The organism is Nocardia lasii (assembly GCF_042658545.1).
Classification (GTDB): Bacteria; Actinomycetota; Actinomycetes; order Mycobacteriales; family Mycobacteriaceae; genus Nocardia; species Nocardia lasii.
Genome location: NZ_JBHSQN010000015.1, coordinates 64,294 through 121,964 on the forward strand (window position 1 = coordinate 64,294; position 57,671 = coordinate 121,964).

51 protein-coding genes (1 of these 51 running past the window's edge) are annotated in these 57,671 nt (G+C 69.9%); 21 read left to right on the forward strand and 30 right to left on the reverse strand.

Features of this window, described 5'->3' with window-relative positions; all coding sequences use genetic code 11:
* The 3 genes from mtrB to ACFP3H_RS22400 form a co-directional block, all read right to left on the reverse strand.
* A partial coding sequence (gene mtrB / locus ACFP3H_RS22390) for an MtrAB system histidine kinase MtrB (protein WP_378609558.1) occupies window positions 1-1,650 on the reverse strand: 1,650 nt, incomplete at its 3' end.
* A gap of 70 nt (window positions 1,651-1,720) precedes the next feature.
* Window positions 1,721-2,398, reverse strand: coding sequence for an MtrAB system response regulator MtrA (gene mtrA, locus ACFP3H_RS22395; protein WP_056813049.1), 678 nt, complete (start codon window positions 2,396-2,398; stop codon window positions 1,721-1,723).
* 77 nt (window positions 2,399-2,475) lie between these two features.
* The gene (locus tag ACFP3H_RS22400) at window positions 2,476-3,123 is read right to left on the reverse strand and encodes a dTMP kinase (RefSeq protein WP_378608951.1); all 648 of its coding nucleotides are present in this window, start codon (window positions 3,121-3,123) and stop codon (window positions 2,476-2,478) included.
* Between the two features lie 152 nt (window positions 3,124-3,275).
* Between ACFP3H_RS22400 and ACFP3H_RS22405 the strand changes: the two genes are divergently transcribed.
* Both ACFP3H_RS22405 and ACFP3H_RS22410 read left to right on the forward strand, forming a co-directional pair.
* A complete protein-coding gene (locus tag ACFP3H_RS22405) occupies window positions 3,276-3,524 on the forward strand; it encodes a hypothetical protein (protein ID WP_378608953.1) in 249 nt (82 codons plus the stop codon).
* Between the two features lie 46 nt (window positions 3,525-3,570).
* A complete protein-coding gene (locus tag ACFP3H_RS22410; protein WP_378608954.1) occupies window positions 3,571-3,822 on the forward strand; it encodes a hypothetical protein in 252 nt (83 codons plus the stop codon).
* 62 nt (window positions 3,823-3,884) lie between these two features.
* Here ACFP3H_RS22410 and ahcY read toward each other — a convergent pair whose 3' ends face one another.
* The 9 genes from ahcY to cofD form a co-directional block, all read right to left on the reverse strand.
* Window positions 3,885-5,369 carry an adenosylhomocysteinase gene (ahcY, locus tag ACFP3H_RS22415; protein ID WP_378608956.1) on the reverse strand — a complete coding sequence of 495 codons (1,485 nt, stop codon included), beginning with the start codon at window positions 5,367-5,369 and terminating at the stop codon, window positions 3,885-3,887.
* 58 nt (window positions 5,370-5,427) lie between these two features.
* Window positions 5,428-6,585: an alkane 1-monooxygenase gene (locus ACFP3H_RS22420; RefSeq protein ID WP_378608957.1), complete on the reverse strand. Its 1,158-nt coding sequence runs from the start codon at window positions 6,583-6,585 to the stop codon at window positions 5,428-5,430.
* A 131-nt stretch (window positions 6,586-6,716) separates the two neighbouring features.
* The gene (locus ACFP3H_RS22425; protein WP_378608959.1) at window positions 6,717-7,364 is read right to left on the reverse strand and encodes a TetR/AcrR family transcriptional regulator; all 648 of its coding nucleotides are present in this window, start codon (window positions 7,362-7,364) and stop codon (window positions 6,717-6,719) included.
* Window positions 7,361-7,543, reverse strand: a complete 183-nt coding sequence (locus ACFP3H_RS22430; RefSeq protein WP_378608960.1) for a rubredoxin — start codon at window positions 7,541-7,543, stop codon at window positions 7,361-7,363. The genes ACFP3H_RS22425 and ACFP3H_RS22430 overlap by 4 nt, the downstream gene beginning before the upstream one ends.
* The gene (locus tag ACFP3H_RS22435) at window positions 7,540-7,713 is read right to left on the reverse strand and encodes a rubredoxin (protein ID WP_378608962.1); all 174 of its coding nucleotides are present in this window, start codon (window positions 7,711-7,713) and stop codon (window positions 7,540-7,542) included. The genes ACFP3H_RS22430 and ACFP3H_RS22435 overlap by 4 nt, the downstream gene beginning before the upstream one ends.
* The gene (locus tag ACFP3H_RS22440) at window positions 7,710-8,945 is read right to left on the reverse strand and encodes an alkane 1-monooxygenase (RefSeq protein WP_378608964.1); all 1,236 of its coding nucleotides are present in this window, start codon (window positions 8,943-8,945) and stop codon (window positions 7,710-7,712) included. The genes ACFP3H_RS22435 and ACFP3H_RS22440 overlap by 4 nt, the downstream gene beginning before the upstream one ends.
* Window positions 8,946-9,143: 198 nt before the next feature.
* Window positions 9,144-9,677, reverse strand: coding sequence for an NUDIX hydrolase (locus ACFP3H_RS22445; protein WP_378608965.1), 534 nt, complete (start codon window positions 9,675-9,677; stop codon window positions 9,144-9,146).
* 19 nt (window positions 9,678-9,696) lie between these two features.
* Window positions 9,697-11,085: a coenzyme F420-0:L-glutamate ligase gene (locus ACFP3H_RS22450; protein WP_378608967.1), complete on the reverse strand. Its 1,389-nt coding sequence runs from the start codon at window positions 11,083-11,085 to the stop codon at window positions 9,697-9,699.
* A complete protein-coding gene (gene cofD / locus ACFP3H_RS22455) occupies window positions 11,082-12,050 on the reverse strand; it encodes a 2-phospho-L-lactate transferase (protein WP_378609560.1) in 969 nt (322 codons plus the stop codon). The genes ACFP3H_RS22450 and cofD overlap by 4 nt, the downstream gene beginning before the upstream one ends.
* Before the next feature lie 596 nt (window positions 12,051-12,646).
* Here cofD and ACFP3H_RS22460 point away from each other — a divergent pair.
* From ACFP3H_RS22460 to ACFP3H_RS22495, 8 genes are all read left to right on the forward strand, one after another.
* Entirely contained in the window at window positions 12,647-12,880 is a 234-nt protein-coding gene (locus ACFP3H_RS22460) for a WhiB family transcriptional regulator (RefSeq protein WP_133733920.1), read from the forward strand.
* A gap of 120 nt (window positions 12,881-13,000) precedes the next feature.
* The gene (locus ACFP3H_RS22465) at window positions 13,001-13,483 is read left to right on the forward strand and encodes a metallopeptidase family protein (RefSeq protein ID WP_378608968.1); all 483 of its coding nucleotides are present in this window, start codon (window positions 13,001-13,003) and stop codon (window positions 13,481-13,483) included.
* Between the two features lie 93 nt (window positions 13,484-13,576).
* The gene (locus ACFP3H_RS22470) at window positions 13,577-13,957 is read left to right on the forward strand and encodes a DUF3499 domain-containing protein (protein ID WP_378609561.1); all 381 of its coding nucleotides are present in this window, start codon (window positions 13,577-13,579) and stop codon (window positions 13,955-13,957) included.
* A 54-nt stretch (window positions 13,958-14,011) separates the two neighbouring features.
* Complete coding sequence (locus ACFP3H_RS22475; RefSeq protein ID WP_378608970.1) at window positions 14,012-15,391, forward strand: phosphomannomutase/phosphoglucomutase; 1,380 nt, start codon at window positions 14,012-14,014, stop codon at window positions 15,389-15,391.
* 109 nt (window positions 15,392-15,500) lie between these two features.
* Window positions 15,501-16,721: a tobH protein gene (locus ACFP3H_RS22480; protein WP_378608971.1), complete on the forward strand. Its 1,221-nt coding sequence runs from the start codon at window positions 15,501-15,503 to the stop codon at window positions 16,719-16,721.
* The gene (gene manA, locus ACFP3H_RS22485) at window positions 16,721-17,941 is read left to right on the forward strand and encodes a mannose-6-phosphate isomerase, class I (protein ID WP_378608972.1); all 1,221 of its coding nucleotides are present in this window, start codon (window positions 16,721-16,723) and stop codon (window positions 17,939-17,941) included. Before ACFP3H_RS22480 ends, manA begins: the two co-directional genes overlap by 1 nt.
* 78 nt (window positions 17,942-18,019) lie before the next feature.
* Window positions 18,020-18,934 (forward strand): cation diffusion facilitator family transporter, encoded by a 915-nt coding sequence (locus ACFP3H_RS22490; protein WP_378608973.1) that lies wholly within the window; start codon window positions 18,020-18,022, stop codon window positions 18,932-18,934.
* 318 nt (window positions 18,935-19,252) lie between these two features.
* Entirely contained in the window at window positions 19,253-20,203 is a 951-nt protein-coding gene (locus ACFP3H_RS22495; RefSeq protein WP_378608975.1) for a cation diffusion facilitator family transporter, read from the forward strand.
* Between the two features lie 4 nt (window positions 20,204-20,207).
* On the opposite strand, the gene ACFP3H_RS22500 is transcribed toward ACFP3H_RS22495, so the two are convergent.
* Together ACFP3H_RS22500 and ACFP3H_RS22505 are read right to left on the reverse strand one after the other, a co-directional pair.
* Entirely contained in the window at window positions 20,208-21,677 is a 1,470-nt protein-coding gene (locus tag ACFP3H_RS22500) for a phytoene desaturase family protein (RefSeq protein WP_378608976.1), read from the reverse strand.
* A 101-nt stretch (window positions 21,678-21,778) separates the two neighbouring features.
* Window positions 21,779-22,357: a TetR/AcrR family transcriptional regulator gene (locus tag ACFP3H_RS22505; protein WP_378608977.1), complete on the reverse strand. Its 579-nt coding sequence runs from the start codon at window positions 22,355-22,357 to the stop codon at window positions 21,779-21,781.
* A gap of 291 nt (window positions 22,358-22,648) precedes the next feature.
* Between ACFP3H_RS22505 and ACFP3H_RS22510 the strand changes: the two genes are divergently transcribed.
* Window positions 22,649-24,136: an ATP-binding protein gene (locus ACFP3H_RS22510; RefSeq protein WP_378609563.1), complete on the forward strand. Its 1,488-nt coding sequence runs from the start codon at window positions 22,649-22,651 to the stop codon at window positions 24,134-24,136.
* Complete coding sequence (locus ACFP3H_RS22515) at window positions 24,133-24,831, forward strand: response regulator (protein WP_378608978.1); 699 nt, start codon at window positions 24,133-24,135, stop codon at window positions 24,829-24,831. Before ACFP3H_RS22510 ends, ACFP3H_RS22515 begins: the two co-directional genes overlap by 4 nt.
* A 153-nt stretch (window positions 24,832-24,984) precedes the next feature.
* Here the strand turns inward: ACFP3H_RS22515 and ACFP3H_RS22520 are convergent, their stop codons facing one another.
* The 3 genes from ACFP3H_RS22520 to ACFP3H_RS22530 form a co-directional block, all read right to left on the reverse strand.
* Window positions 24,985-26,313, reverse strand: coding sequence for a cytochrome P450 (locus tag ACFP3H_RS22520; RefSeq protein WP_378608979.1), 1,329 nt, complete (start codon window positions 26,311-26,313; stop codon window positions 24,985-24,987).
* 107 nt (window positions 26,314-26,420) lie between these two features.
* On the reverse strand, window positions 26,421-27,134 hold the full coding sequence (locus ACFP3H_RS22525; protein ID WP_378608981.1) for a TIGR03089 family protein: 714 nt from the start codon (window positions 27,132-27,134) through the stop codon (window positions 26,421-26,423).
* Between the two features lie 3 nt (window positions 27,135-27,137).
* Window positions 27,138-28,559 (reverse strand): LCP family protein, encoded by a 1,422-nt coding sequence (locus ACFP3H_RS22530; RefSeq protein ID WP_378609565.1) that lies wholly within the window; start codon window positions 28,557-28,559, stop codon window positions 27,138-27,140.
* 201 nt (window positions 28,560-28,760) lie between these two features.
* Here ACFP3H_RS22530 and rfbD point away from each other — a divergent pair, with 201 nt between their 5' ends.
* From rfbD to manB, 3 genes are read left to right on the forward strand one after another with little or no spacing between them, the layout of a single operon-like run.
* Window positions 28,761-29,609, forward strand: coding sequence for a dTDP-4-dehydrorhamnose reductase (gene rfbD, locus ACFP3H_RS22535; RefSeq protein ID WP_378608982.1), 849 nt, complete (start codon window positions 28,761-28,763; stop codon window positions 29,607-29,609).
* Window positions 29,610-29,668: 59 nt separating this feature from the next.
* Window positions 29,669-30,526, forward strand: a complete 858-nt coding sequence (locus ACFP3H_RS22540) for a glycosyltransferase family 2 protein (protein WP_465263772.1) — start codon at window positions 29,669-29,671, stop codon at window positions 30,524-30,526.
* Window positions 30,527-30,557: 31 nt separating this feature from the next.
* Window positions 30,558-31,637 (forward strand): mannose-1-phosphate guanylyltransferase, encoded by a 1,080-nt coding sequence (manB, locus tag ACFP3H_RS22545; protein ID WP_378608985.1) that lies wholly within the window; start codon window positions 30,558-30,560, stop codon window positions 31,635-31,637.
* 59 nt (window positions 31,638-31,696) lie between these two features.
* Here manB and ACFP3H_RS22550 read toward each other — a convergent pair whose 3' ends face one another.
* The 9 genes from ACFP3H_RS22550 to ACFP3H_RS22590 all read right to left on the reverse strand — a co-directional run bounded on the left by ACFP3H_RS22550 (window position 31,697) and on the right by ACFP3H_RS22590 (window position 43,341).
* Entirely contained in the window at window positions 31,697-32,071 is a 375-nt protein-coding gene (locus ACFP3H_RS22550; protein WP_378608987.1) for a Fic family protein, read from the reverse strand.
* A complete protein-coding gene (locus ACFP3H_RS22555) occupies window positions 32,072-32,284 on the reverse strand; it encodes a toxin-antitoxin system HicB family antitoxin (RefSeq protein ID WP_378608988.1) in 213 nt (70 codons plus the stop codon).
* 39 nt (window positions 32,285-32,323) lie between these two features.
* On the reverse strand, window positions 32,324-33,901 hold the full coding sequence (locus ACFP3H_RS22560; protein ID WP_378608990.1) for a carboxylesterase/lipase family protein: 1,578 nt from the start codon (window positions 33,899-33,901) through the stop codon (window positions 32,324-32,326).
* A 293-nt stretch (window positions 33,902-34,194) separates the two neighbouring features.
* Window positions 34,195-38,085 carry an ABC transporter ATP-binding protein gene (locus tag ACFP3H_RS22565; RefSeq protein WP_378608991.1) on the reverse strand — a complete coding sequence of 1,297 codons (3,891 nt, stop codon included), beginning with the start codon at window positions 38,083-38,085 and terminating at the stop codon, window positions 34,195-34,197.
* Window positions 38,082-39,425: an LLM class flavin-dependent oxidoreductase gene (locus tag ACFP3H_RS22570; protein WP_378608993.1), complete on the reverse strand. Its 1,344-nt coding sequence runs from the start codon at window positions 39,423-39,425 to the stop codon at window positions 38,082-38,084. The genes ACFP3H_RS22565 and ACFP3H_RS22570 overlap by 4 nt, the downstream gene beginning before the upstream one ends.
* 11 nt (window positions 39,426-39,436) lie before the next feature.
* Window positions 39,437-40,177 (reverse strand): ABC transporter ATP-binding protein, encoded by a 741-nt coding sequence (locus ACFP3H_RS22575; RefSeq protein WP_378608994.1) that lies wholly within the window; start codon window positions 40,175-40,177, stop codon window positions 39,437-39,439.
* Window positions 40,153-41,004, reverse strand: a complete 852-nt coding sequence (locus tag ACFP3H_RS22580) for an ABC transporter permease (protein ID WP_378608996.1) — start codon at window positions 41,002-41,004, stop codon at window positions 40,153-40,155. Before ACFP3H_RS22580 ends, ACFP3H_RS22575 begins: the two co-directional genes overlap by 25 nt.
* Window positions 41,001-42,044 carry an ABC transporter substrate-binding protein gene (locus tag ACFP3H_RS22585; RefSeq protein ID WP_378608998.1) on the reverse strand — a complete coding sequence of 348 codons (1,044 nt, stop codon included), beginning with the start codon at window positions 42,042-42,044 and terminating at the stop codon, window positions 41,001-41,003. Before ACFP3H_RS22585 ends, ACFP3H_RS22580 begins: the two co-directional genes overlap by 4 nt.
* Before the next feature lie 172 nt (window positions 42,045-42,216).
* Window positions 42,217-43,341 carry an ROK family protein gene (locus ACFP3H_RS22590; protein ID WP_378608999.1) on the reverse strand — a complete coding sequence of 375 codons (1,125 nt, stop codon included), beginning with the start codon at window positions 43,339-43,341 and terminating at the stop codon, window positions 42,217-42,219.
* A 105-nt stretch (window positions 43,342-43,446) separates the two neighbouring features.
* Here ACFP3H_RS22590 and ACFP3H_RS22595 point away from each other — a divergent pair, with 105 nt between their 5' ends.
* Window positions 43,447-43,662 (forward strand): FmdB family zinc ribbon protein, encoded by a 216-nt coding sequence (locus ACFP3H_RS22595; RefSeq protein ID WP_378609001.1) that lies wholly within the window; start codon window positions 43,447-43,449, stop codon window positions 43,660-43,662.
* Window positions 43,663-43,668: 6 nt separating this feature from the next.
* Here the strand turns inward: ACFP3H_RS22595 and ACFP3H_RS22600 are convergent, their stop codons facing one another.
* The 4 genes from ACFP3H_RS22600 to ACFP3H_RS22615 form a co-directional block, all read right to left on the reverse strand.
* On the reverse strand, window positions 43,669-43,944 hold the full coding sequence (locus ACFP3H_RS22600; RefSeq protein ID WP_378609002.1) for an Rdx family protein: 276 nt from the start codon (window positions 43,942-43,944) through the stop codon (window positions 43,669-43,671).
* Between the two features lie 18 nt (window positions 43,945-43,962).
* Window positions 43,963-44,352: a YchJ family protein gene (locus tag ACFP3H_RS22605; RefSeq protein ID WP_378609004.1), complete on the reverse strand. Its 390-nt coding sequence runs from the start codon at window positions 44,350-44,352 to the stop codon at window positions 43,963-43,965.
* 19 nt (window positions 44,353-44,371) lie between these two features.
* Window positions 44,372-44,860, reverse strand: a complete 489-nt coding sequence (locus ACFP3H_RS22610) for a hypothetical protein (protein WP_378609005.1) — start codon at window positions 44,858-44,860, stop codon at window positions 44,372-44,374.
* Window positions 44,861-44,942: 82 nt separating this feature from the next.
* Window positions 44,943-47,408, reverse strand: a complete 2,466-nt coding sequence (locus tag ACFP3H_RS22615; protein WP_378609007.1) for an AAA family ATPase — start codon at window positions 47,406-47,408, stop codon at window positions 44,943-44,945.
* Between the two features lie 434 nt (window positions 47,409-47,842).
* Between ACFP3H_RS22615 and ACFP3H_RS22620 the strand changes: the two genes are divergently transcribed.
* The 5 genes from ACFP3H_RS22620 to ACFP3H_RS22640 form a co-directional block, all read left to right on the forward strand.
* The gene (locus tag ACFP3H_RS22620; protein WP_378609008.1) at window positions 47,843-50,830 is read left to right on the forward strand and encodes an SWIM zinc finger family protein; all 2,988 of its coding nucleotides are present in this window, start codon (window positions 47,843-47,845) and stop codon (window positions 50,828-50,830) included.
* Window positions 50,827-51,927: an ATP-binding protein gene (locus ACFP3H_RS22625; protein WP_378609010.1), complete on the forward strand. Its 1,101-nt coding sequence runs from the start codon at window positions 50,827-50,829 to the stop codon at window positions 51,925-51,927. The genes ACFP3H_RS22620 and ACFP3H_RS22625 overlap by 4 nt, the downstream gene beginning before the upstream one ends.
* 167 nt (window positions 51,928-52,094) lie before the next feature.
* Window positions 52,095-54,518: a DUF5682 family protein gene (locus ACFP3H_RS22630; protein ID WP_378609011.1), complete on the forward strand. Its 2,424-nt coding sequence runs from the start codon at window positions 52,095-52,097 to the stop codon at window positions 54,516-54,518.
* 88 nt (window positions 54,519-54,606) lie between these two features.
* On the forward strand, window positions 54,607-55,776 hold the full coding sequence (locus tag ACFP3H_RS22635) for a VWA domain-containing protein (protein WP_378609013.1): 1,170 nt from the start codon (window positions 54,607-54,609) through the stop codon (window positions 55,774-55,776).
* Between the two features lie 548 nt (window positions 55,777-56,324).
* A protein-coding gene (locus tag ACFP3H_RS22640; protein WP_378609014.1) for an ADP-ribosylglycohydrolase family protein crosses the window boundary here: on the forward strand, window positions 56,325-57,671 show its 5' portion. 927 nt of this gene lie beyond the right edge of the window; 1,347 of the gene's 2,274 nt are visible here — the first part of the coding sequence; its start codon is at window positions 56,325-56,327; its stop codon lies beyond the right edge, outside the window.

Sequence of the window (57,671 nt, forward strand, 5' to 3'; positions counted from 1 at the left end):
TGGCTCGGGCTCGGATTCGCCGCTCGGCTCGCTCGGCTCGGACTCGGGTTCGGCGGGCTCGAGGGATTCGGCCTCGGGCAGTGCGGGAACCTTGCGCAACATCGGTTCCAACGCCAGCGGGCTCTGGCCCAGCTTGCGTCCGCGCACCATGGGCAGCAGCAGCCGGAAACTCGCGCCGACGCCCGGATCGCCCCAGGCCTCCAGCCTGCCCTCGTGCAGATTCGCGTCCTCGACACTGATCGACAGGCCGAGGCCGGTGCCGCCGGAGCGACGCACCCGCGACGGGTCCGAACGCCAGAATCGGTTGAAGACCAGCTTCTCCTCGCCGGGCCGCAGCCCCACACCCTGATCGCGCACCACCGTCGCGACGGCGTTGGTCTCGGCGTCGCCGCGCATGCGGATCAGCACCGGCTTGCCCTCGGAATGGTCGATGGCGTTGGCGAGCAGGTTGCGCAGCACGCGTTCGACGCGGCGCGGGTCGACCTCGGCGATCACCGGCTCGTCGGGCAGATCGATCACCACCTCGACCTCGGCGTCGCGGGCCAGGTGGCGCACCGTGGAGATCGCGGCGCGCGCGCACATGCGCACGTCCAGCGATTCGACCTGCAGTTCGGCCACACCCGCGTCGTGGCGCGAGATCTCGAGCAGGTCGTTGAGCAGGCCCTCGAAACGGTCGAGTTCGTTGACCAGCAGCTCGGAGCTGCGGGCCAGCGCGGGGTCGAGTTCGTCGCTGGAGCCGTGGATGAGGTCGGCGGCCATGCGCACCGTGGTGAGCGGGGTGCGCAGTTCGTGGCTGACATCGGAGGTGAATCGGCGTTGCAGATTGCCGAATTCCTCGAGCTGGGTGATCTGGTTCGACAGGCTCTCGGCCATCTCGTTGAACGCCTGTGCGAGCCGGGCCATGTCGTCCTCGCCGCGCACCAGCATGCGTTCCTTGAGGCGGCCGTCGGCGAATCGGCCCGCGATCCGTGCCGCCGACCGAATCGGCAGCACCACCTGCCTGGTGACCAGGGCGGTGATCGCGGCGAGCAGCACCAGCAGCACCACGCCACCGATGAACATCGTGCCGCGCATCAGCGACAGGCTCGACTCCTCGCTGGCCAGCGGGAAGATCAGATAGATCTCGAGGGTCGCGACCTCCGAGCTCGGCGAGCCGATCACCAGCGCGCGGCCGCGGTAGCCCTCGGCGTCGGCGACGGTGGTGAACTGGTAGGACACCTGGTTGCGCTGGACGAATCGGCGCAGCTCGAGCGGCACCTCGGTGATCGGGCCCGCGGTGATCTCCTGCGTCGGAGTGCCGCCGACCATCGCCAAAGCCGCGTTGAAACTGCCCGCGGCGCCGCTGGACTGCCCGGTGCCGCCGCGATTGGACAGCGCACCGCGCGCGTCCTCGAGATTGCGCTTCTGGCTGTTGCCGGTCTGGATACCGGCCAGCTCCGTCTCGATCGTGTTGCGCGCGCGATCCATCTCCTCGACCGCCGCGTTGATCTTGGCTTCGAGGAGTCGGTCGGTGATCTGACCGGTCAGCACGACCCCGAGGATCGTGATCACGATGAGCGACAGGGTCAGTGTCGAGACGATGACTCGCAGCTGCAGCGATCGGCGCCACAGGTGACCGAGCGCAGTCCCGACGGCCTGGAACCAGGCCATGACCGGTGTCGCCCACCGCCGCAGCTGCGCCACTGGACCAGTGGTCACAGCGGCGCCCCGCAGTGATCGATCACGGCGGTCCGGCCTTGTAGCCGACACCGCGGACGGTGAGCACGATCTCCGGGTTCTCCGGATCCTTCTCGACCTTGGCGCGCAGACGCTGCACGTGCACGTTCACCAGACGGGTGTCGGCGGCGTGCCGGTAGCCCCACACCTGTTCGAGCAGGACCTCGCGGGTGAACACCTGACGCGGCTTGCGCGCCAGGGCGACCAGCAGGTCGAACTCGAGCGGGGTGAGCGAGATCTGGCCCGGACCGCGGGTCACCTTGTGCGCGGGCACGTCGATGACGATGTCGGCGATCGAGAGCAGCTCGGCGGGCTCGTCCTCGGTGCGGCGCAGGCGCGCGCGCACGCGGGCGACGAGTTCCTTCGGTTTGAAGGGTTTGACGATGTAGTCGTCGGCGCCGGACTCCAGGCCGAGAACCACATCGACCGTGTCGGTCTTGGCGGTGAGCATCACGATCGGAACGCCGGAATCGGCCCGCAGCACTCGACACACGTCGATGCCGTTCATGCCGGGCAGCATCAGGTCCAGCAGAACCAGGTCGGGGCGGATCTCCCGCACCGCCGACAGGGCCTGTGTGCCGTCGCCGACCACATGCGGGTCGAACCCTTCCCCGCGCAAGACGATGGTCAGCATCTCAGCGAGTGCCATATCGTCGTCGACGACCAGAATCTTGGGCTTCATAGTCCTATGTTGTCATCTCCCAGGCCAGGATCGGGCCGCCACGCCATTAATGGTGCGAACCCGTCGCGTATCCAACCTCATCCGGAAAAGATTTCCGAGCAGAGGGTCAGTAACGCGGGCCTATCGTCATCGGATCGGTATGTCCACCACCGGCCGTACCAGTCGCGGTCTGCCAGTTCACGATAGACCTCGCCGGTGCGCTGCTGCAGACCGCCGTCCCGTTCGTAGGCGTCGAGGGCGCGCGTGTCGTCGAGTTCGCCTCGGCGGCGGGCTCGTTCGGCCGCGACCTCGGTGGACACGTCGAGCAGGACGGTGAGGTCGGGGGCGGGCAGTGCGAGTCGGCCGAATTCCAGATCGCCCACCCACGAGACGATTTCGCCGTCGGCGTCCTGGTGGGCCCTGGCGGCGGAGTAGGCGGCGTTGGAGGCCACCCAGCGGTCCAGGATCACGATGTCGTTGCCGCCCAACAGGTCCGCCAGTTCGGCGCGGGCCGCGGCGCGGTCGAGGGCGAACATGATCGCCATGCCGTTGATCGACCCGGCCAGGTCGCCGTTGCCGCCGCGCAGGGCTTCGGCGGCGAGATCGGCGTGGATGGAATGGCCGTATTGCGGAAAGGCGAGGCTGTCGGCCCGCAGGCCCTTGCCGGACAATTCGGCGATCAGCCCGTCGATCAGCGTCCGTTTTCCGGCCCCGTCGAGTCCCTCGACCGCAATCAGTACGCCCATGCGGTGAGATTACCGCGCCCGTTCACGCGCCTATCACAGGTGGCACTTGCGGCGATTTCCCCGACTAGCACACCCTGTGTGAAGTGAGACCGTTTCATAAGCCCCGACTTTTCCGGTCTGGCACGAACACCGCCCCACGGACAGGGTGAACCATGCGCACACGCCTCCTGACCATCACCGCGGGCACGCTCGCGGCCGCCGCCCTGAGCTTCGGCAACGCCACCGCCGCCCCGGCCGCCCCCGGACCCGCACCTGTCGCTGACTCCGGCAGCGCGGCCCTGAGTTTCCTCGACGGAATTCTCCACGTGATCCGTTGCGGATCGTCGGCGACGTGCGGCAACTTCCCGTTCCCGTCCGATCCGACCACCACGGCCATCGCTGCCACACCCGCGGGCTGGTAGCTCGCACCGCTGGATCCTCGAACCCCTCGCGACAACTGGAGTCACCATGCAACTACGTACCCTGACGAGCTCGATCGCCCTGGTCGTCGCCGCGACCGCCCTCGGTATCGGACCCGCGGCGGCAGCACCGACGACCACACCGTCGGCAACGCCGATCCTGGCTCCCAGCGGCCCCTATCCGAAGACCGGCAGCTCCGCGATCGACTCCGTGTTCTTCGTGCTCAACACCCTCGCGTGTGGCGCGGTCTGCGAGGGTACGTGGCCGAACGAAACCCCGCTGTTCAGCGGCAGCGACTGACCCTGTCGACGACAGTGGGCCCGCCGACCGGATGGTCGACGGGCCCACTGTCTGTTCAGAACTCAGTAGCGGTAGTGCTCGGGCTTGTAGGGGCCCTCCACGTCCACGTTGATGTACTCGGCCTGGTCCTTGGTGAGCTTGGTCAGGGTTCCGCCGAGGGCTTCGACGTGGATCTTGGCGACCTTCTCGTCGAGGTGCTTGGGCAGGCGGTAGACCTCGTTGTCGTACTCTTCCGGCTTGGTCCACAGTTCGATCTGGGCGATGACCTGGTTGGAGAAGCTGTTGCTCATCACGAACGAGGGGTGGCCGGTGGCGTTGCCGAGGTTGAGCAGGCGGCCCTCGGACAGGACGATGATCGCCTTGCCCGAATCCTTGAAGGTCCACTCGTCGACCTGGGGCTTGATGTTGATCCGGGTCGCGCCCGAACGCTCCAGGGCGGCCATGTCGATCTCGTTGTCGAAGTGGCCGATGTTGCCCAGGATCGCGTGATCCTTCATCGCCTTCATGTGGTCGAGGGTGATGATGTCCTTGTTGCCGGTCGAGGTGATGACGATGTCGGCGTCGCCGATCGCCTGCTCGACGGTGACCACGTCGTAGCCGTCCATCAGCGCCTGCAGCGCGTTGATCGGGTCGATCTCGGTGACCTGCACGCGCGCGCCCTGGCCGGCCAGCGACTCCGCGCAGCCCTTGCCGACGTCGCCGTAGCCGGCGATGAGGACCTTCTTGCCGCCGATGAGCACGTCGGTGCCGCGGTTGATGCCGTCGATGAGCGAGTGGCGGGTGCCGTACTTGTTGTCGAACTTGGACTTGGTGACCGAGTCGTTGACGTTGATGGCCGGGAACACCAGCTCACCCGCGGCGGCGAACTGGTACAGCCGCAGCACGCCGGTGGTGGTCTCCTCGGTGACGCCCTTGACCGACTCGGCGATGGTGGACCACTTGGTGTTGTCGGTCGCGACGCTGGCGCGCAGCAGGTCGAGGAACACCTTGTACTCGGCGGAGTGGTCGTCGTCCTCGGGCGGGACCACACCGGCCTTCTCGAACTGGGCGCCGCGCAGCACGAGCATGGTCGCGTCGCCACCGTCGTCGAGGATCATGTTGGTCGGTTCACCCGGCCAGGTGAGCATCTGCTCGGCGGCCCACCAGTACTCCTCGAGGGTCTCGCCCTTCCAGGCGAACACGGGAGTGCCCGCGGGGGCCTCGACGGTGCCGTGCGGGCCGACCACGACGGCGGCGGCGGCGTGGTCCTGGGTGGAGAAGATGTTGCAGGAGGCCCAGCGCACCTGCGCGCCGAGGGCAACGAGGGTCTCGATCAGGACTGCGGTCTGCACCGTCATGTGCAGCGATCCGGAGATACGCGCGCCCTTCAGCGGCTGGACGTCGTGGAATTCACGACGCAGCGCCATCAGGCCCGGCATCTCGTGCTCGGCGAGGCGGATCTCCTTGCGGCCGAATTCGGCCAGCGAGAGGTCGGCCACTTTGTAGTCGATGCCGTTGCGGACGTCAGGGGTGAGCTCGGTACGCGCGGGGAGTTCTGAGGTCGTCACGCAGGTTAGGTTACCGCCTGGGACCGACGGAGTTCCCCGGCTTGTCCGTAGCCGCTGTTCAGGCCGCCGCGCGGTAGCGCGCCAGCAACCGCCGCTGCTTGCCCGGCGCCACATTGGCCAGGCTCAGGTCGCCGTCGTAGTGGGCGGCCACCTTGGGGTCCATCACCGCACGCCACAGCGGCGGCACGATGGCGAGCAGGATCATCGTGGCGTAGCCGGCGGGCAGCTGCGGCGCCTCCTCGGAGGTGCGCAGGGTCTGGTAGCGCCTGCCGGGGTTGGCGTGGTGGTCGCTGTGGCGCTGCAGGTGGAACAGGAAGATGTTGGTGACCAGGCGATCGGAGTTCCAGCTGTCGCGCGGGGAGCAGCGCTCGTAGCGGCCGTTGGGCTTGCGGGCGCGCAGCAGTCCGTAGTGCTCGACGTAGTTGACGGTCTCGAGCAGCGCGATGCCGATCAGGGCCTGGATGATCAGCCAGGGCAGGATGCTCGGGCCGAAGGCGAGCATCAGCCCGCCGAACAGCACTGCGGTCATCGCCCAGGCCTGCAGGATGTTGTTGCGCACGCTCCACCAGCGGCGACCCTGCCGGAACAGGCGCGCGCGCTCGAGCCGCTTGGCCGAGTGGAACCCGCCGATCACGCTGCGAGGCAGGAACGCCCACAGCGATTCGCCGAGGCGGGCGCTGGCCGGATCCTCGGGGGTGGCCACGCGGGCGTGGTGGCCGCGATTGTGCTCGACGAAGAAGTGGCCGTAGCCGGATTGGGCGAGCGCGACCTTGGACAGCAATTTCTCAGCGCGCTCCACCCGGTGGCCGAGTTCGTGGGCGGCGTTGATGCCGATGCCGCTGACGAAGCCGACCGTGGCGGCCAGGCCGAGCTTGTCGACGAGGTCGAGTTCGGGGCTGGTCCACATGAAGCAGGCCACGCCGAGGCTGATCAGCTGGATCGGCAGGAACAGGTAGGTGCACCAGCGGTAGTAGCGATCCGCGGACAGGGCCTCGTAGTCCTCGTCGCTGGGATTGTTGCCGTCCTCGCCGACGATCCAGTCCAGCAGGGGAATGGCGACCAGCACGATCACCGGGCCGATCCACCACAGGACTTCGGCTTTGGTCCAGTACACGAGTTGGGAGGGCAGCAGCGCGCACGCAGGGGCGATCAGCCCTAAAGCCCAGAGATACCGTTTGGGATCACGAAAACCCGCCGGTTTGCCAACCGTTTGCACACCCGCTCCGCTGTAAAAAGACCGATCGTCTACGGATGTGAATACTGACAGACCGTAGGCGTGTTACACAGCGGCAGATCACCAAACGTGGTGATGGTTACACCACAGCGATTCAGAGCTCGTGAGATCTCTCAGTGATCCGGCTCACCGTTGGTGGCGCGGATGCCTCGTACCTGCACAATTGCCTCGACATACGGCGCGAGCAGCGCGCTCATCTCCGCGGGGGCGTCGCGGTCGGGCACGGGCGGGTTGGGAATGTAGCTCAGCGCGATGCGGACCAGGGCGTGCGCGAGCACATCGGCCTCGGCCTCGGTGGCGTCGACCCAGCTGTGCACGAAGACCTCGGTCAGGCGCGCGGTGGCGTGTTCGAGCAGCGGGGCGGCGTCGAGGGTGATCAGGCGCAGCAGGTCCGGTTTCATCTCCCCGCTCAACAGCGAGCGGACCAGCGGGTCGCCCGCCGCCGAGAGGAAGAACTCGCTCATCCCGACCCGGATCGAGGCGCGGGCGTCGCCGACATTGGCGTCGAGCCCGACGCGCACGTGATCGACGAGGTCGTCGGCCAGACGCAGCGCGTAGGACTTGGCCAGACCGGCCCGCGAACCGAACTCGTTGTAGAGGGTCTGCCTGCTCACCCCGGCCCGCGACGCCACATCACCGAGCGTGACCTTGGACCAGTCACGCTCGGTGAGCAGTTCCCGCATCCCGTCCAGGACCGAGGTGCGCAGCAGTTCGCGCGCGGCCTCCTGATACGGGAGACGCGCGGAACCAGCGACACTCACGAACGTTCGATCTCGACCATGAAGAAGTCGGACTTGCGCGCTCCGCAGTCCGGGCAGGTCCAGTCGTCGGGGATGTCGTCCCAGCGGGTGCCGGGGGCGATGCCGTCGTCGGGCCAGCCCTCGGCCTCGTCGTACTCGAACCCGCACTGGATGCACTGGAAGAGCTTGTACTCGGTCACTGCGACACTCCTACCGCCTCGAAGTCGATCTTCTCCCGCACCCCACAATCCGGACAGCACCAGTCGTCGGGAACGGCAGCCCATAGTGTGCCAGGCGGAAATCCCTCGCGCGGCACACCTTTGGCTTCGTCGTAGACGAATTCACAGACCGGACACCGGTAGACACTCACGACTGCTCCTCCGTTGCGTACTTCGCCAGCACCTGCTCTCGACGCCTGGGTTGGATATTGGCCAGGGTCACGTCACCGTCGTAGTGCGCGAGCACCCGCTTGTCCATCACCTTGCGCCACAGCGGCGGGAAGTAGGCCAGCAGGATGAGGCTGGCGTACCCGCTGGGCAGGTTCGGCGCGCCGTCCCAACTGCGCAGGGTCTGGTAGCGCCGGGTCGGGTAGGCGTGATGGTCACTGTGACGCTGCAGGTGGTAGAGGAAGATATTGGTGACGATGTGGTCGCTGTTCCAGCTGTGGGTCGGGGCGGGCCGTTCGAAGCGTCCGCTCGCGGTCTTCTGCCGGACCAGCCCGTAGTGCTCGAGGTAGTTGACCGATTCGAGCAGGCTGAATCCGATGACGGCCTGCAGGATCAGATACGGCAGCACCTGCACGCCGAAGAAGGCGATCAGCCCCAGCCACAGCACCACCGACATCGCCCACGCGTTGAGCACGTCGTTGCGCAAGCTCCACGGGCCCTTGTCGAGCCTGCCCAGCCGTTCCTTCTCGAGGTGTAGCGCCGAGGTGAGGCTGCCCCACACCGTGCGCGGCCAGAAGGCCCAGAAGGATTCGCCCAGGCGCGAGCTGGCCGGGTCCTCGGGGGTGGCCACGCGCACGTGGTGGCCGCGGTTGTGCTCGATGTAGAAGTGGCCGTAGAACGACTGGGCCAGCGCGATGCGGGCCAGCCAGCGCTCGAGTTCGACCTTCTTGTGGCCGAGTTCGTGCGCGGTGTTGATGCCGATGCCGCCGATCATGCCGACGCTGATCGCGATGCCGATCTTGTCGACCACGTTGGCCCCGCCGGGGAAGCCGAGCCAGTGCAGGTTGGGCGCGGTGATGATGTAGCAGGCGAAGATCAGCGAGGCGTACTGGAACGGCAGGTACAGGTAGGTGAGGTAGCGGTAGTACTTGTCGTTCTCCAGGTACTCCATGACCTCGTCGGGCGGGTTGTCGCCGTCGGGGCCGAAGAAGAGGTCGGCCAGCGGGATCACGAGGTAGATCAGGATCGGGCCGAGCCAGAACGGGACCTCGGCCAGGCGGTGCCAGCCGAAGTGATTGAGGACCCACATCATGGGGATCGCGATCGTGAACAGGCCGGTCGGGGCGAACAGGCCCCACAGCCACAGGTATCTCTTGGAATCTCGCCACTGCGGCGGGGCCACCCGCTGCTCGGACGCGTTGGCATCGGTCGACATCATCGTCTCCATCCGGTGGCACATCTCACAGCTGTGATGTGCGTAACTCTCTGTCACAGACGATATGCCCGGAATTGTTCGATGTCTAGACAAATTCCTCGATTTGTAAAGCTGAGACCCTGTCAAGGCACGACGACGGCCGTGTCCGAGCTGGACACGGCCGTCGTCGTGACAGGTCAGAGACCTTTTCAGGGGCCTTTACTTCTGCCCTCTGACCGGGATCAGCACATCGGTGCCCGGTGGTAGCCCGGCCAGGGGCCACCAGCGCAGATCCGTCGATTCGGCGCTGCGCACCGGCACCGCGCCCGGCGGTGCGATGACCTCGAACAGCAGGTCCAGATGCCGGGTGGGCACCCCGAGCGAGCAGGTGATCGGGTGCGCCTGCGCGCCGAGTAGACCGGGTGTGATCAGCAGGTCGGGGATCCCCGATTCCTCCACCGCCTCGCGCAGGGCCGCGTCGCGCACGGTCTCGTCGCCCGGTTCGCAGTGCCCGCCGAGTTGGATCCAGCGACCGACGCGCGGGTGCAGGGTGAGCAGGATGTCGCGGCGGTCGTGCGACAACACGATGGCCGAGGCGGTGATGTGCCCGGCGACGTTCTCGCGCAGACACCCGCGCGGCGCCGAGCCGAGGAAGGCCAGAAACGCTTCGCGCAGTGAGTGATCCGGGCCGGTGGCCGGCTTCCACTCGGTCAGCGACTCCGTGGCCGAGGCGTGCAGCGACTCCGCGCTCATCGGCGCGGCTCCCTCGGGCTCACAGCTCCACCAATCCCGCGCCGGGCGCGCCGAGCACGCGCGGCTGCGGTTGTTCGAGGGGTTCGCCGATGGCGATGGCGCCCAACGGCATCCAGTCCTCGTCGAGTTCGAGGATCTCGCGCACGATCTCCGGGGCGAAGATCGTCGACCCGATCCAACAGCTGCCGAGACCGTCGGCGGCCAGCGCGACCAGCAGACCCTGCACCGCCGCGCCGACGGCCACGGTGAACATCGTCTGCTCGGCGGCGCGCCGGCGCGCGTCGGGATAGTTGTGGGCGCCGTCGGGCACGCAGAACGGGATGATCACCTCGGGGGCGTCGAACAGGATGCGCCCGCGCGCGATGCGGCGCGCCACCCGATCGGGGTCGAGTCCGTCGGCGGTGAGGTCGGCGCGCCACTTCTCGGTCATCGCCGCGAGCAGTCGCGCGCGCACCTCGGGCGTGCGCACCCAGACGAAGCGCACCGGGCGGGTGTGGTGCGGGGCGGGCGCGGTGAGTCCGACCGCCACCGCCGCGCGCACGCGTGCGGGGTCCACCGGTGTGTCGGCGAACGCGCGCACCGAACGACGCAGCGGCACAGCCTCTTTGCGGCCCTGTTCGATGGCCTCGGCGGTGCCGAGCCAGAACAGGTCGTCGACGCCGCCGCGCAGCAGGGCCGCCGCGGTGGAGCCGTCGTCGTCGGTGCGCAGTCCGCGCACCACCGCGACGGGCACCCCGCCCAGCTTGCCCTTGACCAGATCGGCGGCCGCGGCGAGTTCGTCGGCGACGGCGACCTGGGTGACGTGCAGTTCGTTGCCCTGGCCGTCGATCGCGCCGTCGTAGTCGTGCAGCACCCGGATCCCGGCCGCGCCGATGGCCGCGTCGATCTGGCCGTTGCGCCAGGCCCGGCCCATCGTGTCGGTGATGACCACGCCCACCTCGACGCCGAGGCGCTGGGCGAGCGCGGCGCGCAGGGCTTTCGCGCTGGCGTCGGGATCGGTGGGCAGCAGCACCAATTCGCCCTCGGCCACGTTCGAGCCGTCGACGCCGGAGGCCGCCTGCACGATGCCGAGGCGGTTCTCGGTGATCAGCGTGCGGCCCTTGCGCGCGAGCACCCGCACGGCTTCGCTGTCGACGAGCTTGCGCCGGGCGGTGTCGCGTTCCTCGGGGTCGGTCGGCGCGGCGACGATGCGGCCCTCGACCTTGGACACGATCTTGGAGGTGACCACGAGGATGTCACCGTCGGCCAACCAGGGCGCCTGTGCCGCAAGGTGTTCGGCGAGGTCGTCGCCGGGGCGGAATTCCGGCAGTCCGGTCACCGGCAGGATCCGCAGCTCCTCGGCCGCGTGATCGCCGAGCACGGCACTGCCGTCGGGCCTGCTCGCGTCGGCCAGGTCCTGCGCGCTCATGCCTTCACACCCGCCAACTCGAGTGCGGCGCGGGCCATTTCAGCGGTCGCGTCCGGGTCGGTCATCAGCAGCGGCACGCTGCGCACCTCGACGCCGGGCACCTCGGCGGTATCGGTGGAGTGCACCAGCCAACCGTCGAGGATGCCGGTGGCCGAGCGGGCGCCGTAGTGGCGGCCGATCGCCTCGGCGGTGGATTCCACGCCGATCGCGGAGAGGCATTCATCGGCCATGCCGCGCAACGGTTTTCCGTCGATCACCGGCGAGAGGCCGATCACCTTGGCTTCGCTGGTGCGCAACGCGCCGCGAATTCCGGGCACTGCGAGGATCGCGCCGATGCTCACCACGGGGTTGGAGGGGGCCAGTAACACCGCGTCGGCGGCCTCTATGATTTCGGTCACATTCGGTGCCGGAGAGGCTTGTTCGGCGCCGATGGAGGCAAATCCGTGGGTCGGCAGCGCCGCGCGGTACCGCACCCACCATTCCTGGAAGTGGATCGCGCGACGTTCGCCAGGATTGTCGGGATCGCTGACCACGACGTGGGTTTCGCAGCGATCGTCGGTAGCCGGGATCAGGCGCACGCCCGGCTGCCACCGATTGCACAGCGCTTCGGTGACCGCCGAGAGCGGGTAGCCGGCGCGCAGCATTTCGGTGCGGATGAGATGGGTGGCGATATCGCGATCGCCCAGCCCGAACCAATCGGGTTGGGCGTTGTATTTCGCCAGCTCCTCTTTGGCGTGCCAGGTCTCGTTCGCGTGGCCCCAACCCCGCTCGGGGTCGATGCCGCCGCCGAGGGTGTACATGCAGGTGTCGAGGTCGGGACAGATGCGAAGGCCGTGCATCCAGACGTCGTCGCCGACGTTGACGATGGCGTCGATCTGCGCGTCGGGCAGCAGCTGCCGGACGCCCTGGAGGAACCGGGCGCCGCCGACGCCGCCGACGAGAACGGCGATCCTCGGCTCGCGCACCGTGTCGTTGGCAGTCGCGGGGTCGGGTTGTGCAGTCACGGTGACACAGCCTAATGAGCGCGCACGCGGGCGCGGTCCGCAGACTGCGCGTAGCCGTGACCCCACGGCGACGGGGATGTTTGCCGAACGGTTTCGTGGCAATTCACAACCAAGTTGCTGACAATTTGCCACAGCACATAACAAGATCAACACGAAAGGCGGGTCCGGAGTGTAACGGAAGGGTGACGGCGGGTTGACCACGCGCAAGTGCGGCGTGTCTAATCACAGACATGTCATTCCGGTCACCGCGTGAAGGCATGACGCGGGGGCGTTTGCGAGAAGTTTCAACTCGCCGGAAGGCAGGCTCGGGGAAGCCCGCGAGACTACGTCGCGGTGTTGGGCCGTCGGGGTGGAATCTCTGATCCGACGGAAAAGATTCATTCTGCGCTAACACATAGTGAGGAGGCGGAACGATGACCGAAGATCTGGTCTCGCCGACCGATTCCACAGCAGGCGCAGCTCACGCTGTCTGCGCTGAACTGAGCTGGCAGGAACCGGACGTGGTAAGCGAAGTCGCGGCTCCCCGGCTGAGTCTGGTCGTTACGGGCTTCGATGAAATGTTCGAGTCGATCGAAGAGCAGTGGCAGGAACGTGCCCTCTGCGCGCAGACCGACCCCGAGGCGTTCTTCCCCGAGAAGGGCGGCTCGACACGTGAGGCCAAACGCATCTGCTTGGGCTGTGAAGTACGTGACCAGTGCCTGGAATACGCACTGGCACATGATGAACGCTTCGGTATCTGGGGCGGTCTCTCGGAACGAGAGCGTCGCAGGCTCAAGCGCGGAATCGGTTAAGTGACTGTTCGAAAGTAGACTCTCTCCAGGCCTGGCCCGGAGCCACGCAGGCGCAGTACGTCGGTGTCTCCGGGCGAACGCCCTGATCACACTGGTGCAGGCGAGAGAGGTGCAAGACCCATGGCACGTTCCCGGCGTCATTCTCCGGCACCCACCGCGCGTTCGGTGACCCGCCGCGGCCGCGGTGTCCGCGGCCCCATGCTCCCGCCGACGGTTCCCGCGTGGCGGACCAGGGGGCAGAAATTCGATCGGCTCGTGCTCGAGGCATTCGCTCCGCTGGACACCCGTTGGCACGATCGGCTCACCAAGCTCGATATCGCCGTCGACGATGTCCCGAAAATCCGTCCGCTGCATCCTGATTCGGTCACCTGGCCGGATGAGGTGGTCGCCGACGGGCCCGTCCCGCTCTCGCGGCTCATCCCGGCCGGGGTCGACCGGCACGGTGCGGCCACCCGCGCCAGGGTGGTGCTGTTCCGTAAGCCGTTGGAATTGCGGGCCGGTGATCCCGACGATCTGGTCGAGTTGTTACGCGAGGTACTCGTCCAGCAGATCGCCACCTACCTCGGCGTCGACCCGGATCTGATCGATCCCGAGCCCGAGTAGGCGGGCACCGCGGGGCGGGCGAGTGTGTCCGCTCAGGGCGTGTCCGTCTCCACTTTCGGTGCGCGGCGGGCTAATCTCGACGTCGTGATCCCCATGCGTCGTTGCTGCCGACCCGGCTGCAAGAACCCGGCTGTAGCGACGCTGACGTATGTGTACTCCGATTCCACCGCCGTCGTCGGTCCGCTGGCCACCGTCGCCGAACCGCACTCCTGGGATCTGTGCGAAACGCACGCCTGCCGGATCACCGCTCCCAAGGGCTGGGAACTCGTCCGCCACGAAGGCGGTTTCTCGTCGTCCAGTCCCGACGACGACGATCTGACCGCGCTGGCCGAAGCCGTCCGCGAGGCCGGCCTGCGCCGTCGCCCGCCCGCCGCCGAGGCCGACCAACCGGGCCACCGCGACAACGCCCCCGCCGCCCCGCGCACCGCGCGCACCGGCCGCCGCGGGCACCTGCGCGTGCTGCCCGATCCGTAGGCGAGCCCGGCCAGGATCCCGAAGTGTCGACCGAGCCCGCTAGGGTTAGCGACCATGACGACTCTCGCGCGCTCTGGCGAACTCGTGAACGCCGTGATCAAGGCTTATGACGTCCGCGGGGTGGTGGGCGAACAGATCGACGAGGCGTTCGTCGGCGACGTCGGCGCGTCCTTCGCCCGGCTGATGCGCGCCGAGGGCGCCACCCGCGTGGTGATCGGCCACGATATGCGTGAGTCCTCCCCCGCTCTCTCGCGCGCGTTCGCCGAGGGCGTGCGGGCCCAGGGCCTCGATGTGGTGCACATCGGCCTGGCCTCCACCGATCAGCTCTATTTCGCCTCGGGCAAGCTCGGCTGTCCCGGCGCCATGTTCACCGCCAGTCACAACCCGGCCAAGTACAACGGCATCAAGCTGTGTCGGGCCAACGCGCTGCCCGTCGGCCAGGACACCGGCCTGGCGACCATCGCGAACGAGGTCATCGAGGGCGTCCCCGGCTTCGACGGCACGCCCGGCACCGCCACCACCACCGATCTGCTCGCCGACTACGCGACCTACCTGCGCGAACTGGTGAACCTCGAGCAGATCCGCCCGCTGACCATCGCGGTCGACGCGGGCAACGGCATGGGCGGCCACACCGTGCCCGCCGTGCTCGGCACCCTCGGCCCGATCACGATCGTGCCGCTGTACTTCGAACTCGACGGCTCGTTCCCCAACCACGAGGCCAACCCGCTCGACCCGAAGAACCTGGTCGACCTGCAGGCGCTGGTGCGCTCCAGCGGCGCCGATATCGGCCTGGCCTTCGACGGCGACGCCGACCGCTGCTTCGTGGTCGACGAGCGCGGCGAACCGGTCTCGCCCTCGGCGATCACCGCCATCGTGGCCCAGCGCGAGCTGGCCAAGGAGCCCGGCGCCACCGTGATCCACAACCTGATCACCTCGCGCGCGGTGCCCGAGCTGGTCGAGGAACTGGGCGGCAAGCCGGTGCGCACGCGCGTGGGTCACTCGTTCATCAAGCAGGAGATGGCCTCGACCGGCGCGGTGTTCGGCGGCGAGCACTCGGCGCACTACTACTTCCGCGATTTCTGGGGTGCCGACTCGGGCATGCTGGCCGCGCTGCACGTCCTGGCCGCGCTCGGCGAGGGCGATCGTCCGGTCTCGGACCTGATGGCCGCCTACGACGTCTACGCCGCCTCGGGCGAGATCAACTCGACCGTGGCCGACGCCGCCGATCGCACCGCCGCGGTGCTGGCCGCGTTCGCCGACCGCACGGTGTCGGTGGACCGGATGGACGGCGTCACCGTCGACCTGGGCGAGCACGCCTGGTTCAACCTGCGCGCGTCGAATACCGAACCGCTGCTTCGCCTCAACGTCGAAGCCGGATCGCGCGAGGATGTCAACACACTCGTGACCGAGATCCTGAGCATCGTCCGCGCCTGACTGGGAAGATGAAACCAGTACCAGTGTCGGATCACGAGCATTGCCGGTGCCCGGCTGGAATAGTGGAGTCACAGACGACACAGCGCGATGAGGGGAGGTGGGTTCGGCGATGATCGCTGGAACACCGGTATTCGACCTCGACGATGCCGAGTCGCTGGAAGCCGCCGACACCGGTGGTGCCCTGCGTTCGGCGGCCTCGGGCGGCGCCCAGGTGCGCGCCACGGCCGCGGCCGTCGCCGAGACCTCCCTACTCGAACGTCTGGCCGATCTGCGCCCGCGCAGCCTCGTGTTGGTCTCGGGTTCGGGTCGGGCCGCGCGCGCGGCCGGGCTGCTCGTGGCCACCCTCGGCGACCGCGCCGGGCTGCCGATCGTGCCCGTCACCGCGCTGCCGCCCTGGGTCGGCCCGCTGGACGTGGTGCTGGTGGCCGGTGACGACGCGGGCGATCCGCGCCTGATCGAAGCCGTCGACCGGGCCATCCGGCGCAGTGCCGAGGTGATCGTCGCCGCGCCCAACGAGGGTCCGCTGCGGGCCGTGGCCGCCGGGCGCGCGATCGTGCTCGAACCGCGCGTGCCCGTGCTCGACCACAACCGGCTGCTGCGGTTCCTCGCGGTCGGCATCGCGGTGCTGCGCGGGGTCGACGCCCAGCGCAGCGGCCCCGCCACCCCCGATCTGACCGCGCTGGCCGACATGCTCGACGCCGAGGCGCTGCGCGACGGCCCGCTCAACGAGGTCTTCCACAATCCGGCCAAGACGCTGGCCGCCCGCATGCAGGGCGTCGGCGTGGTGTTGGCGGGCGACTCGCCCGCCGCGGTCGAGCTGGCCGGGCACGGCACCGAGGTGCTGTTGCAGTCCGCGGGCAGGCTGGCCTCGGCCGCCGATCTGGCCGACGCCGTCGCCTCGATGGGTCGGCTCACCGAGGCCGCGGGCGGCGCCGCGCCCGGCTTCGACCCGCTGTTCCACGACGAGGAACTCGACGGCCCGGCCCCGGTGGACCGGGTGCGGGTGCTGGCCTTGAGCGTGCATCCCGATCAGGCCGCGGCCCGACGCAAACTGGCGGTGTTCGACGGTGCCGGCGCCGGCCTGATCGACGCCGATCTGGTGCACGCCGATGTCGACGTGCTGCAATCGCAGCTCGCCGATCCGGGCGCCGCGCCGAGCATCGAACGCACCGCCGCCGAGTCCGCCGCAGGGGGCGGGCACGGCAGCGAACTCGAGCAGCTGGCCGTGCTCGCGCTGCGCCTGGACATGGCCGCGGCCTACCTCCGTCTCCTCGGCGCGCGCGGAGGCGCCGCCCCGGAGCCGGATCGATACGACGGGGGACGCTACTAGTGCAGGTACTCGTTGGTGCGCTGCGTTCTTACGCATGGGGGTCGCGCACCGCGCTCGCTCAGCTGTGCGGCAGACCGGTGCCCTCGGCCCATCCCGAGGCCGAATTGTGGTTCGGCGCGCACCCGGCCGATCCCGCGCACGTGCTGGAGGCGGGGTCCGCTCGGTCGCTGCTCGAGGTGCTCACCGCCGACCCGGTCGGTGAATTGGGCGCGGTGGCCGACACTTTCGGCACGCGGCTGCCGTTCCTGCTGAAGATCCTCGCCGCCGAGGAACCGCTCTCGCTACAGGCCCACCCGAGTTCGGCACAGGCCAAGGCCGGTTTCGAGCGGGAGAACCGCACCGGGGTGGCGTTGGACTCGCCGCTGCGCAACTACCGCGACGACAGCCACAAGCCCGAACTCGTGGTGGCGCTGGAACGTTTCGAGGCACTGGCGGGGTTCCGCGATCCGCAGCGCACCGTCGAGATGTTGCGCGCGCTCGACGTGCCCGGCCTCAACGTGTACGCCGAACTGCTTGCCGCCCAGCCAGATTCGGCCGGGCTGCGCACCCTGTTCACCACCTGGATCACGCTGCCCCCGGCCGCGCTGTCGAAGCTGCTGCCCACGGTGCTCGAAGGGTGCGTGCGGTACCTGTCGGGCAAGGGCGCGCGCGAGTTCACCGCCGAGGTGCGCACCGCGCTCGAACTGGCCGAGGTCTACCCCGGCGACGCGGGCGTGCTCGCCGCGCTGCTGCTCAACCGGTTGACCCTCGAACCCGGTCAGGCGCTGTTCCTGGCGGCCGGGAATCTGCACGCCTACCTGCACGGGGTCGGGGTGGAGATCATGGCCAACTCCGACAACGTGTTGCGCGGTGGCCTGACCCCCAAGCACGTCGACGTGCCCGAACTGCTGCGGGTGCTCGACTTCGAACCGATCGACCTGCCGGTGGTCGAGCCCGAACCCGGCGCCGACGGGGCGGTCCGATACCGCACGCCCGCACCGGAATTCGCGCTGTGCCGGTTCGATCTCGGCCTCGACGACGAGCCGGTGGTGCTCGCCGACGCGGGTCCGGGGATCGTGCTGTGCACCGCGGGCGCGGTGGAACTGACCGAGAACGGGCGCACCCTGGTCGTCGAACGGGGCAGCGCGGCCTGGATCTCGGCCACCGACACCGACATCAAAGCCCGCGCGATCCGCGGGCCCGCCCAGCTCTTCAGCGCCTGCGTCGGCGACGGGAACTGACGCCGCGCCGCGTATTTCGCCGATCGCGCACTACGCTGTTGCGAGTCGTGGTCAGCGAACGGAAGGGCGGACAGGGATATGTCGGCTGGTGGTGGCAAAAAGGCGATCGTCGCGGCGTTGACCGCCAATGCGGGGATCGCGGTGGCGAAGTTCATCGGCGCGTTCATCACCGGATCGGCCTCGATGATGGCCGAAGGTGTGCACTCGGTGGCCGACACCGCCAACCAGGGGCTGCTGCTGGTCGGGCAGCGCGCCGCGACCAAGGACGCCGACGAACTGCACCAGTTCGGCTACGGCCGCAACCGCTACTTCTACTCGTTCGTCGTGGCGCTGGTGCTGTTCACCCTCGGCTCGGTATACGCGGTCTACGAGGGCATCCACAAGATCCAGCACCCCGAGGAGCTGAGCCAGCCGATCGTGGCGATCGTGATCCTGGTGATCGCGATCGGCCTGGAAACCTTCTCGTTCCTCACCGCGGTGCGCGAATCCCGGCCGCTCAAGGGCGATTCGAGCTGGTGGCGGTTCATCCGCACCTCGCGCAGCCCCGAACTGCCGGTGGTGCTGCTCGAGGACACCGGCGCGCTGATCGGCTTGGTGCTCGCCCTCGGCGGCGTCGGCCTGACCATGGCCACCGATGATCCGATCTTCGACGGCATCGGCACGCTGTGCATCGGCGTGCTGCTCGGCGTGATCGCGGTCGTGCTGATCGTGGAGATGAAGAGCCTGCTCATCGGCGAAGGCGCCACCCCGGAACAGGGTCGCCTCATCCGCGAGAACCTGGTCGACGGCACCAAGATCACCTCGGTGATCCACCTCAAGACCGAATACCTTGGCCCGGACGAGATGCTGGTGGCCGCGAAGGTCGCCATCGCCCCGAACCTCGACGTGGCCGGGGTGGCCGATGCGATCGACTCGGCGGAGATGCGAGTCCGCGCCGCCGTTCCGACTGCGCGGCTGATCTATTTGGAACCAGACCTCTACCGCACGCAGTAGTATTTGCGGCTGGCGCCGCGGTTCTCGGCGCTTAACTCCGCCTCTTCCCTCCCTCCGGGCACTCCTTCGTCGCACCCTCCGGTCAGTCCAGAGGCGGAGGCGCGCCGAGAACACCCAGGGATGCTGGACCCAGGTGTTTGAACTGGGTTTGTGATGGGGGTCGACGGTTTCCGGTGGGGGTCGACGGTTCCCGGTCGGAGTCGACGGTTCCCGGTCGGAGTCGACGGTTCTCGGTCGGGGTCGGCGGTTCTCGGTGGGGGTCGGCGACACGGGGTGAGGTCGGGGGGTCTGTGCGGGCGTTGGCGGTAGCGTTTCGGTATGGCCGAGCAGGGTGAAGACAGCAAGATCGCGATCCTCGCCGCACTCGGGGCGAACGCGGGGATCATGGTCGCGAAGTTCATCGGCGCGTTCATCACCGGGTCGTCGTCGATGCTGGCCGAGGCCGTGCACTCGGTGGCCGATACCGGTAACGAGGCGCTGCTGCTGGTCGGGCGCAATGCCGCCGATCATCCGCCGGACAAGCTGCACCAGTTCGGGTACGGGCGCAATCGCTACTTCTACTCGTTCGTGGTCGCGCTGGTGCTGTTCCTGATGGGCTGTGTGTTCGCGATCAACGAGGCGATCCACAAGATCCGGCACCCGGAGGAAATCGAGTCGCCCTGGGTCGCGATCGGCATTCTCGGGGTGTCGATGCTGCTCGAGGGCGGCAGTCTGCTCACCGCGCGCAAGCAGTCGGTGCCGCTCAAGGGCAAGAACTCGTGGTGGCACTTCATCCGCAACACCCGCAATCCCGAACTGCCGGTGGTGCTGCTCGAGGACGCGGGCGCGGTGATCGGGCTGCTGTTCGCGCTGGCGGGCGTGAGTCTGTCGGTGATCACCGGCAACGGCGTGTGGGACGGTGTCGGCACACTGCTCATCGGCACCCTGCTCGGCGTGAACGCGGTCATCCTGATCATCGAGACCAAGAGCCTGCTCATCGGCGAGGGCGCGACGAGCAAGGACGACGCCGCGATCCGCGCCGCGCTGCTGGCCGATCCGCGCATCGAACGGGTGATCCGCCTGCAGAGCCAGTACCTGGGCCCGCAGGACCTGCTGATCAACGCCAAGGTCGCGGTGCATTCCGGGCTCGACATCACCGAGGTGTCGGCGGCGATCGATGCCGCCGACGAGCGCATCCACGCGGCGGTGGCCAGCGCGTGCACGATCTACCTCGAGCCGGACGTGTTCCGACCCGAGCTGGTCCACGACCCCGCGAAGAAGCCGACCTGATCGGTCAGCGGTAAGCCGGCGCCGATCCGCGCAGCAGGTCGAGCGGGTCGGTGACGATGCCGAACCGCTTGCGCAGCAGGTGATGTGCGGCGTGCAGACCGGACATGCCGTGCACGCCCGGTCCCGGCGGTGTCGACGAGGAGCACAGGTAGGTGCCCGGGATCGGCGTGGAGTACGGGTTCCAGCGGGCCAGCGGTCGGAACAGGGTCTGGCGGGTGGTCATCGCCCCGGCGGAGATGTCGCCGCCGATGTAGTTGGCGTTGTGGTCGGGCATGAACGCCGCCGGGGTGACATGTTTGGCCAGGATCAGGTCGCGGAATCCGGGGGCGAACCGTTCGACCTGGTCGATCACCTGCTCGCTGATATCGCGATCGGACCCGTTGGGCACGTGGGCGTAGGTGTAGAACGTGTGCTTGCCCGCGGGCGCCCTGGTGGGGTCGACGACGCCGGGTTGGATGGCCAGCACATAGGGCTTGTCGGCGAAAACGCCCGAGTCGACCTGATGTTCGGCGTACGCGGCCTCGGCCCTGGTGCCGACCAGGTGCAGGGTGCCCGCGAGATCGGCGCCCTCGGCGGCCCACGGCACGGGACCGTCGAGGGCGAAGTCGACCTTGCACGCGGCGTTGCCGTACCGGAATCGCCCGAGGCCGTGGCGGTATCGCTCGGGCAGGCGGTCACCGGCCACGCGCAGGAGTTCGGCGGGCGAGGTGTCGAACAGCACCGCGCGCGCGGCGGCGAGTTCGGCGAAGTCGTCGACCCGGTGTCCGGTCACGACTTCGCCACCGTGACTTTCGATGTCGGCGATCATGGCGTTCGCGATGGCCTGGCTGCCGCCGCGCGGGATCACCCAGCCGCCCGCGTGTGCGAGGGTGCCGAGCAGCAGGGCGGCGCCGACGGCGGGGAACGCGCGCGGTGAGGTGATGGCGTGGGCGGCGACCCCGCTGAACATGGCGGGCGCGATGTCGCCCTGGAAGATGGTGTCCGACAACGGCGATGCCTGTTCGAGCAGCCGTGTCGCGAACTTGATGCCGGTGGCGATCTTCAACGGCGGATGCCGCAGATCGCACATCGCGAGATCGACCACGTCGGGCCAGTTCTCGACCAGCGGGCCGAACAGCGTGCGCCAGGCGCGGCCGTCGCCGCCGAGGTCGGCGACCGTGGATTCGAGGTTGCGCCAAGCCAATCCGGCGACGCCGCCGTCGAGGGGATGGGCGTAGGACACGGTCGGGGTGAGCAGGTCCACCCCGTGCGCGGCCAGATCGAAGGCCCGGAAGAACGGGGATGCCTTCGCCATGGGGTGCGCGCCCGCGCAGACATCGTGGTGGAAACCGGGCAGCGTGAGTTCGGCGGTGCGCGATCCGCCGCCCGCCTGCTCCTGCGCTTCCAGCACCCGCACCGACAGTCCGGCGCGAGCGGCGATCACCGCCGCGGCAAGCCCGTTCGGCCCCGACCCCACTACTACGACTTCTACCATCGCCGTCCCTTCGCCCTCGGTCGCTCCGCCGGTCCGCGTCGTTGCCTCCAACCTACGCGGAGCGCGGTGCCCGTCGGCGTGCGCTCGGTCACCCGCCACACTCAGCCAGTCGCCGCGCTTGTTCCGTCGACGAGCAGGGCGATGCGTCGTTCGCGGAGTTCGGGGCGGAGTCGGCCGGCGCGTTCGAGGGTGGCCAGGCCGTGCAGGGCGGCCCAGGCGAGTTCGGTGCGGGCGCCGAGGTCGTCGCCTTCGGCGTCGGGGACGAACATCGCTTCCAGGCCGGCGAAGGCGTCGACCAGGGGCTTGGGCGCGTCGAGGCCGAAGACGAGGTCGGTCTTCTGTTGGAAGATGGCGTCGTAGCGGGCCGGGTTGGCCGCGGCGAAGTCGAGGTAGGCGCGGGTGACGGCGGCGATCACCGCGGTTCGGTCGGTTGCCTGCGCGCGGGCTCGGCGCAGGTTCTCGGCGAGTTCGACACAGCCCTCGAGCGCGACGGCGCCGACGATGGCCGCCTTGTTCGCGAAGTGGCTGTAGAGCACGGGCTGGCTGTATTCGATGCGGTCGGCCAGTTTGCGGATGGTGACCGCGTCCCACCCGTCGGCTTCGGCCATCTCGCGCGCGGCGTCGATGATCCGCTGGTGCCGGTCGGCGCGTTCGCGTTCCTTGCGCTGCTGGGTGCTCATGCTCGAAATCCTAGCAGCGCTAGACAGGACGCCGTGGCGTACCGGCCGGTATCGTGCTGATCCGCGAATGCGCCGGATGCGACGGCGGCGACCATCGGACGAAACACTCGATGGGTAGGGTCGCCTACCGCGGGGTAGTTGAACTCATGTCCAAGAGTTCTGGGAACTACTGTGATCGCCGTCTCATCGGTGCGTAAGGTTCTATCGAGGTTCGGAGGCAAGAGAGTGCGACGAGGACGACTGTCGCTCGCGGGACAGGCCTTCGTATGGCAGCTGGTGGTGTTGGCGTTGATGATCGCGGTCGGCACGATCCTGGCTGTGTTCGACGCCAAACGCGACCACGACGTCGCCGCCGAACTCCAGGTCCGCGATGTCGCGGTCACGGTGGCGCGCTCGCCCTCGACCCTGGCCGGGGTGAACTCGCCCTACCCGAGCGGGGTGTTGCAGCCGACCACCGAGCGGATCAGGGCGGCCACCGGCATGGACTTCATCGTGGTGATGGCGCCGGATCGCACCCGCTACACCCACAGCAACCCCGAGCAGATCGGCAAACCGTTCGTCGGCAATATCGACGGCGCGCTGGCCGGGCAGACCCTCACCGAGACCTTCACCGGCACGCTGGGCCCCTCGATCCGCGCGGTCGCGCCGGTCTACGACAACGGCAAGGTGGTCGCGCTGGTCTCGGCCGGCGTCACCCGGGCCAAGATCAGCACCCAGGTCGCCTCCCAGTTGCCGCTGATCCTCGGAGTGGCCGCGGTGGGGCTGGCCCTGGCCGCGCTGTCGTCGTTCCTGATCAGCCGCAGGCTGCGCCGCCAGACCCACGGCATGGCGCCCGACGAGCTCCGCGCGCTCTACGAGCACCACGACGCGGTCCTGCACTCGGTGCACGAGGGCCTGGTGGTCTTCGGCGCCGACGCCGACGCGGCCGAGGTGGTCAACGATCAGGCGCGCACCCTGCTCGACCTGCCCGAGGGTCCGGTGTATCGCGCCGACCTGCCGGTGTCGCTGCGGCAGATGAGCGCCGGGGTGGTGCGCGACGAGACGCACGTGACCACCGACCGGATCCTGCTGGTCAACCAGGACCTGGTGAGCTGGGAGGGCCGCGAGATCGGCACCGTGCTCACCATCCGCGATCAGACCGAACTGCGCGCGGTGCTCGGCGAGCTCGACTCGGTGCGCAGCTTCGCCGAATCGCTGCGGGCCCAGGCCCACGAGGCCGCCAACCGCCTGCACACCGTGGTCACCATGGTCGAACTCGGGCGCCCCGAGGAGGCGGTCGCCTTCGCCACCGCCGAATTACAGCTGTCCCAGGTTCTGATCGACCGGCTGCTGGCCGCCGTGGGCGATGCCGCGCTGGCCGCGCTGCTGCTGGGCAAGGTCGACCAGGCCGCCGAGCGTGGGGTGAGCCTGGCGATCAGCGAGGACACCGCGCTGGACTCCACCGATCCGCTCTCCGCGCACGAGACCGTCACCCTGGTCGGCAATCTGATCGACAACGCGATGGACGCGGCCGCTGGCACCGCCGACAAGCGCGTCGAGGTGTCGGTCTGTCATCGCGACGGCGCGCTGTGGGTGCGCGTGTCCGACAGCGGGCCGGGCATGTCGGCGCAGATGTTCTCGCGGGCCGCCGAACGCGGCTACACCACGAAATCCGACCACGCGGGCCTCGGCCTCGCCCTGGTGCACCGCCTCGTCGATCGACACGGCGGCACCATCACCACCACGGCCGCACCACACAGCGCGGTCACCGTTCGCATTCCGTTGAGGGAGAAGCCATGATCCGGGTCCTGATCGTCGAGGACGAACCGCTGATCGCCCAGGCCCACCGGGCCTATCTCGAACGGCTCGACGGTTTCGTCACCGGCGGGGTCGTGCACACCGGGCGCGACGCGCTGCGGGTGGCCGCCGAGGCGATCGCCGAGGGCAACCCGTTCCACCTGGTGCTGATGGATATCGGACTGCCCGATATCAGCGGTCTGGATGTGGCGGCGGCGCTCAACGGGTTGCAGCCGCGCCCCGACGTCATCTCGATCACCTCCGCCCGGGAACTGAACATGGTCCGCAACGCGGTCGCGCACGGGGTGGTGCTGTACCTGCTCAAGCCGTTCACCTTCGCCGCGTTCCGGGAGAAGCTGGAGCGCTACCGCGATTTCGACACCGCGCTGCCGGCCGGCGAGGCGGCGTTGTCGCAGTACGACATCGACCGCGCCCTCGGCGCCCTGCGCACCGCCGACCAGAAGGCCGGTGCGCCGAAAGGCGTGGTGCAGCACACCCTCGAGGAGGTCTCGCGGGCGGTGCGCTCGGCCGAATCCGGCATCACCGCCACCGATGCCGCCGCGGTCGTGGGCGTTTCCCGGATCACGGCCTGGCGGTATCTCGAGAAGCTGGCCGATGACGGATTGGCCGAGCGCCGTGCGGATTACGGTCGCGCCGGTCGCCCGAAGACCCGCTACCGCTGGCGCGCGAGCACCTGAGCGGTCCGCGCCGACTGCCGCACGGACGCGGTCGTGTCGTGCGGACCACCCGCCACCGGATGACAAGTCTCGAGAGGACTCGCACCGGACCGGTCGCTCCCGCCATGTCGTCAGGCGGGAGCCACCGTCGCCGGCGACGCATCTCGGTCGGTCTCACACCGGCCGGGCTGCTCCCGCCATGTCGTCGGGCGCCGACGTTCGCGCGACCGGACCCAGGTCGACCGGCATGTGCTCGAACCCGTGCAGCGTGAACAACTTTCGCCGCACCGGTTCACCGCGCACCCGCAGGTTCGGGTAGCGCGCGTAGAGCGCGCCCAGCGCGTGCACGGCTTCCATCCTGGCCAGGCTCGCGCCGAGGCAGACGTGGATTCCGCTGCTGAATGCCACGTGCTCTTTGAGATTCGTGCGGCCGATGTCGAAGCGGTGCGGGTCGGGGAAGACCGCCGGATCGCGGTTGGCTCCGGCCAGCGACAGGATCACTGTCGTGCCCGCCCGCAACCGCGTCCCCTCGATCTCGACATCCTCGAGCGCCTGGCGCGCGGTGGTCTGCACCGGCGGATCGAAGCGCAGCGTCTCCTCCACCACATCGGCCCAGCGCGCGGGATCGGCCTGGGCCAGGGCGAGCTGGTCGGGATGGGCCGACAGGGCCCACACGGCGTTGCCGATGAGGTTGACCGTCGTCTCGAACCCGGCCCCCATGAGCAGGCTGGCCCCGGCCTGGAGTTCGCGCAGACTCAGATCACCGGAGCTGACCAGGGTGGACAGGATGTCCTCGCCGGGGGCGCGACGCAACGTGGCGATGTGGTCGGCGAGGTAGTCGTCCATCTCCTCGATCGCGACCATCGCGGCCCGATACGACGCCCACGAGGTGCCGATGTCGAGCAGCGGGGTCACCTTGTCGCCCCAGGCCAGGAAGCTCTCGCGGGCCGAGGCCGGGAAGCCGAGCATGTCGGCGATGATCGCGATCGGCACCCGGGCCGCGAAGTCGGTGATCAGGTCCACCGAGCCGTCGGCGGGCATGGCGTCGAGCAGTTCGGCGGTGACCACCTCGACCCGCTCGCGCAGCCGGGCGATGGCGCGCGGGGTGAACGCCGAGGCCACCGGCCTGCGCATCCTGGTGTGTTCGGGCGGGTTGAGCACCAGCATCGACGGCGGTTCGACCGGGTTGGGCGGCAGGGTGACCCGCTCGGCGAGGGCCCGCCACGCGGTGGGCAGCTCCTCGCCGAGTGCGGGTCGCACGCCGAAGCGCGGGTCGCGCAGCATCGCGCGCACCGGTGCGTGGTCGAAGGCGGCGTGGGCGAACGACCGGCGCTGGATGCCGCCGCCTGCGCGCAGTTCGTCGAGCAGCGGGTACGGCTCCACGTACCCCCGCTGCCCGCCGAGCAGCGTCGCGAACGGATCACCGCGTCGGATCCGCCAGCGCAGTATCGCGCGCGGCGCCCCGTGTTCGGCTGACCAGCGAACCCAATAACGACCGTTCATCGCCACCCCTTTGTCCGTGAAAGTCCAAGTCCGACTTCCACGGTACGGGTGGGGTGTGACACATACCACGTACCCGAGGTGGAGCGTCACCGATACCCGGGTAGGAGTCAGCGTCGAACGGTGACCTTCTCGGTGACGACGCGATGGTCGAGGCCGGCGGGGTCGGGGTTGACCACCTGGACCAGCGAGGCACCGGCGTACAACACCGCGACGAACCCGTCGATCAACTCCTCGACGGTCTCCCACGGCGTACTCGACAGCACCCGGTCACCGGTGGAAAAACCCTGTGCCGCAGCGGATTTGCGCGCCATGGACAACACCTCGCCGACCGAGAGCCCGTCGAGCGCGGCACGGAACCCACCGGGCAGGAACTGGTCGCCGTGCACCCGCACCGCGGACGCGAAATCGGTGACGCCCACGGGCAGGTCGCGCACGGGCGTTCCCATCGCGTCCAACGACAGCACGGCCACCTCGCCGACACCGTCGGCGTCGTCGAGCCGGTCGGGGGTGACCAGGGCCAGGTCGGCATCGGGGTCGGGGGTGAGCACCACTTCGGTTCCCGCCCACCAGCATCCGAGCAGCACCGCGGCGGTCTGCCAGTGCGCGGGCAACAGCACCGCGACCCGAGCGCCGGGGCTGAGCGCGAACTCGTCGCGGATCAGGTTGGCGGTCTTGGCCGCCCAGTTGGCCAGCGTCAGCCCGGACAGCTCGATGCGGGCGCCGGTGGCGTCGTCGTACCAGGTGACGCGCGGCCCGGCGGGGTCGCGTTCGAGGATCGGGTCGAGCAGGGCGTCGGTCAGGGTCGAATTCGGCTCACGCATGGGTCAATTCACACATTTCGGTCCGTTCTGGCCTGCGTCGATCGGCGGGGCGGGCGGTATCGGTGTTCCGGTCGCCGGGGATGTCGGATCGAAATCGAACATGCCGCCGGCAGTCGAGCCCGGACCAGAATAGTCGCTCGCCAGGATGACACTCACGGTATCGGGCGACAGAGTCGGATCGCCGACCACGGTCAGTCCGCCGAGTGCCTCGGCCACGGCGGCCGCCTTCGGGTCGTCGGTGTCGTGGGCGAGCACGCGGCTCGAGCTCACGGTGCCGCCGGTGTAGTTGCCCACCGCGCCCTCCCGGAAACCCTTGCCGGTCAGGGCGGCCGACACCGTGGCGGCGAGTCCGGTGGCGCCGCCGGCGTTGTGCACGTTCACCGTCACCGAGCTCGGATCCGTGGCCGACGCGGCGGTGACCTCCTCGGGGCGCTTGTCCCCCACCAGCCCGGCGACGAAGTTCTGCACGGTGCGCGGATCGACCTTGACCACCGACTCCCCCGCCGAGGTCATGCTGTCGAGGTCGGCGACGGGGATGGTCTCGAAGGCCACTTCGCCGCCGGAGAGGTCCTTGAGCTGTTGCAGGAAGGCGAGCACGTCCCAGTCCTCGTCGAGGACCACCGTGCGCCCGACCGCCTCGCTGATCTGGCTGAGCTTGCTCGGGTTGGCCAGGGTCTTGGCGTTGAGCATCTGCCCGACCAGCTGCGCCATGAACACCTGCTGGCGCACGATCCGGTCGATGTCGCCGCGTTCGAGGCCGTGGCGCTGGCGCACGAAACTCAACGCCTCCTGCCCGTCGAGGCGCTGGCGTCCGGCGGGGAAGTCCGCGCCCGACATCGGTTCGTCCACCGCCTGATTCAGACACACCTCGACCCCGCCGACCGAGTCGGTGAGCAGCACGAACCCGAGCAGGCTCACCTCGGCGTAGTGGTCGACGCTGATGCCGGTCAGGTTTGCCACGGATTTGATCAGGGCCTGCCGACCGGCCTTGGTCGACTCCTTCTCGGCGTCGGCCTCGGAGCTGCCCTCGGCGAGCAGGGCGGCGCGTTTGGTCTCCTTCGTCGAGCCGTAGGCGGAGTTGATCTTGGCCTTGCCCTGGCCGGCGATGTCGACGTAGGAGTCGCGCGGGATGGAGATCGCGGTGGCCGAGCGGCCGTCGTTGGGCACCCGGATCAGCACGATGGTGTCGGTGTTGGTGCCCACCTCGTCGCCGGCGTGCAGCATCGCCTTCTCGGCCGCGGTGAGCGGATTGCCGTGCGCGTCGGTGCGGCTGTCGACCCCCACCAGCAGGATGTCCACGGCGCCGTCGCGTCCCCCGCCGAGTCCGAGCCCGCCGATCCGGTCGATATTGGCGATCAGGTTGTCGACACTGCGCCAGGCGAATCCGGTGAGCGCCAGCACCAGCACCGCCGAGATCGCCACCATGACTTTGGCCGGGCCGAGCGCGCCCGTGGGTGGACCGACCGGTCGTGTCGACTCTCGCACTCGTGCATCCTCTCGACGAACTCCGCGCCACCCTCGGCGTACTTCCCCCCGGCGAACCCCGCCTCAGTGTTGCCCCAGGCTAACCAACAGTTACCACACTCGGGCTCAACCGCTGGTGCCCCGGCGTGCCAGACTGGCCGCGTGAACGCCGATTTCCGTGCCCCCGCCGTGCTCGTCACCGGTGCGGGCGGACAGCTGGGACAGCAGCTCCTTCGGCTGGCGCCCACCGCGCGCGCGGTCTCGCGCGCCGAGCTCGACATCACCGACCGCGCCGCCGTCGAGGCCGCGCTGACTCCTGAGACGGTCGTGCTCAACTGCGCGGCGTATACGGCCGTCGACGCGGCCGAGACCGAGGTCGAGGCCGCTTTCGCCGCCAATGCCACCGGCCCGGCCGTGCTCGCGGCCGCCTGCGCGGCGGTGGGCGCGCGCCTGATCCATGTCTCCACCGACTACGTATTCCCCGGAAACGCGCGCCTACCCTACGAGCCCGCCGACCCCACCGGACCGGCCACCGTCTACGGCCGGTCGAAACTGGCCGGTGAGCGGGCGGTGCTCGAGCTGGGCGGCCAGGTGGTGCGCACGGCGTGGGTGTATTCCGGTGTCGAGGGGGATTTCGTCGCGACCATGCGCAGGCTGGAGGCCGAACGCGACACCGTGCGCGTGGTGAACGACCAGTTCGGCTCCCCCACCTACGCCGCCGATCTCGCGGCCGCCCTGCTGGAACTGAGCACCCGCCCCGCCACCCCCCGGGTGCTGCACGCCACCAACTCCGGCACCGCCACCTGGTTCGACCTCGCCGTGGCCGTTTTCACCGACCTCGGCGCCGACCCGGCCCGCGTGCGGCCGTGTACCTCGAGCGAGTTCCCCAGACCCGCACCGCGCCCGGCGTATTCGGCGCTGTCCCCGGCGGGGTGGAACGACGCCGGTCTGACTCCGCTTCGGCCATGGCGGATCGCGGTCACCGACGCACTGCGCCGATTGTCCGACTAGGCTCCGCAGTCGTGAACGCAGCAGACGCAGCCGATTCTCCAGCCCCCGCCGGCCTTGCCGTGGTCACGGTGACCTATTCACCGGGTGAGCACCTCGAGCATTTCATCACCACCCTGACCGAGGCGACCAGCGAGAAGCCGCAGGTCATCCTGGCCGACAACGGGTCCACCGACGGTGTGCCCGAACTCGTCGCCGAGGCCAATTCGCACGTCACGCTGCTGCGCACCGGCGGCAATATCGGCTACGGCGGCGCGATCAACCGGGCCGTGGCCGAGATCGACCCGTCGATCGAGTTCGTGATCCTGGCCAACCCGGACATCCGCTGGGGCGTCGATTCCATCGACAAGCTCCTCGAAGCCGCGAAGCGCTGGCCGCGCGCGGGCGCGTTCGGGCCGATGGTCCGTGAGCCCGACGGCAGCGTCTACCCGTCGGCGCGCCGCGTGCCCGGTCTCGCCGACGGCGCAGGCCACGCCATCCTGGGCTCGGTCTGGCCGAAGAACCCGTGGTCGGTGCGCTACCGCCAGGAGAACGAGCAGCTCACCGAGCGCGTCGTCGGCTGGCTGTCGGGTTCGTGCCTGCTGGTGCGCCGCGCCGCCTTCGACACCATCGACGGTTTCGATTCGCGCTACTTCATGTACATGGAGGACGTGGACTTCGGTGACCGCATGGGCAAGGCGGGCTGGCACAATATCTTCGTCCCCGACGCCGAGGTGACCCACGCCAAGGGCCACGCCGCGGGCAAGCATCCCGAACTGATGCTGCCGGCCCACCACGCCAGCGCGTACCGCTTCCAGGCCGATCGGCATCCGCACTGGTGGCAGGCACCGCTGCGGGGGGCGTTGCGGGCCGGACTTGCGGTTCGCTCCCGGATTGCGGTTCGATCGGCGCTGCGCGAGAAAGCGCGAACCGGGGCCTAGGGCACCGGTCACTGTGAACAGGGGAATTTCGATGGCAGGCAATGCAGGCACCGACGCGGTCATCCTCGTCGGCGGACAGGGCACGCGGCTGCGTCCGCTGACCCTCTCGGCGCCCAAGCCCATGCTGCCGACGGCCGGGCTGCCGTTCCTGACCCACCTGCTGGCCAGGATCGCCGACGCCGGGATCACCCACGTCGTGCTCGGCACCTCGTTCAAGGCCGAGGTCTTCGAGGAGCACTTCGGTGACGGTTCCGAGCTGGGCCTCGACCTCGAGTACGTGACCGAGACCGAACCGCTGGGCACCGGCGGCGGTATCCGCAATGTGCTGCCCAAGCTGCGCGCGGACAACGTGATGGTGTTCAACGGTGACGTGCTCGGCGGCACCGACCTGGGCGCGATCCTCGACACCCACGAGTCGACCGGCGCCGATGTGACCCTGCACCTGGTCCGGGTGAGCGATCCGCGCGCCTTCGGCTGTGTGCCGACCGACGCCGACGGCCGGGTCACCGCGTTCCTGGAGAAGACCCAGGATCCGCCGACCGACCAGATCAACGCCGGTTGCTACGTGTTCCGTCGCGAGTACATCGAGAAGATCCCCACGGGTCGCCCGGTCTCGGTCGAGCGCGAGGTCTTCCCCGCGCTGCTGGCCGAGGGTGCCCGCGTGCAGGGCCACGTCGACGCCTCCTACTGGCGCGATATGGGCACCCCCGAGGACTTCGTGCGCGGCTCGGCGGACCTGGTCCGCGGCATCGCCCCCTCCCCCGCCCTGCCCGGCCAGCGCGGCGAGTCGCTCGTGCATCCCGGTGCCGGGGTGGCGCCGGGCGCGCTGCTCATCGGCGGCACGGTGGTCGGTCGCGGCGCCGAGATCGGCGCGGGCGCCCGCCTGGACGGCGCGGTCATCTTCGACGGCGCCGTCGTGGAAGCGGGCGCGACCGTCGAACGCTCCATCATCGGCTTCGGCGCCCGCATCGGCCCCCGCGCCCTGGTCCGCGACGGCGTCATCGGCGACGGCGCCGTGGTCGGCGCCCGCTGCGAACTGCTGCGTGGCGCCCGCGTGTGGCCCGGCGTCGTCATCCCCGACGGCGGCATCCGCTTCTCCACCGACGTCTGATCCGCCGCTCGTGGCCGCCGTCGAAACCGACGGCGGCGGCCCGATTCCCGACGGAGGGATCACTTCTGCGCGGTGGCATTCGATCGGACCGCGAACTGCTCGGCGATCCAGGCGACCTCGGTGCGTTCGGTGGCGACGGTCTCGATCAACGCGACCACGGCCGCAGGGGCGATGCCGGGAACGAGTCCATAGCAACCCAGCAGGAGTCGAACGGCCACCCACGCCGTCATCTTGTCGCCCTCGGTGAAGGGTTGATCCCGGATGACCGATTGGAAGACCGCCGCAGCCTTCGACTCGGGTGTCGGATACGCCTCGCGCCCGAGCACAATCTGGTCCGCTCTCGTCGCAGCTGCGGCGACGAGGCCTAGATCACGAATCGCGCCCTGACCTTCGGTGACTCGCTGGTTGCACTTGATCAGCGCTTCCGGGCGCACCTACTCGGCTTCCCGGATCAGCGCGAGCAGATCCGCGTCCTCGACCATGACGCGCTCCAGGATGGCATCCTCCTTACGGCTGAGCGCGCGCACGGCGACCCAGTCCCGGAGCGCATCGCAGATAGCGCTGTTGAGGGACATGTGCGCGGCGTCGGCTTCCGCCGCGGCGGCGGTGTGTAGGTCGTCGGGCAGCCGCAGGTTCAGATTCGACATAGCACCACATTAGCACCACTTACCGAAGGTCTCGGCGGTTCAGCCGAAGCCGACGGCCTGGTCGCCCCAGGCGTTGTGCAGGTCGGCGTCGGGGTTGTCGACGACGCGGTCGATGGTGTCGATGAGCAGGGTGGAGCGGGCGGCGGGGCGGTAGTGGGGCCAGTGTTTGGAGCCGTCGATGGCGGCGGGGACGCTGTGTTCGGCGAAGGCCAGCCAGCGCCGTTGCATCCGGCCCGAGACCGCCACCGAGGCTTTGCGCCCGCCGAGCCAGAAGGTCGGGTCGTGGTTGAAGGTGCCGAAATTGCCGAAGACATAGGGCAATTCGGTGGCGTGGCCCGCGCCGACCCTGGCCGCCTTGAGCATCGGGGTGGCGTAGTCGAAGCGGTACATCCAGGTCGGCGAGTGCTGGGCGTGGCCCTCGGCGACCCAGGCGGCGGGCATCCGGAAGGCCGCGTCGGTCGACATGGCCAGTGCCCCACGGGTTTTGGTGAGGTCGGGGTAGGCGGAGGTGATCTCGGCGATCCGCTCGGGCGCCATCTCCGGGTGCGAGGCCGCCACATCGCGCAGCATGGTGTTCACCGCGTCGGGCGTCACCGGCATGATGGGCGAGCGCAACACTCGAAACAGTGACGCCTCATCGCGATTGGTGCCGATCAGCAGCGGCACCCGGTGCGAGCGACCCTGCTGGAACCGGTCGATCGGATAGCCGGGCAGCAGGTCGCCGTCGACCACCGGCGCGGCGGCGAGCCTGCCGGGTTCCTTGATCGGCACCTCGTCCAACAGCACCGCGCCGATCTCGACGAGTTGCTCGATCGGCAACTCCAGCAGGCGATTCGCCTCGCCCGGCGTGAGCTCGAGCAGTTCCAGATAGCGCTGCCCGACGATCGCGGCCCGCTCCTGCCCGAAAACCGTGGTGGCGGGCGGACTCTGGGCGATGGCCTTGTGGAACAGCCCGGCCGCGGCGGGTGAGGTGAGCAGCGCGGTCACGCAGCCCGCGCCGGAGGACTCACCGAACACCGTCACATTGCCGGGGTCGCCACCGAAGGCGGCGATATTGTCGCGCACCCACGCGAGCGCGGCGAGCTGATCGTGCAGGCCGAGGTTGGCGGTGAACTGCTCGCCGAACGCGGACAGGTCCAGGAAGCCGAGCACGCCGAGCCGGTAGTTCACCGACACGACCACCGCGTCACCGGCCTCGGCGAGTTTGCGCCCGTCGTAGATGGTCTGCGCGGCGGTGCCGAGGCAGTAGGCGCCGCCGTGGATCCACACCAGCACCGGGCGCGGTTCGCTGTCGCTGGGCTGGGGGCGCGGGGACCACACGTTGAGCCACAGGCAGTCCTCGCCCATCTGCAGGTCGGAGTCGACCGGCACCATCGCGCCCATCGCCTGCGGGGCGATATCGCCGAACACCACGCAGTCGCGCACGCCGTCCCACGGCTGCGGCGGTTGCGGGGCGGCGAAGCGTCGCGGTCCGGCGGGGGCGGCGGCGTAGGGGATGCTGCGCCACACGGCGACCGGTCCGTCCCAGGTGCCGCCCACGATGCCGTATTCGGTCTGTGCCAGCGGGTCGGCCTCGTGCGTCCGCAGGTCGGGGTCGAGATCGGACTGAATGCTCATCGCACACCTCCTAGCCGGCGCGACCGCACGGTGCCTGGGTATTTGCTCCCGCTGGTCGCCGCACCTGGTGACTTCCTATGAGGGTACGTGCGCACCGCCCGGTCGCGCGATCATCGCGCCATTTCCGCAGGTAACCGTTACCTTGCGATACAGGTGTTACCCCCGGAGCACGGGCTTACGCGGCGGTCACGAGACGGATTCGGGGGATATTTCCCACCCGTCGGGGCCGTGCGAACACCGAGGTCGACCGTCGCCCGGACCGGCTGCCCGCGCGACGATCGACCTCGATCCGATTAGCTGGAAATACGCTGCGCCGCGTCGTCGACCCGGCGCGGCGTGTCATCCTCCCCCGAGAGCGACCCGCCCACGGCGTTGTCGTGCCGCGTGTCCTCGCCGACATAGGCCGCCCACAGCCGCCGATACGCACCGTCGACCGCGACCAGTTCCGCGTGCGTGCCGACCTGCACCAGCGCACCCCCGCCGACCACCACGATCAGGTCCGCGTCGGCGGCGGTGGCCAGCCGGTGCGCCACCACGATCGTGGTGCGCCCGGCCGTCAGCACGTCCACCGCCGCGCGCACCCGCGCTTCGGTGGCCAGATCCAGGGAGGCGGTGGCCTCGTCGAGGATGAGGATGTCCGGGTCGATCAGCTGCGCCCTGGCCAGCGCCAGCAATTGGCGCTGCCCGGCCGAGAGGCTGCGCCCGTGCGCGCCGATCGGCTGGTGGTAGCCGTGTTCGAGCGCGGCGATCATCTCGTGCGCGCCGACCGCCCGCGCGGCCCATTCGATATCGGCGGGCGCGGCCTCGGGGCGACCGTAGGCGATGGCCTCGCGCACGGTGTCGCCGAACAGGAACGGTTCCTGCGGCACCACCCCGAGCCGTTTGCGGAAGTCGCGCAACCGGTATCGGCGGATGTCGACCCCGTCGACGAGCACCGCGCCCCCGGTCGGGTCGTAGTACCGGGCGAGCAGTTTGACCAGGGTCGATTTGCCCGCGCCGGTCTCGCCGACCAGCGCGACCTTCTGGCCCGGTTCGATCCGCAGGTCGATGCCGTCGAGCACGGTGCGCGTGCGCGAGGAATAGCCGAAGCTCACCGCGCGCAGTTCGATCGCCCCGTCGAGACCGGTGACCGGCAGCGGATCGTCGGCTTCGGGGGTGTCGACGGGGGTGCGCAGCAGCTCGCCGATCCGGTCGACGCCGACGACGGCCTGCTGGTAGCTGTCGAACACCTGCGAGAGCTGCTGGATCGGCGCGAACAGCAATTCGATGTAGAGCAGGAACGCGATCAGCGTGCCCGCGGTGAGCACGTCGTCGCGGACCTGATGCACGCCCACGGCCAGGACGGCCGCCGTGGCGATCACCGACATGAGTTCGATGCATGGGAAGAACACCGCCATCAGCACCTGCGAGCGCAGCCGCGCGTTGCGGTAGGCCCACGACCTGCCCTCGAACTCGTTCTGGTTCACCGATTCTCGACGGAACGCCTGGGTGACGGTGATGTTGTCGACGTTCTCCTGAAGGTAGGCGTTGACCGCGCTCACCCGCTCGCGGGCCAGGTTGTAGGCGGGCACCGACGCGCGCCGAAACGCCACGGTCGCCACCCCGAGCACCGGCAGCAGCACGAGCACCACCACGGCCAACTCGGCATCGATCACCAGCAGCGCGGTGACCACGCCGGCGATGGTGACGGTGCTGGTGAGCGCGGTGGCCAGGCCGGTTTGCAGGAACGCCGAGAGCCCGTCGATGTCGGTGGTCATCCTGGTCATGATCCGGCCGCCCAGTTCGCGCTCGTAGTACTGCAGGCCGAGTCGTTGCAGGTGGGCGAAGGTTTTCAGGCGCAACCCGTAGAGCAGTCGCTCGCCGACGCGTCCGGTGACGCGCACCTGGGCCACGCTGATCGCCCAGTCCACCACCACGACCACGATGGCCAGCGCGGCCGCGCCGATCACCACGTTCCTGGCGCCGGCGAGGACACCGTGGTCGATGCCGTAGCGGACCAGGAACGGGATCAGCACCTGGGCGACGGCGTCGAGGCCGACCAGTCCGAGTCCGGCCAGCAGCGGCCAGGTGAACGGGCGCAGCAGTCGCGGCAGGGAGAACGCGGTGTCGGGGGTGTGCGAGAAGGACCGGTCGACCTCGGGTTCGCCGGAGACCGGCGGCAATCGGTCGAGCAGGGCGACGATATCGCCGCTGGGTGGCGCACTGGCCATCATGCCCCCGGCCACGCCACCGCCACCGCCCGCGGGCGCACCCGCCGACCTGCGCGCGAACGCCCTGGCGAGGTGTTCCATGGTGCGGTCGTCGTCGGCGTCGACATCCGGCGCCACCCACAGTTCCTCGGTGGCCACGCGCGCGGTGTCGTGCTGGGGATCGACCCCGATTCCGACCACTTCGGGCGGGGTGAACAGCGCGCGGAACAGTTCGCCGGAGCGTTGCAGTTCGCGCAGGGTGCCCAGTTCGGCGACGCGGCCGCCGTCGAGGACCGCGACCCGGTCCGCCAGCGACTGCGTCGAGATGCGGTGCGCGACAACGATGGTCGTGCGTCGGCGGACCTCGGCGGCGATGCGCTGGTAGATCAGTTCCTCCACCTGCGCGTCGATGGCGGAGGTGGCGTCGTCGAGTACCAGCACCGGCGCCTCGGTGAGCAGGGCGCGGGCCAGGGCGATGCGTTGGCGTTGGCCGCCCGAGAGTCGTTGTCCGCGTTCGCCGATGGTGGTGTCGAGGCCCTGCGGTAGGGCGGTGACGAACTCGTCGGCGGCGGCGAGGAACAGCGCGTGCCAGACCTGCTCGTCGCTCGCGTCCGGCCTGCCGTAGGCGACATTGGCCCGGATCGAATCGGCCATCAGGTGCGTGTCCTCGAAGACCATCGCCACCTGCGCGCGCGGATCCGCCAGCTCCCGCAGGTCGACACCGTCGAAAAGCACGGCGCCGGAATCGGGTTCGAGCAGGGCAGGCAGCAGCGACACCAGGATGGTCTTGCCGCTGCCCGCCCCGCCGGCGATGGCCACGGTCTCCCCGGAACCGATCCGCAGGTCGAGGCCATCGAGGATCGGGGTGTCGTCGAAACCGAAAGTGACCGAATCGAATTCGATCGACGGCGGTTCGGTCTCGGACGCGCCTCGTGTCCCCACCACACCAGGCGTGCCGAGCTCGGTCCGCGCCCCGACACGGCCACGCGTCGCGTCCACCGGTGCGGCACCGGCCGATTCGCGCGCCGGGTCCGACGAACCGGTGTCCCCCGGCGCCTCGATCACCTCCCGCACCCGATCCAGCGACGCCTTCCCCTGCTGACTCACCGTGAGCAGCATCGAGAACTGCCGCACCGGCCCCACGAACGCGCTCAGATAGGTCATGAACGCCAAAAATGTGCCGAGCGTGATGGATTGACTCAGCGCGAGCAACCCGCCGACCACCAGGATCAGCGCCTGCCCGGCCGCGGGCACCGCCTGCACGACCGGGGTGAATCGACTGGTGATCCGCGCGACCCGCAACCGCGACCGGTACAGCACCCGCGCGCTCGCGCTCAACTGATCCAGCTCGTAGCGCTCCTGCCCGAACCCCTTGACCACCCGCACCCCGGCCACCGCGGCCTCGACCTGCATCGCCACCTCGGCGGCGCGGGCCTGGGCGTCCCAGTTCGCGGGGAACAGTTGGCGTTGGCTGCGCCGGGTGACCACCCACAGCCCCGGCAGCACCAGCAGCGCGATGAGCGTGAGCGCGGGCGACATCACCGTCATCAGCGCCAGCACCGCCACCAGCAGCGCCACATTGCCCGCGATCATCGGAATGAGTTGCAGGAACATCTGAATCAACGTGACATCGGTGATCGCCCGGCTCACCACCTGCCCGGTGCGCAACTGCGCCTGTTCGCGGCCGCTGAGCCGCAGCAGCGCGGCGAACAGGTCACCGCGCAGATCGTGCTGCACCCCCAGCGACAGTTCCGAGGACGCGACCCGGCGCGCGTAGGACGCGCCGAACCGGGCCACCCCGAGCACCAGCAGCAGCACCACCCACGGCGTCACCGAGGCCGCGGTGGCGCTGAGGGTGTCGACCACGTGGCGCACCACCAGCGGCAGCGTCGCGGTGAGCAACGCCGCCGCCAGTGCGCCGGTGTAGGCCAGGATCACCAGTCGCCGGTGCTCGAGACAGCGGCGGGTCAGGTAGCGGATCCAATCCGATCTCATCGGGCTGCCACGAGCGCGTCCGCCTCGTCGAACTGGTTGGCCGGGCGCGCGAGGCCGTAGTGGCCGCGCAGCGTGGTCTCGGTGTACTCGGTGCGGAACAGGCCTCGCTCCTGCAGGATCGGCACCACCTCGTCGACGAACCGGTCCAGGCCCGAGGGCAGCACGGCGGGCATGATGTTGAACCCGTCGGCCGCGCCCTGGCGGAACCAGTCCTCGATGGCGTCGGCGACCTGCACCGCGGTCCCCGCGAAGGTGCGGTGGCCGCGTCCGCCGCCGAGGCGGGCGATCAGTTCACGCAGCGTGAGGCGTTCGCGGCGAGCCAGATTCACGATGAGGGTGAAGCGGCTCTTGGCGCCTTCGATGTCGTCCTCGGTGGGCAGGTCCGCGGGCAGTTCGCTGTCGAGGTCGAGCTCGTCGATGGGCAGTTTGAACCGTTCGGCGAGCTGCTTGCGGGCGTATTCGGGCGAGATCAGGCGGGCGAGTTCGGCGTCGAGTTCGCGGGCGTGTTCCTCGGTGTCGCCGATGATCGGGACGATGCCGGGCAGGATCTTGATGGACTCGGGGTCGCGACCCGCGGCGATCGTGCGGGCCTTGAGGTCGGTGTAGAAGTCCTTGGCGTCCTCGAGTGTCTGCTGCGCGGTGAACACGGCCTCGGCGTAGCGGGCGGCGAATTCCTTGCCGTCCTCGGAGGATCCGGCCTGCACCAGCAGCGGGTAGCCCTGCGGTGAGCGCGGCAGGTTCAGCGGGCCGTCGACCCGGAAGTGCTCGCCCCTGTGCAGGATCTTGCGCACCTTGGCGGCGTCGGCGTGGATGCCGAGTTCCTTGTCGGCCACGATGGCGTCGTCGTCCCAGCTGTCCCACAGTTTCGTCGCCACGTCGACGAACTCGGCCGCCTTCTCGTAGCGCACCCGGTGGTCGGGGGTGTCGTCGAGGCCGAAGTTGCGGGCCGCGTCGGCGCCCGCGGTGGTGACGATGTTCCAGCCCGCGCGCCCGTTGCTGACCCAGTCCACCGAGGCGAACCGCCGCGCCAGGTTGTAGGGGTCGTTGTAGCTGGTCGAGGCGGTGGCGATGAGACCGATCCGGCTGGTCTGCACGGCCACCGCGGTCAGGATCACGGTCGGCTCCAGCTTGCCGCTGGGCCTGCGACCCGGATCGCCCATCAGCACGGGGCTGTCGGCGAAGAAGATCGAGTCGAGCTTGCCGCGCTCGGCGGTCTGGGCCAGCTTCACGTAGTAGTCGATGTCGGTGTGGGCGTGCGGGTCGCTCTCGGGCAGCCGCCAGGCCGCCTCGTGGTGGCCGACCGACATCAGGAAGGCGTTGAGGTGCAGGTGTTTCGACATGGTGGTGCCTTTCAGGCCGCGGTCTCGGCGACCCCGAGTGCGGTGAGCAGGGTGCGGCGGATGTGCTGGAACTCGGGCAGGCTCGGATCGCGTTCGCCGGGCAGTTCGACCGGCACGTCGACGGCGAGCCTGCCGTCGTCGAGCACGATCACCCGGTCGGCCAGCGCGACGGCCTCGTCGACATCGTGGGTGACCAGCAGCACGGTGGGGCGATGCCGGGCGATCAGGTCGCGCAGCAGGGCGTGCATCTTGAGCCGGGTGAGCGCGTCGAGCGCGCCGAAGGGTTCGTCGGCCAGCAGCAGGTCGGGCTCGCCGACCAGCGAGCGGGCCAGCGAAACCCGTTGCTGCTCACCGCCGGACAGCTCGCGCGGCCACGCGCGTTCGCGACCGGCCAACCCGACTTCGGCGAGCACCTGTTCCCCGGCGGCCCGGCGATGTCGCGGCTGCCCGTAGAGCACATTGGGCAGCACCCGCTGCCAGGGCAGCAGTCGCGAATCCTGGAACACCACCGAGGTTTTCGTCGGAATCCGCAGCGTGCCGCCGCCGTCGACGTCGTAGTCGAGACCGGCCAGCGCCCGCAGCAGCGTGCTCTTGCCCGAGCCGCTGCGGCCGAGCAGGGCGACGAACTGGCCGGGCGCGATGGTCAGATCGATCGAGTCCAGCACGGTGCGATCACCGAATTTTCTTGTCAGCGAGCGCACTTCGACGCCGACGACCTCGGTCTCGCTCACCCCGCGATAGTGCGTCGCCATGACAGCACCCTCCGTTCCACCAGCCGGATGGCCGAATCCGAGGCCAGACCGAAGATCGCGTAGACCACCAGGCCGACCAGGATCACATCGGCCTGCCCGTAGTTCTGCGCGTTCGACATCATCTTGCCCAGACCGTCGGTGGCATTGACGGTCTCGACCACGATCAGCACCAACCAGGCACTGGTGACCGAGAGCCGCAGCCCGAGGAAGAACCCGGGCAGCGAGCCGGGCAGCACCACGCTGCGAATGAACTGCGCGCGCGAAACACCCTGCACCTCGGACAGTTCCACCAGTTTCTGGTCGATGGTGGTGAGCGAGGCGTGGGTCTGGATGTACATGTGCACGACCACGCCCAGGGTGATGAGCACGAGCTTGAACTCCTCGCCGATGCCCAACCACAGGATCATCAGCGGGATCAGACCGAGCGTGGGAATGGCGCGCTTGATCTGGACGGGACCGTCGATGAGCGATTCACCCAGTCGCGACAGGCCCGCGATCACGGCGAGGGTGGTGCCGATGAGCACGCCGAAGACCAGTCCGAGCAGCACGCGTTGCAGCGAGACGCCCAGGTTGGCCAGCAGCGGCCCGTCGACCAGCAGTTCCCAGCCGGTGGCCACGACGGTCCACGGCGCGGAGAGTTTACGGTCGTCGATCAGTTCGAGCAGCGAGCCCACGGTCCACGCCCCGACCAGCAGGACGACGCCGAGCAGGCGGGCGGTGGGGATGGCCTTGCGCAGGCCGAGTCGGCGCAGGGCGCGCCGTTCGACGAAGCCGTCGTCGGTCGGCGCGGTGAGCGCGATGGCGGGGCGGGACAGCGCGATGGTCATTGCTGCCCCTTGCTGCGGTACGACGCGGACACCGCGTCGTGGGCGATGTTCTCGAATCGCCGGTCGAACAGTTCGCCCGCGGGGAACGAATCACCGAAGAAACCGGCCTTGGTGACCAGGTCGACGGTCTCCTGTTCCCACGCGATCGCCTCGTCCCAATTCTGCGGGAAATACGGCTTTTCCACGGTGGTCAGAATGCGTTTTCCGTCTTCGGCCGAGACCGACTGATCCTTGACGTAGTAGGCGTCGATCCATTCCTCGGGGTGTTCCCACGCCCATACTTCGCCGCGCGCCCAGAATTTCACGAATTCGGCGACCGCGGCGGCTTTGCTGTCGTCGCGCAACACCGAGGTGGGCGCCCACAGCACGCTCAGCGCGTCGACGGCGGGGGTCTCGACGGCGGTGGCGCCGTCGACCCGGTACTTGTCGAGGTATTTGGTCAGGCTGGGTTCACCCAGCGGCGCGACGTCGATTTCCTTGGCCTGTAGGGCGGTGAGGAATTTCGTGCTCGACAATTCGACCAGCTGCACCTCGTCGGTACGGATACCGGCGGCCTTCAGCGTGCGCAACACCACCAGTCCCTGGGCCTGACCGGGCGAGAATCCGATCTTCTTGCCGCGCAGGTCGGTGAGCCTGTTGACGTTGGACCCGGGCGCGGTGGCCAGCTTGTACAGCGGGGTCGTGCGCACCTTGACGCCGACGATCTTGGCCTCGAGGCCGGTGGCGTGCGCGTGGATCGGCGGGATGCCCGCATTGGTGGCCAGGTCGACCGAACCGCCGCGGAACGCCTGGATGACATCGGGTCCGGCCTGCACGGCGGGCCACGACGACACGGTGAACGAGAGCTTGTTCAGCTCGCCCGAGGCGGTCAGCGCCACCTTGGCGGTATTGGCGGCGATGGCGAGCGAGACGCCTGCGGGCACCTCGGTGGGCAGCGGGCCGGTGAGCGCGGCCCCGTCCTCCTCGCCGGTCGCGCAGGAGACGGCCAGCAGCGACGTGGCCGCGGCGAGAAGAGCTATTCGTCGAATACTTTTACGCACGGTGATTTCTCGGATCTGTCGAATGAATTGTCGGCGGCGGAATTTCGACGACGACAACACAGCACATCCGACGTGATCCGGACGACCCCGGCGGGCATTTCGTTCATGTCCACAACTGTCGCGCCCACCGCCGGTTTTCGTCAATATTCGACCGCCTTAAAATAACCTCGAATCAAACCGCGTGCGCGACCACGGTGTTGAGCGGATCGTCGAACAATTCCTGGAGCACCACCCCGGCCGCCGCCATCACCAGCACCTGGCCGGGAAACGACGAGGGCGAGATCACCTCGGCCGGGTTCGCGCCGATCGCGGAGTGCGCGCGCACCGCCTCGTCGTAGGCGTCCCGCACGCCGGGCACCGGCAAGCCCCGATCGATCAGGATCAGCGCCTCCGGGTCGATGAGGTCGATCAGCGCCGCGGCCACCTCGCCCATCGCCGTGGCGCGTTCGAGGAAGTAGTCGCGTTCCCCGCCGCCCGCCACGGCCGCCGCCACCAGGTCGGGCACGTCGTCGTAGTGTCCGACCGCGCGGGCCCGCGCCAGCAGCGCGTGATCGCCGAGCGCTTCGAGTGCGAATCTGTCCGTGGTGCCGAGTAATCGGGTGATCGAGCCCGCCCCGAAGCGCGGCCCGCAGTGGACACGGCCGTGCACGGCGATGGCGGCGTCGATGACATTGCCGACGAACAGCACGATCGAACTGGCCGAGCCGCGCAGGCGCCCGTAGAGCTGTTCGGCGTACACGGTGGCGCGGGTGTGGCTGTCGACGCTGACGGGCAAACCCGTTCGGGCGCCGAGGTATTCGCGCACGGGCACGTCGTGCCAGCGCAGATAGGAGTGATCCACGACCGACCCGGTGGCGGTGTCGACCCGGCCGCCGACCGCGACCCCGAGGCCGCGGATGCGCACGTGCTCGGCCAGGTTCGCGCCGACCGCGCGCACCCGTTCGACCACCGTGTCGAGGATGTCGTAGGGCGCGTGGGTGCGGTGGGGCACCTGTTCGCTGTGCAGCACCGACCCGGCGATATCGACCACCGCGACGGTGATCTGCACGGCCGCGATGTGCACCGCGAGCACCACATTGCCGACCGAATCCAGTGCGATCGGACTGTGCGGCCTGCCCACCCCGCCCGGACTCGCGGTCTCGGGCAACTCGACGAGCAACCCCGCCTCGACCAATGCCCGGCTCTGCCAGGTGACCGTGGCGGGTGAGACCCCCGCGTGCTTGGCCACCACGCTGCGCGGCGCCGACCCGAGGTCGAGTACCGCCCGCAACACCGCCCCCGCGCTACCGTTCGCCATGCGTCACCTCGTCATCACCGCTCGCGCTCACGCTACGGTCGGCGACGGCCGTGGCGAAGCGTTCAGCGCACCGTGATCGCAAGCATCGGCCCTTACACTGGGCCGATGCCGAACTACAGCTTCCGGTGTCGTTCCTGCGGCGACACCTTCGACGTCACCCGGCCGATGGCGCGCGCGAGCGATCCGGCGGTGTGCCCCGACGGCCACGACGACACGGTCAAACTGCTCACCACCTTCGGCACCGTGGGTCGCGGCGCGGCACCCGCGCCCGCGCCGGGACCGGCCGCGGGTGGTTGCTGCGGCGGGGGTCGGTGCTGCTGAGCGGGCTCAGTCGCGGCGGTCGACGTGGCCGAGGTCGCGCTCCGGCGCGATCCGGTCGCGGACCCGCTGCTTGAGCACCGAGATATCGGGGAAACCGCCGTCGGCCTTGCGTTCCCAGAGCTGCTCGCCGTCGAGGGTGATGCGGAAGATGCCGCCCTGGCCGGGCACCAGCGCCACCTCGCCGAGTTCGGTGGCGAACGTGCTCAGCAGTTCCTGGGCCATCCAGCTCGCGCGCAGCAGCCAGCGGCATTGGGTGCAGTACTCGATCGCGACACGGGGCATCCGGGCAGTATCCCAGCTTCAGCCCTGGAACGTCCCGTCGAGATACACCCACGCCCCGTCCACGCGCACGAACGTGCTCAGCTCGTGCATCGAGTCGCGCACGCCGTCGAGCTTGTAGTGGGCGATGAACTCGACCGTGCCGTTGTCGTCGAACGGGCCGCCCTGGCGGGCGCCGACGATCTCGAGGAACAGCCACCGGTGCGCCGGATCGAGGCTGAGTTCGGCCGGGCGGGTGCTCGGGTGCCAGGAGCGCAGCAGGTAGTCCACGTCGCCCACCACGTAGGCGGAATAGCGCGAACGCATCAGCGTCTCCGCCGTGGCCGCGGCCTTCTCCCCCGCCAGGATCGGCCCGCAGCACTGCGCGAAGTCCTCACCGCGTCGACACGGACACGCCGTCACATCACCCATGCCGCCTATCCTGCCCGACTCACCCGAAGGGCTGATGCGCGAGCGGCGCCAACTCCAATACCCGGGCCAACTCCCTGGTCTGGTCGCCCCAGCGGCGCAGATCGGTCACGCCCGGCGCCATCTCGTAGTCCGAATGGTGGGCGGCCCGCGACAGCGCCGCCCACAACGCCCCCACCTGCCCGGCGGCCTCGGGCCCCGCGTACACCCGCAGCGCGAGCAACTGGGCCCGCATCGGACACCGCATCAACTCCGGCGCCACCTGCGCCCACAACTGATCCACCGCCTGCTCGAGGGCCAACCGCAGAATCCACGCCACCGCCCGCGACCACACCCCGCCGGCGTCGGAGACCGATCCGTCCAGGAGGTTCTCGGCCGCCTCGAGCCGTTCGGCCACCGAGGGGCGGGGGCTGAACGCGGTCCGGTTCGGCCTACGACGATTCACCATGCCCCCGTGCGAGGGGGTACTCGCCAGGTCGGGCGCGTTCCCGGTGGTCTGGGTCGTGCCCACCGATCAGCGGTCGGTCCGGCGGTGACCGTGTACTCGCCCGCCGGCACGCGTCGGGCCCGGTTCGGTACCGGTAATCGGTCGCTCATGCGCGCACCGTGTTCGGTTCGTGAGCGCGCAGCCAGGTGATGAAACGATCGGTGTCGCTGATCAATTCGCGCATGGGCCGGTTGATCGGCACGTGCGCGCCCGCCGTGGCGTCGCGCAGGACCCCTACCAGCCAGCGGCCGCCGACGGTGCTCAGGTGTTTGTTCAGGTCGTCCACGCGCGCGCCGACGCCCATGATGGCCAGGGTGATCATGGCGCGGGTGGTGTGGGCGTTGCGCACGCGCCGCTCGACCTCCCCGTGCGCGAGTCCGGCAGCGAGGAGTTCGTGGCGAGCCTTGGCCAGTCCCGCCGCTTCGATCGCCGAGCGGCAGCAGGTGGCGACGAGTTCGTCGGCGATGGCGGCCGGGAGTTGCGGGGTGCGCAGCAGCGAGCGGGCGTCGTCGAGGTAGCGGCGCACCGGGTCGCCCGTCACCCTGACCTCCACGATCGAGCGCTCGCGACGCTGGACCTCGAGCACGGTCGCGTCGAGCTGCATCCGGCGCACGGCTTCGGCCAACCGCTCGTCGTGGGTGAACACGACGACCTGCCGGGTGCCCGCGACCTCGGCGAGGACCCTGGCCAGTCCGTCGACCTTCGCCGGGTCCATGGCCTGCACCGGATCGTCGATCATGACGAACCGGAACGGACTGTGCGCCACCGTCGCTCGCGGCAGGAACAGCGACAGGCCCAGCGCGTGCAGTTCGCCCTGACTCATCACCCCCAGCGCCGCACCGTCCACCTCGTCGACGGTGACATCGAGCAGCACCCGTCGCGCCGTCCCCGCACTGCCCTGCAAGCGGATCGCGCCGAGTTCCACATTGCTCTGCTGGCGCAGCGTGCTCCACACCCACCGCGCCGTGGTCTCCAGGGGACGCATCCGCTCGCCCCGGATGGTGGCGGTCGCGGCTTTCAGCCAGTCGGCCGCTTTCTTCACGACGCGCAATTCACCGGCGTGGTCGGCGACCGTGCGGGCGGGATCGAGCCAGGCGAGAACGCGCGGGACCAGCGGCGACCAGACGGCGTCGAGGCGTTCCAGCTCGGTGCGGGTATCGCGGTGCAGGGCAGCGAGTTCCGCCGTGAGCGCGGCGTGGATGGTGCGTAGTCGCGCCGGCAGGTGATCGTCGTAGTCGGCTGTTTCGAGGGCGGACCATTGCGACCACCGCCGCGCGACCACCAGGCGCTGCTTCGCCAGCGAGTACGTGCCGCCCTGCCCGCTCTCCGGGTTGCCTGCCCCGGCCGCCGGGTGGTGCGCTGCGGCCGGACTCGATACCCCGAGGAGTTCCGCCGGTACATCGGTGAGGAGCGCGCCCACCGCGGCGAACGCGGTGTCGAATTCCGTGCGGGCCGCCTGGAAAGCGGCGAGTTCTGTACTGCGGTGCGCGATTTCGGCGTCGGCGGCGGTGAGCCACGCGGTGTCGAGAGCACCGCGCCCGCACACCGGGCACGGGCATTCACCGCTGGTCGTGACGTGTTCTCTTGCGCGCGTGAGCAATTCGAGCACGCGCAGATCGCCCTCGGCGTCGGAGGTGGCGTGGCGGGCCAGGCGTGTGGCCGCTTCGGCGAGCCGGTCCGTCGTCGCGGCGACCTGTGCGGGCGCGGGCAGGTGCAGGCGCAGGATCGCGCGAAGTCCTTCCGGCCCGTCGATGCCAAGGACCGAGTCGGCTACGGCAGCGGCGACCGCGTCGAGGTCGGGTTCCGGCGTGCGTAGGAGTTCGGCCACCCCACGGGCCCGGTCGTCATCGGCCTCGTCGAGCTCGACCAGCAGGTCGGCGCGAGACTGGCGCGAATCCTTCACGGCCCGTTCGAGTTCCAGTTTGCGCAGGCGGATCTGTTCGGCGGCGGCGGCCAGCTCATCGAGGCCGAGCAGGCGATGCAGCGCGTCGAACAGGTCGCTCGGTTTGCCGTCGACCAGGGCGCCGAGTTCGCTGTAGGACAGGAACGGGCGATACAGATCCAGCCGCTGCCGTTGCCCGCGCGGGTCCACCGGGGTGGCGGGCTCGGATCCGCGCCGCTCGGTCCAGCGCGCGTCGGCGAGTTCGTCGTCGGCGTTCCAGGTGGTGGCGAGGCGAAGCTGGGGATCTGTTCCGGCGGTGAGCAATTCGAGGTCGATCCGCGCAATATCGGGTTCGTGCAGATTGCGCCACCCCTCCCGCCACGCGATCGAGCGCCCGTCCCAGCGCCGGTTCCCGCCGGTCAACGCGAACTCCGCCGCCTCGGCGAAACTGGACTTCCCGCTGCCGTTGCGCCCGACCACCAGCGTCAGGCCGGGCCCCGGATTCAACCGCAGGGTCGCCGCGGGGCCGATCCCACGAAAACCCTGCACCGTGATCGAGCGGAGGAAGACGCCGGTGTCGCCGGAATCCGTTGCGTCGGAATCACTGTCGACGGCCGCGAGCGCCGCGAGCACGCACGCCGCGACCCGGTCCTCCACAGCCGGGTCGGCGGCGAGCTCGCGCGCGACCATCTCAGCGATCCGATTCGCTGGTTGCGAACACACTGCGACTTCCCCCTTCGCGCCCCCGCGACATCGTGGCGATCCTCGGCGCAAACGCTACCCGATCGCCGAGGGTTCGCCCAGGGGATGCGCGGGGCCCCAGCGAATCTGCCCGCGGGAGTGGAATGGTCATCGATATGCCACGGCGGGCCCTCGATGTCCACCCCTCGCCCACCCCGGCGGGCAGCTCGATGAGGTGTTCACACCCGCGTTACGCTGCGTCGAGCAGCACGGGCGGTCCGGGCGGAGCCGAACAGGTCAGAATTCCAGATATCGACGTTCATGGCAAGTGCGCCGTCACGAAACTTCCGCCGCACCAGCGTCTTCCAGGCATTTCGTCCGCGCGGACGCTACTTGTCGGTGGGGTGGAGTAGATATTTCCGCATGACGGAACGGGGGAATCGATGACCGAGCACCGCACACCGTGGACCGAGGATCAGGTCCGCGCGCTGGCGCCCGATGCGAGCTCGCTGGCTGCCGCGCGCAAGCTGGCCGGTCGCTGGCGCGACACCGGCACCACCGGGCACGCGGTATGGGGACTGTGTCAGGGCAGTGGGGCCAAGCCGTATCAGGCGATCGTCGATCTCGACGGACCCGCGTACAAGTGCTCGTGCCCGAGCCGCAAGTTCCCGTGCAAGCACGCGCTGTCGCTGTTGCAGACGTGGTCGAGCGGTGCGGTCCCCACCGTCGAGGAGCCGGCTGATTTCGCGGCCGAGTGGTTGGCGGGCCGGGCCGCGAAGGCTGCCGCACCGCCCAAGGCCAAGGCCGCGGCCGCCCCGTCGCAGGCCACCGTGGAGCAGCGGCGCGCGCGGGTGTCGGCCGGGCTGACCGAGCTCGAGGTGTGGTTGACCGACCAGATCCGCACCGGCCTGGCACAGGTCGACCGATCGTTTGCCGCCTACGAGTCGATCGCGGCCCGCATGGTCGACGCGCAGGCGCCGCGAATCGCCGAGGCTCTGCGCCGGTTGCCGAGCGCGGTGGTCACCACCGAGCACTGGCCCGAATTGCTGGTCCGCGAGTACGCGCGCCTGCACCTGCTCGTCCTCGCGCACCGCCGCCTCGACGCGCTGCCCGAGCCGATCCAGGCCGGCATCCGCACCCACATCGGCTACCCCGTGACCGCCGATTCCGTGCTGGCCGAACCGGCGGTGCGGGACCGCTGGCTGGTACTCGGTATGCGGGTCAGCGAGGAGGAACGGGTGCACACCCGCCGCACCTGGTTGCGCGGACGCGCCAGTGGGCGCTGGGCCCTGCTCATCGAACATTCCTTCGCCACCCCGAATTTCACCGGCGAGGTGCCCGCGCCCGGCAGCGAGGTGGACGCCGACCTGCACTACTACCCGGGTGCGGCGCCCCTGCGCGCCCACTGGGGCACTCGCCACGGTGCGCCCGAACCGTTCACCACCCTCCCCGGCGACGGCACGACCATCGAGGCCACCCTCGACGCCTACGCCGACGCCCTCGGCGCGGACCCGTGGTTGCGTTCCTGGCCCGCGCTGCTGTCGGAGGTGGTGCCGACCATCGACGAGAACGGTTGGCAGCTCGTCGCCGCTGACGGCACCGCGCTACCGCTGGCCCCCGGTATTCACCCGTGGCGGTTGATCGCCGTGGCGGGCGGGCACCCGGTGACGGTCTGCGGAGAATGGCGAGCCGACGGGTTCGACCCCGTCTCGGTGTTCGCGGCGGGCGAGATCAGCGACCTGGAAACCGAATTCCCCGTCGAAACCGCCGCGACCCCGGCCATGGCCGAACTCGTCTCGGTGGCCCTGCTCGGCACCGCCCGCCGCAGCGCCGACGGCGTACACCTCGACGACGCCGTCGCCACCGCGGTCCCCCAGCATGCCGGCGAACCCGCCACCCGCCTGCTCCACACCGCCGCCCTCCACGACCTCTACCTGCGCGGCGGCCGCCTCCCCCACACCGCCGCGAAACCCGAACCCGCCGTGGACGATCCACGCCCCCTGCTCCCCCGCCGCGCGGCCGACCGCCTCAGCCGCCTGCTCACCGCCAAATCCCCCTTCCTCCCCGAATGGTTCACCGCGGCAGCACCGTCCGACTTCCGCCTCCCCGACGCCCTCTGCGTGCAAGCCCTCACCGCCGCCTCCGACGCCACCCTTCGCGCACCTCTCCTGCGCCTGGCCGGTCGCCGTGGCCGCTGGCTCGCCGCCCGCAACCCGGCCTGGACGAAACTGGTCGACGAGTTCCCCGCAGACGCGCCGAGTTCGGCGACCCAGGCACTCACGCGCACAGCAGAAGCGCCCACCGACACCAGCTCACCCGGCGGTATCGCTGTCACAGCGGAGATCGATCCCGGTGTGACGGCCGACTTCGCGCCCAGCTCGGAACTGCCGGGGGCCGAGGAGGTTTGGTTGTTCGGTACTTCGGGCGAGCGCAAGGAGTGGTTCGCGCGGGCGCGCGGTGTCGATCCGGGCGCGGCCCTGGCCGTGTTGGCTGCGGCGTGGCCCAAGGAGTCGGGTCAGGTCAAGGCGGAACTGCTGTTGCTGCTCGCCGACGGGTTGAGTTCGGCGGACGAGGAACTGCTCGAGCGGGCGCTCGACGACCGGCGCGGCGATGTGCGTCGCACGGCCGCCACCCTGCTGAACAGGCTGCCCGGCGCGGACTTCGGTCGGCGGATGTCGACGTTGGTGGCGTCCTGGATCGAGGTCGGCGCGGACGGCGTCGTCGAGGTGCGGGTGCCCGAGGAGATCGACGCGCAGGCCCGTCGCGACGGGATCACCGATGCCACCGACCAACCGAAGCTGCGCTGGGACAGCCAGGATTCGACGATCAAGACCCTGCATCAGGCGATCGCCGCCACACCGCTGTCCGCGTGGGCGCCCATCGTGCGCGCCCCGGTCGAACAGACCCCGAGCATCGCGCTGAACCTCACCCTGCCGCCCCGCTACGCGAAGGCGATCGTGGACGGCTGGGTCGACGCCACCCTCGCCCAACACGACACCGCGTGGGCGCGGGCCCTGTTCGCCCACGCCACCCCGACCGAGCAGGCCGTGCTGCGACGACGCGAACTGTTCACCCTGCTCGACCCCGCCGACCGGATCGAGCACGTCCTCGATCTCGACGCCCACCAGCTCAACGAACTGCACGCGATCCTGCCCGGTCTCGACCACCCGTGGCCCGAACCCGTGGCCGCCCACGTCCTCGGCCTGCTCGGTGCGCGCGCCCGCACCACCGCGCGCCAACAGCACTCGGGCGCGGGCGTGTACACCGACCGCGCGCTGCTCACCGCGGCGAGCGTCCACCTGCCCGTCAGCCTGGCCCCGCGCGTCACCGCGCTCGCCGACACCACCGAGGACCCCGCCTGGCAACAGGCCTTCCACCGACTCGCCCACGATCTCACCGACCGCGCCACCATGCTCGAGGAGCTGCGATGACCATCACCGAACCGTCCACCACCCTGCTGCGCCCGCACGCCGAACAGGCCTTCGCCGACGAACTGGCCGCGCTGGCCCGCGTCGACGACCGGGTGCGCCCGCCGTCGTGGAAGCTGTCGCCGTGGGCGGTGGTCACCTACATCCTGGGTGGCACCCTCGACGACGGCACCGTGATCACCCCCAAGTACGTCGGCCCGCGCCGGCTCATGGAGGTCGCGGTCGCCACCCTGACCACCGACCGCGCCCTGCTGCTGCTCGGCGTGCCCGGCACCGCCAAAACCTGGGTGTCGGAACATCTCTCGGCCGCGATCAGCGGCGAGTCGACCCTGCTCGTGCAGGGCACCTCCGGCACCGCCGAGGAGGCGATCCGCTACGGCTGGAACTACGCCCGCCTGCTCGCCGAGGGCCCCAGCGACGCGGCCCTGGTCGCCTCCCCGGTGATGACCGCCATGCGCACCGGCGCCATCGCTCGCATCGAGGAACTCACCCGCATCCCGTCCGACGTGCAGGACGCGCTGATCACCATCCTGTCGGAGAAGACCCTGCCCGTGCCCGAACTGGGCGCGGAAGTACAGGCCGCCAAGGGTTTCAACGTCATCGCCACCGCCAACGACCGCGACCGCGGCGTGAACGACCTGTCCTCGGCCCTGCGCCGCCGGTTCAACACCGTGGTGCTGCCGCTGCCCGCCGACGAGGACTCCGAGGTCGCGATCGTGAGCCGCCGGGTCGAACAGCTCGGCGCCGCACTGGAACTGCCGACCGTGCCCGCCGCCGCCGAGGAGGTCCGCCGCGTGGTGCGGGTCTTCCGCGAACTGCGCTCGGGCGTCACCGCCGACGGCCGCACCAAACTCAAGTCCCCCTCCGGCACCCTCTCGACCGCCGAGGCCATCTCGGTGATCACCAACGGCCTCGCCCTGTCCGCCCACTTCGGCGACGGCGTCCTGCGCGCCTCCGACATCGCGGGCGCCGTCCTCGGCTCGGTCATCAAGGACCCGGTGGCCGACACCGTGATCTGGACCGAATACCTCGAGGCCGTCGTCCGCGAACGCCCCGACTGGGCCGACTTCTACCGCGCCTGCCGCGAGATCTCCCACTGACCCACCACCGCCGGGGCGGACGGACCACACCACACATGGGGTTTTCGATGAGCGACCAACCGGGCCGAGCCCGACCACCACAACCCACCCGCACACCAGCCGACCCGGCGACCGAGGCCGACCAGCACCAACCCGCCCGATCGCGGAACGACGCCGGGCTCCGAACCATGACCGCCACCCTCCCCGATGCCGATGCGCGCGTGCCCGTCGACATCGATGCCGAGACGGGCGCGGTCGCCGAAGCGGGCGCGGTCACCGAGACCGGCGCGATCACCGAGACCGGCGCGATCACCGAAGCGGGTGTCGGCTCCACGGGACCCGGGTCTGCGGAGGCGCTACCCGTCACGCGGGTCTTCGGTATTCGGCATCACGGGCCGGGTTCGGCGCGTTCCCTGCGCCACGCCCTCGAGGAGTTCGCGCCCGACGCCATCCTCATCGAAGGTCCCGCCGACGCAGATCCGCTCGTCGGGTTCGTAGCCGCCGACACGATGACCCCACCCGTCGCCCTGCTGGCCTACGTCCCGGATTCGCCTGCGCGCGCGGCCTTCTGGCCCTTCGCGGTGTTCTCCCCGGAGTGGCAGGCCCTGCGCTACGGCGTCGAACACGCGGTTCCGGTCCGCTTCTGCGACCTGCCCGCCGCGAATGTCCTCGCCGCCGAGGACGACACCCGCACCGGCAGCGGCGACCCCCTCGCCGCCCTGGCCTCGGCGGCGGGCTACGACGACGCCGAACGCTGGTGGGACGCCGTCGTCGAATCCGTCCCCGACAGCGCCGCTTTCGACGCCATCACCGAAGCCATGACCGCCCTGCGCGAGGACGCCACCCACCACACGGCGGCGACCGTCGACCTCGACCTCCCGGTATCCGATCAGGACGACCCGGACGGCACCCGGCTCGTGGTCGATCAGCACACCCTGCGGCGTGAGGCGCACATGCGGCAGGTGATGCGCCAGGTTCTCAAGGGCGGGGCGAAGCGGCTGGCGGTGGTGTGCGGGGCCTGGCACGCGCCCGCGCTGGTCGGCCCGCTGGGGCCGGCCGCCCCGGACGCCCGGCTGCTCAAGGGGTTGCCGAAGACGAAGGCGGCGCTGACCTGGGTGCCGTGGACGCATTCGCGGCTGGCGTCGGGGTCGGGGTACGGGGCGGGCGTCACCTCGCCCGGCTGGTACCACCACCTGTTCACCGAGACCGAACGTCCGGTGGCGCGCTGGCTGACCAAGGTCGCGGGCGTGCTGCGCGCCCATGATCTGCCGGTGTCGAGTGCGCACATCATCGAGGCGGTGCGCCTGGCCGACACCCTCGCGGCCCTGCGCGGCAGACCGCTGCCGGGACTGTCCGAGGTCACCGAGGCCGTGCGGTCGGTGATGTGCGGTGGCGACGAGACCATGGTGCGCCTGGTCGTCGACGAGCTCGTGGTCGGCGAAACCCTCGGCGGCGTCCCGGAAGACACCCCGACGGTCCCCCTGGCGGCCGACCTGCGCGCGCGCAGCAAGACCCTGCGCCTCAAGCAGGAAGCCCTCGCCCGCACCCTGGACCTCGACCTGCGCAAGGAACGCGACGTCGAACGCTCGCACCTGCTGCACCGGCTGCGCCTGCTCGGTATCGACTGGGGCACGCCCACCACCGGCGAGGTCCGCAGCACCGGCACCTTCCGCGAAACCTGGACGCTGCGTTGGGAACCGGAATTCGAGGTCGGCATCGTCGAGGCCGCGGTCTGGGGCACCACCCTGCGCACCGCCGCGGAGACGAAGATCCTCGACACCGCGAGCCGCGACGATGTCACCGTCACCGCACTGGCCGACGCGCTCGAAACCGCTCTGCTCGCCGACCTCGGCGGTGCCACCGACGGCCTGATCACCCGGCTCGAGGCGGCCGCCGCCCTCGACCACGATGTCACCCACCTGCTCGGCGCCCTGCCCGGCCTGACCCGCACCCTGCGCTACGGCGATGTGCGCGGCACCGACACCAAGGCGCTGGTCCACGTCGCCGACGGCCTGCTGGTGCGGATCTGCGCCGGCCTGCCCGGTGCGGTCACCGGCCTCGACACCGACGCCGCGCAGGCCCTGCGCACCCAGATCGACGCCGCCCACACCGCCATCAGCACCCGCGACGACGAGCACGCCAGCACCGAGTGGCTGGCCACCCTGCAACGCATCGCCGACCGCGACGACGTGCACGGCGCGATCGGCGGCCGCGCGGTGCGCCTGCTCTGCGACGCCGAACGCATCGACGACACCGAATCCGCCCGCCGCCTGGCCGCCGCCCTGTCCATCGGCAACACCCCCGCCGCCAAGGCCGCCTGGATCGACGGCTTCCTCGGCGGCCGCGGCCTGCTGCTGGTCCACGACCGAGAGTTGTTGCGCCGCATCGACGAATGGTTGCGCGCACTGCACGAGGACCAGTTCGTCGCCACCCTCCCCCTGCTGCGGCGCACCTTCGGCTCCTTCGAATCGGGCGAACGCCGAGCCATCAGCCAGGCCCTGCGCGACACCGGCTCGGCCCCGAGAACTGCCGCCGCCCCGACCGCTATCGATCCGGCCCGCGGCCGACGCGCCCTCCGCGCCGCCACCACCATCCTCGGCGCCGCCGGATGAGTACCCCGCCCAGCTACCCGCCCACCCGGACCGTGGCGCCCAGCCCCCGCATGTCCCGGCACCCCGCGCGACTCTCAGGAGCACCCGTATGACTTCCGCCGACGAAACCCACTCCCGCCGTTGGCGGCTCGTCCTCGGCACCGCCGCCGAGGAGCAACTCGGCGGCCTGTCATCCGGCGCCGACCAGGCCATGGACCAAGCTCTATCGGCTCTCTACAACACCGGCGAAGCGGGCGGATCCACGAAAAGGTCCGGCGGACTGGGTGGTTCGGCACCGCGAGTGGCGCGCTGGCTCGGCGATATCCGCACCTACTTCCCCGCGACCGTGGTCGAGGTGATGCAGCGCGACGCCGTGCAGCGGCTCAACCTCACCCAGTTGCTGTTGGAACCGGAACTGCTGGAGTCGGTCGAGCCCGATGTGCACCTGGTCGGCACCCTGCTCGGACTCAACCGGGTGATGCCCGAAACCACCAAGGCCACCGCCCGGATGGTGGTGGAGAAGGTGGTGCGCGAGATCGAACAGCGGATCGCCGCCAAGACCGTCGCCGCGGTCTCGGGCGCCATCAACCGGGCCGCGCGCACCCACCGCCCGAAACTGCGCGATATCGATTTCAACCGGACCATCCGCAAGAATCTCGCCAACTACCTGCCCGAACACCGCACCATCGTGCCCGAACGCCTGGTCGGCTACGGGCGCAAGTCGCAGTCGATCCAGCGCGATGTGGTCCTGGCCATCGACCAATCCGGTTCGATGGCCGCCAGCGTCGTCTACGCCTCGGTCTTCGGGGCGGTCCTGGCGTCCATGCGGTCGCTGAAGACCTCGCTGGTCGTGTTCGACACCGAGATCGTCGACCTCACCGAGCACCTCAGCGATCCCGTCGACGTCCTGTTCGGCACCCAGCTCGGCGGCGGCACCGACATCAACCGCGCCATCGCCTACTCCCAAACCCTGATCACCCGCCCCACCGACAGCCTGTTCGTGCTCATCTCCGACCTCTACGAGGGCGGCGTGCGCGACGAGATGCTGCGCCGCTGCAACGCCATGAAGGAGGCGGGCGTCCAGGTGGTCGTGCTGCTGGCCCTGTCCGACGAAGGCGCCCCCGCCTACGACCACGACAACGCCGCCGCCCTGGCCGCCCTCGGCATCCCCGCCTTCGCCTGCACCCCCGACAAATTCCCCGACCTGCTCGCCACCGCCCTCGACCGCGGCGACATCACCCACTGGGCCGACACCAACGCCCCGGCCGTCCGCACCTGACCGACGCGCCGGCACCGCCCGGCCCAATGCCCGGCCGACGCGGAAGTCTCCGCACCTGACACCGGAGCCCGACACCGAGGCCACCGAGCACCAGGCACCAGGCACGGGGCACGGGGCCACCGAGCACCGAGCACCGGGCACGGGCACGGGCACGGGCACGGGCACGGGCACCGAGCACGGGCCACGGGCACGAGCACCGGGCACCGGGCACCGGGCACCGGGCACCGAGCACCGGGCACCGGGCCACGGGCACCGAGCACCGGGCACCGGGCACCGAGCACCGGGCACCGAGCACCGGGCACCGGGCACCAAGCACCGGGCACCGAGCACCGGGCACCGAGCACCGAGCACCGAGCACCGGGCCACGGGGCACCAAGCACCGGGCACCGGGCACCGGGCACCGGGCACCGGGCACCGGGCACCGGGCACCGGGCACCGGGCACCGGGCACCGGGCACCGGGCACCGGGCAGAGCGTCCGACTCCGACGCGTGTCGTGTCGCGGCCAACTAGGCTGCCAACCATCAGGTTCGGTGGACGGGGTGAGGCGATGTTGCGGCGCGGGGCGGTGTTCGCCGGGTTCGTCATCGAGCGCGAACTGGGACGCGGCGGGATGGGAGCGGTCTACGCGGCCAGGGATCGCAGGCTGCCGCGCCTGACCGCGTTGAAGTTGATGCACCGGGACCTGTTCTCCGACTTCGAGATCCGGGCCAGGTTCGAGCGCGAGGCCGACCTGGTCTCCCAGCTCGACCACCCCAACATCATCACCGTCTACGACCGCGGCATGGAGGCCGAGCGGCTGTGGATCGCGATGCAGTTCGTCGACGGGGTCGACGCGTCGGCGGTTCCGGTGCGCGAGTTCGGGATCCACCGGATCGGCCAGATCCTCACCCAGACCGCGAGCGCCCTGGACTACGCCCACCGCCAGGGCGTGCTGCACCGCGACGTGAAACCCGCCAACATCCTGCTCTCCCGCACCGCGGGCGTCGGCGCGGGCTTCGACGAGCGCGTGGTCCTCACCGACTTCGGCATCGCGAAACTCCTCGACGACGCCGGCGGCCTCACCCGCACCGGCCAGTTCACCGCCACCCTGGCCTACGCCTCCCCCGAACAGCTCAGCAGCGCCCCCATGGACGGCCGCAGCGACCAGTACTCGCTGGCCTGCACGGTGTTTCGCCTGCTCACCGGCACCGGCCCCTTCGACGCCCCCAATCCCGCCACCGTCATGCTCGGCCACCTCAACGCCCCACCACCGGCCGCGAGCACCCGCCGCGCCACCCTGTCCACCGCCGTGGACAAGGTCCTGTCCAGGGCGATGGCCAAGGACCCCGCCCACCGCTTCCCCACCTGCACCGCCTTCGCCACCGCCCTCACCGAGGCCCTGCACCACCGCCGATCAGCACCCGGCTCCGGCTCCTTCCCCGGGCTCGACCTCGTGGCATCGCACATCCCCGAACCACCGCGCGACCGCCACGGCCCGCCCGTCTCCGGCCAGACGCTCGCCGAGTCCGGGCCCGACACCGCCGTCCCGGTCCAGGTCGCCGCGCCTCGACGCACCGCCCGCACCGAGGCACCGCACATTCGCCCCGACGCGGCCTCGGCACCGGTCACCGAGCCTCAGCGCGGCAGCACCCCTGCTGAGACGCCCTCCGGCCCGAGCCCGGTCGTGTCCCACCGCACCGCCGCCCCGGTCTGGCGCGAGGCCGTCCACGGCTGCCTGCTCGGCGGCGCGATCGGCGACGCCCTCGGCGCCCCGGTGGAAACCCGCTCCCTGCACCAGATCCGCGCCGAATTCGGCCCCGCCGGACTCACCGACATGACCCCGCTGCGCATCTCCGAGGAAACCCAACTCACCGCTTTCACCGTCGAAGCGCTGATCCGGGGATCTGTGCGCGCC

Coding starts and splice junctions, on each gene's coding strand:
- ACFP3H_RS22515 (WP_378608978.1), top strand. CDS start 24,133: ATGATCCGGGTCCTGATCGTCGAGGACGAACCGCTGATCGCCCAGGCC.
- ACFP3H_RS22580 (WP_378608996.1), bottom strand. CDS start 41,004: ATGACCATCGCGCTGTCCCGCCCCGCCATCGCGCTCACCGCGCCGACC.
- ACFP3H_RS22555 (WP_378608988.1), bottom strand. CDS start 32,284: ATGTCGAATCTGAACCTGCGGCTGCCCGACGACCTACACACCGCCGCC.
- ACFP3H_RS22570 (WP_378608993.1), bottom strand. CDS start 39,425: ATGTCGAAACACCTGCACCTCAACGCCTTCCTGATGTCGGTCGGCCAC.
- ACFP3H_RS22635 (WP_378609013.1), top strand. CDS start 54,607: ATGACTTCCGCCGACGAAACCCACTCCCGCCGTTGGCGGCTCGTCCTC.
- ACFP3H_RS22630 (WP_378609011.1), top strand. CDS start 52,095: ATGACCGCCACCCTCCCCGATGCCGATGCGCGCGTGCCCGTCGACATC.
- ACFP3H_RS22530 (WP_378609565.1), bottom strand. CDS start 28,559: ATGGTGGCGATCTCGGCGGTGCTGGTGCTGGCGCTCACCGGATTCGCC.
- ACFP3H_RS22495 (WP_378608975.1), top strand. CDS start 19,253: ATGGCCGAGCAGGGTGAAGACAGCAAGATCGCGATCCTCGCCGCACTC.
- ACFP3H_RS22615 (WP_378609007.1), bottom strand. CDS start 47,408: ATGGTCGCGCGCGAGCTCGCCGCCGACCCGGCTGTGGAGGACCGGGTC.
- ACFP3H_RS22575 (WP_378608994.1), bottom strand. CDS start 40,177: ATGGCGACGCACTATCGCGGGGTGAGCGAGACCGAGGTCGTCGGCGTC.
- ACFP3H_RS22560 (WP_378608990.1), bottom strand. CDS start 33,901: ATGAGCATTCAGTCCGATCTCGACCCCGACCTGCGGACGCACGAGGCC.
- ACFP3H_RS22565 (WP_378608991.1), bottom strand. CDS start 38,085: ATGAGATCGGATTGGATCCGCTACCTGACCCGCCGCTGTCTCGAGCAC.
- ACFP3H_RS22490 (WP_378608973.1), top strand. CDS start 18,020: ATGTCGGCTGGTGGTGGCAAAAAGGCGATCGTCGCGGCGTTGACCGCC.
- ACFP3H_RS22460 (WP_133733920.1), top strand. CDS start 12,647: ATGTTCGAGTCGATCGAAGAGCAGTGGCAGGAACGTGCCCTCTGCGCG.
- ACFP3H_RS22605 (WP_378609004.1), bottom strand. CDS start 44,352: ATGGGTGATGTGACGGCGTGTCCGTGTCGACGCGGTGAGGACTTCGCG.
- ACFP3H_RS22410 (WP_378608954.1), top strand. CDS start 3,571: ATGCAACTACGTACCCTGACGAGCTCGATCGCCCTGGTCGTCGCCGCG.
- ACFP3H_RS22520 (WP_378608979.1), bottom strand. CDS start 26,313: ATGAACGGTCGTTATTGGGTTCGCTGGTCAGCCGAACACGGGGCGCCG.
- ACFP3H_RS22505 (WP_378608977.1), bottom strand. CDS start 22,357: ATGAGCACCCAGCAGCGCAAGGAACGCGAACGCGCCGACCGGCACCAG.
- manB (WP_378608985.1), top strand. CDS start 30,558: ATGGCAGGCAATGCAGGCACCGACGCGGTCATCCTCGTCGGCGGACAG.
- ACFP3H_RS22500 (WP_378608976.1), bottom strand. CDS start 21,677: ATGGTAGAAGTCGTAGTAGTGGGGTCGGGGCCGAACGGGCTTGCCGCG.
- mtrA (WP_056813049.1), bottom strand. CDS start 2,398: ATGAAGCCCAAGATTCTGGTCGTCGACGACGATATGGCACTCGCTGAG.
- ACFP3H_RS22600 (WP_378609002.1), bottom strand. CDS start 43,944: ATGCCCCGTGTCGCGATCGAGTACTGCACCCAATGCCGCTGGCTGCTG.
- ACFP3H_RS22590 (WP_378608999.1), bottom strand. CDS start 43,341: ATGGCGAACGGTAGCGCGGGGGCGGTGTTGCGGGCGGTACTCGACCTC.
- ACFP3H_RS22400 (WP_378608951.1), bottom strand. CDS start 3,123: ATGGGCGTACTGATTGCGGTCGAGGGACTCGACGGGGCCGGAAAACGG.
- ACFP3H_RS22445 (WP_378608965.1), bottom strand. CDS start 9,677: ATGAGCGCGGAGTCGCTGCACGCCTCGGCCACGGAGTCGCTGACCGAG.
- ACFP3H_RS22440 (WP_378608964.1), bottom strand. CDS start 8,945: ATGTCGACCGATGCCAACGCGTCCGAGCAGCGGGTGGCCCCGCCGCAG.
- ACFP3H_RS22620 (WP_378609008.1), top strand. CDS start 47,843: ATGACCGAGCACCGCACACCGTGGACCGAGGATCAGGTCCGCGCGCTG.
- ACFP3H_RS22465 (WP_378608968.1), top strand. CDS start 13,001: ATGGCACGTTCCCGGCGTCATTCTCCGGCACCCACCGCGCGTTCGGTG.
- ACFP3H_RS22510 (WP_378609563.1), top strand. CDS start 22,649: ATGATCGCGGTCGGCACGATCCTGGCTGTGTTCGACGCCAAACGCGAC.
- ACFP3H_RS22475 (WP_378608970.1), top strand. CDS start 14,012: ATGACGACTCTCGCGCGCTCTGGCGAACTCGTGAACGCCGTGATCAAG.
- ACFP3H_RS22625 (WP_378609010.1), top strand. CDS start 50,827: ATGACCATCACCGAACCGTCCACCACCCTGCTGCGCCCGCACGCCGAA.
- ACFP3H_RS22480 (WP_378608971.1), top strand. CDS start 15,501: ATGATCGCTGGAACACCGGTATTCGACCTCGACGATGCCGAGTCGCTG.
- ACFP3H_RS22595 (WP_378609001.1), top strand. CDS start 43,447: ATGCCGAACTACAGCTTCCGGTGTCGTTCCTGCGGCGACACCTTCGAC.
- ACFP3H_RS22405 (WP_378608953.1), top strand. CDS start 3,276: ATGCGCACACGCCTCCTGACCATCACCGCGGGCACGCTCGCGGCCGCC.
- ACFP3H_RS22450 (WP_378608967.1), bottom strand. CDS start 11,085: ATGAGCGCGCAGGACCTGGCCGACGCGAGCAGGCCCGACGGCAGTGCC.
- ACFP3H_RS22470 (WP_378609561.1), top strand. CDS start 13,577: ATGCGTCGTTGCTGCCGACCCGGCTGCAAGAACCCGGCTGTAGCGACG.
- ACFP3H_RS22525 (WP_378608981.1), bottom strand. CDS start 27,134: ATGCGTGAGCCGAATTCGACCCTGACCGACGCCCTGCTCGACCCGATC.